The organism is Paenibacillus hemerocallicola (assembly GCF_006265175.1).
In the GTDB taxonomy this organism is placed as follows: Bacteria; Bacillota; Bacilli; order Paenibacillales; family NBRC-103111; genus Paenibacillus_AB; species Paenibacillus_AB hemerocallicola.
The window spans coordinates 1-57,671 of record NZ_VDCQ01000027.1 but is presented as its reverse complement, the minus strand read 5'-3'; the positions used below and the strand labels follow the sequence as shown (position 1 = coordinate 57,671).

Genomic DNA, 57,671 nt, shown 5'->3' with positions numbered 1-57,671 from the left:
CTTCGGATCCGCATCCTCGATCGCCTCCCCGAAGCCGAATATGTCCGCTTTGTGTTTCTGCGCTTTGCGAATGGAAGCCGTAATAATTTTTTTCAATTTTTGTTCGGCGAGCGCTTCCAGCTGTTCTATCGTTTCCGTCTTCGTCAGATCGACCTCGCATTGAACTTCGCCCACATTTTCTTCCGCAAATATGTGCACCTCGATTTTCGGCTTTCCGCCGGCAACTTTTCCCGTTACTTTCGAGCTCGCCCGAACCACTTCCACGGTCAGCTCATCCCCTTTCGGACAAGTCAAATGGCCTACCGTGTTTTTTACGTTGTCCATAATGTAATTGTAGCCCTTGCTCTCCTCATCGTTTAACCAATCGATCAGCTTGTCCCCTTTGAAAAGGGCGAGTCCGGAATATTGCAGCTTCGTATAATCCCCGGTCTTGCCTACGTTTCCTTTCGTTCTCCCCGCCTCCTGGTCGCCCTCGATACGGATTCCGGTAAGAACCGCATCCTTAGACGGATCGGATAAGTCGGATATGAACCGGTCCAAAGGCATTTTCACCGTAGGCGCCCATACCCGCTCCGACATCTCCAGCGTATTGAACATTTTATTGGCCGGAATTTTCTCGATAGGAGTCAATATTTCCAACACTTCGTCCGCGCGCGCGCCTTTGGCCACGATCAGAAAAAAGTCGGACCGGAATTCATGGTTTCTCGATATGCCGTCCATGACCTTCTCGATGCCTTGGCGGGCGAGGTCCTCTCCAATAATCAATACGCGAAGATGGGAAGCGAAAACTCTCCGCGGCGCAACCGTAGTCAATTTCCGGAGCGCTTCGAAAAACGTTTTTTCCGTGGCGCTCAATATCGTGACCGGCGTGCTGTAGCCCCCGCCTCCTTTTTTGGAAGCGACCTCGGCCGGATTGACGATCTGCGCCGTCACTTGCACTTGGCTGCCGTCCCGATCCATGCCGATGCCGACCGCTATGGCCAGATCGTTCAATTCCCGCCGGTCCCAGCATCCCGTCAGGATAGTGCAGCCCAATACAAGCATCGTGACGACGCGAATGGCCTTGCGCATCGTTGTTCACGCTCCTTATCCTTTCCCGCGTGCGGGCGGTTTTGTCGTAGGGGCGTTATTTTCCCGAATCGTATTTCTTTGGCTTATGAACCGGGGACGCGAAAACAATCCCCACTGCGGCAAGCGCAATATCGTATCTTTCTGGTCGGTCAAATTGAACGGGGACATGGGCGACATATAAGGCACGCCGAACGAGCGCAAGCTGCACAAATGCTGCACGAGGCCGATCAGGCCGACCGTTATGCCGAACAAGCCGAAGGTCGCGGCAAACACCATCAGAAGGAAGCGGATAATCCGGATGGAAATGCCCATATTGAACGACGGAATGACAAAATTGGCGATCGCGGTAATCGCGACGACGATAACCATCGCGGGCGATACCAAGCCCGCTTCGACGGCCGCTTGGCCGATGACGAGCGCCCCTACGATCGATACCGCTTGCCCCACCGTCTTGGGCAGCCTGACGCCGGCTTCCCGCAATATTTCGAACGTAACCTCCATCAGCAGCGCTTCGACGAAAGCCGGGAACGGATTTCCTTCCCGCTGGGCGGCCAGGCTGAACAGCAGCGAGCTCGGCAGCAGCTCTTGATGGAACGTCGTGACCGCGATATACAACGAAGGGGCCATCAATGAAATAAAGAAGCAAATGTATCGTAAAATACGGATCAGCGAAGCGAATTCGGCGCGTTGGTAATAATCTTCCGCAGACTGGTAAAACTGTACGAACAACGCGGGAGCCATGAGCACGAAGGGCGTTCCGTCCACCAGGATGGCCACCCGGCCCTCCAGCAATCCGGCCGCGATGACGTCGGGCCGCTCCGAATTGTACAAAGTCGGAAAAGGGGTAATCGTCTCGTCCTGGATCAATTCCTCTATATTGCCGGATTCGAAAATACCGTCGATTTGGATGCGACCGAGACGCTCCTTCACCTCTTCGACGATTTTTTCATTTACGATGCCCTTTATGTACATAAGTCCGATTTCCGTCTGGGTAATCTCGCCGATCGTCATCGTTTCCAGCCATAAATTCGTCGTTTTGACCCGTTTGCGAATTAACGCCACGTTCGTATGGATCGACTCGGTAAAGCCTTCTCTCGGTCCTCTGACGACGGATTGCGTCATCGGCTCCTCGATCGCCCGGTCGTTCCCGCCCGCCGTATGGACGGCCAGTCCGTATGGGTACCCTTCGACCATGATGACGGTGTTGCCGGACAGAACGGATTTGTACAGCGTCTGAAAATCGGCCACCGTGGCGGCATTGCCGATCGACGGGATACGGGTTCGGATTCGGTTGATCATATCGGCGTCCGCATCCGGCTCGCGAATGCCGGATCCGATGCCGTCATGCCGCAGCAGAAGCAGCTGCTTCAGCAATTCTTGCACTATCGTTATATTGACTAACCCTTCCATATACGCGTAGCCGATCTGTATCGGACCCGGCATGTCGATCCGGCAGCGTCCGGTAACGACATCCTTGCTGCCTCCGAAAGCCTGCATGATCCGGTCGAAGTTGTCCTTCATATCCGAACCAAGCGGTTCCTTTTCCTCATTCGCCTGCTTGGACTTGGCAGCTGACGCCCTCTCCCGGTTGAACAGGGAGCCCCAGGTTTTATTGATCATTCCCATAAACGACCCTCGTCAAATTGTATATTTGAGTTGTCCGACTGCGTCATAGACCATTTGCCGGGGATATCCAGTTCCCTATTATCCTTTGCAAGTCCCTCGTAAAATATTTATAGAGAAACAAAAAAAGCCACTGCGCTTAATAAGCAAAGCTCTGATCGAAGCCATTTCGGCGAAGAACATCCAAGTCTTAATAGGCCGATATAAGACGAACTGTAAAACATGCAGTTATTTCGGTGAAAAATTGCCTTGCTGGGTAGCGAACTGGAGAATATACAGTTATTCTCGCTTGTTTTACGGCCATTTTCGATCTGGTAGCGATCTACCTGTATATTTTCCAGTTATTTCGATGAAAGTTGCGTAATTCCTGAATTTACCTGCATAATTTCAGGTTGTTGAAAAAGTCAAAAAGAGAGGTTTGTCATACAAAAAGAGCTGTCAAAGTTGGAATCATGAGAATGAGCGAGCAAACAGGAGAAAACATTGCTTTATAGTGGGAGGTGGGGGAAATGTGCGGAAAGCGAAGCGGTTGACTTTACAAACGTGTTGCAACCGCTAAAATCTTAAAAACAACACGATGTTAACGGATGTGGAGCGCATTCCCCCACCTCCTGTCTCCGGCGCTTCCTCTCTTTGCAGACTTTTTCAACAGCCTCACAATTTACAGTTAAGCAAGACGGGACTAGCACTCCGGATCTCCATCGTCCATACTCGACCTTCTCCGTGGTCGCCGCGCTATTGCTTTAGCTCATCGGTTTTTTTCGTTTTCTCGCCCTTGCTTTCACATTGCAAAAATTCGGTCAAATCAGGGAATACGATTTCACCTCGGACCTCGGTACGGTGAGGAACATAATGATTCCGACAGGTCAAGCAAAGCGGAACAAAAAGTTCCGCTATCCTTTCGGAGAGCCGCTAAATTGGGGCGAAGAGGAACATCTCGAAAAAAAGGTTGAATAAATTCGAGTCCATATCTCAACCTTGCCAAACATTTAATAAGGGTCAACCTTTCGGTCACCCCAAAAGCAAAAATCCAGCCCCGACGGCTGGATATCGCACCATGTATTCGGTTCGGCGAAGGCCGACCGCTCAAGCGTTAACGGCATCCGGCACTTCCGCATGCTCGGCCGCCTCCAGAAACTTCTCGCAATCGAGCGCCGCCATGCAGCCCGTTCCCGCAGCGCTGATCGCTTGACGGTAGCGGCTGTCCTGGACGTCTCCGCAGGCGAATACGCCTGGAATGTTCGTTTCCGTCGTGCCCGGCTTGACGAGCAAATATCCGTGAGCGTCGGTCGTCAGCTGGCCGCCGAGAAACTTCGTATTCGGCGAGTGGCCGATGGCGACGAACATACCTTGAGTGTCGATCGTCTCCTCCGAGCCGGTGTTGTTATCCCGAACTTTCAGTCCGGTAACGCCGCGTTCGTCCGCCAGCACCTCGAGCGGGGTCCGGTTCAGGCTCCAGCTGATTTTCGGATTGGCGCGAGCCCGGTCCTGCATAATTTTCGACGCCCGCAGCTCGCCGCGGCGGTGGACGAGCACCACTTCGGAGGCGAAACGGGTCAAATAATTCGCTTCTTCCATGGCCGAATCGCCGCCGCCCACGACAACGATCTTCTTATTGCGGAAAAAAAAGCCGTCGCACGTCGCGCAAGTGCTGACTCCCCTCCCGACGTTCTCCTTCTCTCCGGGAATGCCGATATAGTTGGCCGAGGCGCCGGTCGAGACGATGACCGTCTCGGCTTGAATTTCGCCCAGCCCTTCCACCTTAAGCGTAAACGGACGCTTCGACAAGTCGACCTCGTTGACCCAGCCGGACCGGAAGCGGGCTCCGAACCGCTCGGCCTGCTTGCGCATGTTGTCCATCAGCTCGGGTCCCAGGATGCCGTCCGGAAATCCGGGAAAGTTCTCCACTTCCGTCGTCGTGGTGAGCTGCCCTCCGGGCTCCGGCCCTTCGATGACGAGCGGATTCAGGTTCGCCCTTGCCAAATATATCGCGGCCGTCAGCCCTCCGGGGCCTGTGCCGATAATAACCGTTTTGTACATGATGATCCCCTCCCTTATAGGGCCGGCGAACAAGTCCGCTGCGGGTCTGGAATATGCCTCCGATCGCCGTTGTTCCCGGATTTTCTTGATTTGATAAGCCCTTGATAGGCAAAAATCCGGCAACAAATGCGAACGCTCTCGCTTCTGCGGCATCATTCCAAACCCTCTGCTCATTTGTTCAGCGACCTACCGTAGCTATAAGCTTACCACCGCCGCGGCCGCCCGTCATGAAGGGAGGATGAACGCAAAATGAAACCTTCATGAAGGTCTCATGAAGGTTTCGTGAAGATATCGGTTCCGCCCGAGCGCTGTCAAATCATCCTGTGTACGAGCTCGGGAATATCCTGTCTCGTCGTATAGGTCAAATGCTTGACGCCGAGCGACCGGTAGACCGCTCTGGAACAGTCGCTGCGCGTGACCGCATGGATCGAATCGATTTTCCACGTTTTGCAAATATGGATGTACCGGCAGCACAAATTCATGCTGTCCTCGAACAGGAATACTTTGCCGATCGGCATATCCGGCGGGACCCAGGTGGCTCTGTCCTTCGTATCGACTACGATGACCGGTCCGATGCCGAGCGCCTCCAGCCTGCTTCTCTCGAACGAATTGTTGACCATAGCCGCATGAGGCACCCCCTTCTGCCTGAGCCGGCACAAAAACATCTCTCCCGCCCGGTTCGGCGCGGATACGAGAATGTGCGCCGGCTGGCCGGAAGGTCTCCCGGACTTCTTCATTCGCCCGCCTTTCGCGAAGCGATATAGTCAGGGCGCGGCTTCTGGCCGGAGAACGGCTCCGCCAGTCTGTTCTCTACGCTGTTGAACACGAGGAACACGTTGCTGCGCGGATAAGGCGAAATGTTGGAGCTGGAGCCGTGCATTAAATTGCAATCGAACAGCAGCACAGAGCCGGCCTTGCCGACCGGGGCGACGATCCCGCCTTCCGAGGCGAGCCGGGTCAGGCTGTCGGGGTCCGGGACCCCGTACTGCTGCTTGCGCAGCGACTCCTCGTAATGATTCTCCGGTGTCGCGCCGACGCACGAGACGAAATGCCGTTGGGAGCCCGGAATGACCATGAGCGGCCCATTGAAGGAGTAGTTGTCCTCCAGCGCGATCGAGCAGCTGAGCGCCCGCATGCGCGGCATGCCGTCTTCCACGTGCCACGTCTCGAAATCGGAATGCCAGTAAAAGTCTTTCCCCGTAAAGCCCGGCTTGAAATTGATCCGCGATTGGTGCACGTAAACCTCGCTGCCCAAAATTTGCTTCACCGCCGCCGTCAGCCGTTCATGCGCGGCCAGCTTGGCGAACACGGCGTTGTCCCGATGGACGGCGAAGACGGAGCGGACAGCGTCGCTGTCCGGCTCGCGAATGATTTCGGCCCTGTCGTCCCCTTCCGCCTGCCGCCATACCCGTTGCAGCTCGCTGCGCAGCTCCTCCACTTCCTCGGCCGAGAAGAAGCCGTCGAGAAACAAATATCCGGTCCGCTCGTATTCATCCAGCTGCCCGCCATCGATGACCGATTGGCGGATCGTTTTGTCGTATACGACCGGGTCGACGCGCTCCAGCAGCCGAGGCTCGGGAGCGTGCCTCGACGGGTACGCATCCGGCTCCCCGAGCGAGTAAGCGCCGTCGGCGTCGTGCACCTCTTTGCCCGAGCAGGGCGGGTTGAACACACAGACGACGCGCAAGGACGTCTTGCTGCGCAGCTTGTGCTTCTCGTGGCCGTCCAGCACGTACAGCGTCCCCGGCTTGACCGGATACGTCCGGTTCTCGTCCACGACCTCGATCTCGCCTTCCCCTTCGATGCAGTAGACGGCCTCCACATGGTTTTTATACCACATCTCCGTCTCCGTGCCGGGCTTCATCGTCGTATCGTGCAGAGAAAAGCCTACGCCGTCCCGGCGGAGCAGCAGACGCCGGCTCACCCATGTAGCCGTGTCCACATCGTGCTCGGTCCCTTTTACTTCGTCCAGGTGTCGTACGATCATATGCGTTCTCCTCCCAATCCCGCAGCCTTCGGCAGCAGTTCGATTTTCCGGCTCCGTCCGGCCGCTTCCTCCACGCTATCCGCCAGTAGCCGCAGTCCCCGCTTCAAGGATGCCTTGTCGATCGTCAGCGGCGGCATCACCTTGGCCACTTCGCTGTCCGTTCCCGAGGTCTCCATAATAAGCCCCCGGCGGAACGCCTCCCGGCACACGTCCTCGGCCAACCCTTCCGTCGGGAAAGCGATCCCCTGCATAAGCCCTCGCCCGCGCCATTCGGCCTTCAGCTGCGGGAACCGCGCGATGATCGACTTCAGCTCGCCCTCGAGCAGCGTGCTCTTCTCGGCGATCTCCTTCTCGAACTCGCCGTCCTCCCAGTAGCGGAGCGCTTCGGTCGCGCAGACGAAGGCGAGATTGTTGCCGCGGAACGTGCCGTTATGCTCCCCGGGCCCCCATATATCAAGCTCCGGCTTCATCAGCATGAGCGCCATGGGCAGCCCGTAGCCGCCGATCGACTTCGACAGGCAGATCATATCCGGCTCGATGCCGAACGGCTCGAAGCTGAAAAACGGTCCCGTCCGTCCGCAGCCCATCTGGACATCGTCGATGATGAGCAGGATGCCGTACTTCCGGCACAGCGCCTCGAGCCGCTTCAGCCACCCGGCTCCGGCCGCATTCAGGCCGCCTTCCCCCTGCAGCGTCTCCACGATGACCGCGGCCGGCATCGGGACGCCGGAGCCGCTGTCGTTCAGCATATTTTCCAAATAGGCGACCGTATCCGCGTCTGCGCCCAAGTAGCCGTCATACGGCATGGAGGCCGCATATTGAAGCGGAACGCCGGCGCCCTGACGCTTATATTTATTTCCCGTGACGGCGAGCGCGCCCAGCGTCATGCCGTGAAACGCGTTCGTAAATCCGATGATGTTCGTCCGCCCGGTCGATTTGCGCGCGAGCTTCAGCGCCGCCTCGACGGCGTTCGTCCCCGTCGGTCCGGGAAACATGATCTTGTAATTCATCCTTCTTGGCTTCAGAATGACATCGCGAAACTTTTCCAGAAAACGCTCCTTCGCTTCGGTGGCCATATCCAGACTGTGGCTGATGCCGTCCTCGAGCAAATAGCGGACGAGCTTCTCCTTCATCCTCGCGTTGTTGTGGCCATAATTCAGCGCGCCGGCGCCGGCGAAAAAGTCCAAATAAACGTTCCCCTCGCGGTCCCATACGGTCCAATCCAGCGCTTTGCGGAACACCGCCGGAAACGACCGGCAATAGCTCCGCACTTCGGACTCCAGTTCCTCGAACAACGCAAGCGTACCTTCGCTTTGAAGCAATCCTCCGTTCGTCATGGCAGTTCCTCCTTCGTATTCTTCCTATTCCGTACGGTCAAACGGTCAGGCTGATCCTTACGATCGGCTCGTCTTCATGGCCCTGCTCCGGAAATAATGCAGCGGGAAAGCCCTCACCCGCCGTTTCCAGTACCGTGCCCCTTTCGCGGGCAAACGCTTCGAACAGCCGCCGCGACGGCCCGTTGCCGGGCGATACCGTCGCTTCCAGCCGCGCCGCCGACCGGCATGCGGGCAGCGCGAGCAGCTGCCTCAGCAAAGCCGTAGCGACGCCCTGCCCCCTCGCTTCGGGAGCTACGGCGATTTGCCATACGAACAACGATTCCCGCTCAACGGGCTCGGGCGGCGCGAAGGCCGTCACGAAACCGATGATGCGTTCCTCCCGCTCGGCTACGAGACAGGTGCCTGCAAAATAGTTGAACAACAGCATATAACAATAGGCGGAATTCGGATCCAGCTTGCCGCTCTCCTTGACTAGACGCCATACGGCGCTTGCATCGTCGGGGAGCGGACGCCGGTATAGCACCGTCCCGCAGGGACGGGTTGTTTCCATAAGCGTCTGCTCCTTTCTGTCAGCGGCCGCGGAAGCGGGACAGGAACGACCTGAGCCGTTCGCTGCGCGGATGCTCGAAGATGGCCTCGGGCGGCCCCTCCTCGACGAGCTGCCCGCCGTCGGTGAAGATGACCCGGTCCGCCACATCGCGGGCGAAGTCCATTTCGTGCGTAATGAGCAGCATTGTCATCGAGCTTTCCTCCGCCAATTCCTTGATGACCTTCAGCACTTCCCCGACAAGCTCGGGATCGAGCGCGGACGTCACCTCGTCGAACAGCATCACCTTCGGCTTCATGATCAACGCCCGGGCGATCGCGACGCGCTGCTTCTGTCCCCCCGACAATTGGCTCGGATAGGCGTCCGCCTTATCCTTCATGCCTACCTTGTCGAGCAGTTCCATCGCTTCGGCCCTCGCCTGCTCCTTCGGCATGTTCAACACGTGGATGGGCGCTTCCGTCACATTGCGGATAATGGACAAATGGGGAAACAGGTGGAAATGCTGGAACACCATCCCGATCGAGCTGCGAATGCGGTGCAGATGCTTCTCGTCCGCCCGTACCATGCGACCCTTCACTCTCCTGTGCCACAGCTGTTCCCCGTCCACCTCGATCGTGCCGCCGGTCGGATATTCGAGCGTCATCAGAATGCGCGCCAGCGTCGTTTTGCCCGAGCCGCTCGGACCGATGACGGCCACCTTCTCGCCGGGGTACAAATCGAGGTCGATGCCGCCTAGCACCTCGGTCTCCCCGTACGATTTGCGGATATCCCGATAGCGGACGACCGGCTGCAAGGCGGCCATCTCCCGCACGCTCGTTCCAATGCTGTCGGCCATATTCACCGGCATAACCCCCCCGAGCTTATTTTCGTTTCAATCCGAGCTCCAGCCGCTTCAGCAGCAGCGACGAGCCGTAGCTCATCAAGAAAAACAACAAACCGACCAGCGTAAACGCCTCGATATAGCGGAAGGAAACCGAGCCCAGCGATTTGGCCGTCTGCAAAATTTCGATTAGCGTAATCGCGGATAAAATCGGCGTTTCTTTGAACATGACGATCAAATAATTGCCCATGACCGGAAAAACCGGAGGAATCGCCTGCGGCAAAATGAGTCGGAACCACGTTTGCCGGGGCGAGAAATTGAGCGCCTTGGCCGCCTCCCACTGCCCGCCCGGAACCGCCTCGATTCCCGATCGGTACACCTCGGCCATATACGCGGCATAATGGATGCCGAGCCCGAGGACGCCGGCCGTGAACGGGGACAAGGAAATGCCGTAGAGCGGCAGCGCATAGAACAAAAGTAGCAGTTGAATGAGCAGAGGCGTCGAGCGGATCAGCTCCAGCACGAACGCCACCGTTCGCGAGACCGCCTTGCGCTTCGAGCGTTTGCCGATCGAAAGGGGCAGGCCGAGGATGACCGCGAGCGCAAAGCCGCACAGCGCGGCGCCGATCGTCACGGGCACGACCACCAGCAGCTTCGGCAGGATGCTCCATGCATAGTCCCAGCTCCACTTCATGCTTGCGACCTCCCCACTGCGAACCGCCGCTCCAGAAGACGGACCATGAAGGTCAGAAGCTGGGCGATCACGAAATAAATAAGCAGAATGAGGCCGAAAATGATCGCCGTTCGAGACATGTCGTACGAGCGCAGCATCATGCCTTGGTAAGTCAATTCGGAAAGCGTAATGAGAGAAACGAGCGACGTCCCCTTCAACAGCTCGATTTGCAGATTGCCCAGGGAGGGCAGCGCCATCCGCAAAGCTTGCGGGCCGATAATGCGCCACAGCCGCTGACCGGGCGTCATATTCAGCGCGATGGCCGCCTCCGTTTGTCCTCGGGGCACGGCCTCGATAGAGCTGCGCACGATCTCCGAGCCGTATGCGCCGTAATTCAGCCCGAGAGCGAGCACCGCCGCCGTCATGGCCGACATCCGGATGTCGAACAGCAACGGGAAAGCGAAATACAGCCAGAACAGCTGCACGAGCAGCGACGTCCCGCGGAAAGCCTCGACGTACACGGCCGTGAGCCAGCGCACCGGCGCGAGCCGGGACTGCCGGGCGATACCGGCCGCCACCGACAGCAGCAGAGCCGTTATGGCGGCCAGCACCGTAACCGTAAGCGTCACGGCCGTGCCCTTCCACATGGCCGGGAGAAGCTCCATTACCGCTTGCATCGGCCCCGCCCCCTTAGGCCGGTCACGGCTTCGTCAGCTCCTCGGCGGTTTTGCCGCCAGGCAGTTCATCCTTCGTAAACCCGAACGGCTCCAAAATGTTCAGCAGCTCGCCGGAAGACTCCAGCTTCGCAAGCTCCGCGTTATACGCTTTGACGAACTCGTCTTCTCCCGGGCGGAATGCCGCCGCACCGAAGCCCCGCACGCTCTTGCCGTCAATCGTCGGCTGCTCGAAATCGGCTACCCGCTCCAGATTGCCGTCCTTGGCCGAATCGAGCATCGCCTGCAGCGCGGGACCGGTCATCGTAACCGCCTGTACGCGGTCCGACTGCAAGGCGGATATCGCCGAAGGCTGGTCGGGCACAGTCACGATTTGCTCCTTGGCCACGCCCGATTTGGTCAAATATTGTTCCTCTATGGCGCCGACCATGGCGGCGACCTTGATGTCTTTGTTTTTGGCAATGTCCGCATAGCTGCGCAGACCGGCGGCGTTTCCTTTCTTCACCGCGATCGCCTCGCCGATGCTGTACTCGGGGTTGGCGAACAGCACTTCTTTGGCGCGCTCCGGCGTTATGAACATCCCGGCCGTAATCATGTCGAACCGTTTGGCCTTCAGTCCCGGAATGAGCGCGCCGAATTCCGTCAGCACCCCGTTCACTTCTTTGATCCCCAGTTTATTCAAGACGACTCTTGCCACTTCCACCGCTTCTCCGGTCAGCTTGCCGTCCGGAGTCGCATATGCGTAAGGCTTCTCGTTGGCGAAGCCTACCGTAATGTAGCCTTGCTTCCTTGCTTTCTCGAGCGTAGATTCCGATGCGGACGTCTGGCTGTCGGACGGGGTTGCGCCAGCGCCTGTCGGAGCCGAATCGCCGCCTCCGCAGCCGGTAACCGCAATGCCGCCGAGCAGAAGCGCCAGCAGCAGACCAAACCCTTTCTTCATACCGTAACTCCTCTCGTATCCGTTCCGTATTTCGGGGCCCCATATAAGGGTAACATGTTCGCTCCGATCGGCTCATCCCCGGTCTCGCCCGCTGAGCGGGACTGAGCCCGGCTCTCCTCCCGTGAGAGCAGATTACCGGGAGCACATGGTAAAATCCCCCCATATCCCGCCAATTCCTCCCAAATGCTCCCAAACGCCTTCTGCATAAGGCAAAAGGGGACGAGCAACAGGTCAGCGGCCAGGTAAATGGCTTCACGGATGTCGAGCAAAAAAAATCGCGTGAAAGAAAAAACAGCGCATCGCGATGAAAGTTCATCGCAACTGCGCTGTCGGCCATGTTTTATTCGCGTATTCGGGAGCGTCCGCGTGCTGTGGCTTCAATCGGCGATCCGATAGCCGATCCCTCGCACGGTCGCAATATATTCCGGTCTTTTCGGATCGTCGCCCAGCTTGTGCCGAAGGCTCTTGATATGGACATCGACCGAATTGCTTCCGCCGAAATAGCCGTCCCCCCATAGCTGCGTCATCATTTCCTGCCGGGTCAAGACACCGCCGCCGTTCGCGAGCAGCATTTTAAACAGATCGAACTCGGTTCGGGTCAGCTCGATCTTCGAGCCGGCCTTGTGGACGGTGATCCGCTTCAAATCCATCACGACGTCTTTATGCCTCAGCCACTGCCCGGCGCTTGCCGGAGCGGGAGAAGAGTCGTTCCGGCTCGCCAGCTCCTCGATTTTCGCCAAGGCGGAGCGGAGCGGTCCGGGCCAGACGAAACGGTTGCCCTCGCCGACGGCCGTATCGTTCGAGGCATGGACGAGGAGCAGGGCGTTTTGGGCAAAGGCTACCGGCTTCAGCGATTCGTCCGCCACGCTTCTCGTACGGTCCACGATGACCAGATCGCTTTGGAGCGCAGGGAGAATCGGATCGTTCTCGTGATGGAATACGAGCACATCGTAGCAGCGGATCGTAAGCGCCATAACGAGAGACCGGACGGCCGCCGGGAACGGGCTGATCAGGACGACCCGTCTGGTCGTTTCGCAAAACGCGCCTTCTCCGAAGCCGTCCAACGTATCCGCCGCGTCATCTTCCGGACCGCCTGTCGACGGGTCGTTTTCATGGATGCTTTGCAAGAGGCGCACACTCCTTTACCCCGTATAGAATCAACTGGTTTAAGTTTAGGGCATCGGCGCTTGCCGAGTCAAGAAGCGTGCCTTCTCATCGGAAGCGGGATGCGGCTCCCTCACTTCGCCAAAGCGATGCTCGGCTTCGCTTTCCGTCCCCATGTCATCGACAAATACAGGCTCGCGATCAGGATGATCGCTCCCAGCGCATAAGGCGCATTGATGTGGATATCGAACAGCGTTCCGGCTATCGCAGGGCCGAAAATATTGCCCAGACTCATATATGCGTTATTCATACCGGCGACAAACCCTTGCTCCTCGCCGGCGGATTTGGACAGCAGCGTATTGATGGCCGGCCGCATGATCGAAGTAAGCGCGAAGAACAGCACCGTAAGGGCCAGCACGTAAGCGAAATTGCCGGACAGCAGCATAAGGACTAGAGCGATCGCGGACAGGAGGAACGTCCAGTTGATCAGCGCTCTTTCGCCGAACCGGTTGATCAGACTGCCGATGAAGACGGCTTGAATGATGGTGCCCGCCAATGCCCCTACCGTAAAGATGATGGAAATGTCCATAGGGGTATAGTGATGCTTCTGGTCGACGAACAGCGGGAAAATCGCTTCGAAATTGGCAAGTCCGAACGTCAGCGAGAATATTAATAGAAGCAGGATAAAGTAAGAGGATTTAAACGATTTGCCGAATTGCTTGAAAATATGTTCCCGCTTCACGTTCGCCTGCCTGGAAGCGAGCTGCGCTTCCGCGGATAAGGACTCCGGAACGAACAGCAGCGAGCCGATCGTCGCCAATACCCCGACCGCAGCCGACACATAGAAAGGGGCCCGCAGCCCGAACTCGGCGAGAAAGCCGCCGATGCCGGGACCGATCGCGAAGCCGAGCGACATCGAAGCGCCCAGCAGGCCCAAGCCTTTCCCGCGCTTCTCCTCCGTCGTAATATCCGCGACGTAAGCCAGCATGGCCGGAATCATCGCCGCCGCGCCCATGCCCATAATGAGCCGGGACACGTACAGCAGCCATATTTGCCCGGCTGCGGCGAAGATCAGGTTGGATATCGTAAACAACAGCAGTCCGGAAACGATCATCCTCTTGCGACCGTACTTGTCGGATAATTCTCCGGCGACCGGCGAAAAAATGAATTGCGTAATCCCGAACGCGGCCACCAGATAGCCGGCCGTCTTTCCGCCCGCGCCGAACTCCCTCAGGAAGTCGGGCAGAACCGGGATAATAAGCCCGATACCGAGCATCGCGATAAACATGTTGATCATGAGCAGCAGCATCCGCTTTTGCCCTTTTGCAGCCTTGGTCATATTCCACTCACCTATCCGAAATGATTTTCTCTTTATAGTTTCTTATAGTTTTTTTAGGCGTACGTTTATTACCTGTTCAGTCCGTTCAGCTCCGCCACTATTTCATAGGACCGGAGCCTTGCCTGATGATCGTAGATGTGGGCAACCGCCATAACCTCGTTCGCCCGGGTTTCCTGAACGAACCGCTGCAGCTTTTCCTTGACGGTATCGGGCCCGCCTATTATCGATGAGCCGAACGTTTGCTGCAGGGCCGCCTTCTCCTGTTCGCTCCACAGATGGTCCATACTGTCTACCGGCGCCGGAAGCGGTCCGGGATTGTTGCGGATGAAGCCCAGGAACAGCTGCTGACCGGAGGTCGCGAGCCGCCGGGCTTCCTCGTCCGTGTCCGCCGCGATGACGTTGACCGCAACGAGCGTATACGGCTCCGCCAGCACTTTGGACGGCTGGAAGTTGCGATGGTAAATTTCCAGAGCCGGAAGCAGGTGCTGCGGCGAGAAATGACCCGCGAAGCCGAACGGCAGCCCGAGCCGGGCAGCCAGTCTCGCGCTGAAATCGCTGGAGCCGAGCAGCCAGATCGGAATCGACGTGCCCTCGCCGGGAATCGCCCTTACGGGCATCGTACCCGCTAGATAAGCCCGCAGCTCCTCCAGCTGCTCGGGGAAATCATGGCCGTCGCTCCCCTGTCGCCCGCCTCTCAAGGCGAACGCGGTCCGCTGATCGGTGCCCGGCGCCCGGCCCAGGCCCAGATCGATACGTCCCGGGTACAGCGCCTCGAGCGTCCCGAACTGCTCGGCGATCACAAGCGGAGCATGATTGGGCAGCATTATGCCCCCGGACCCTACGCGGATGGTGGACGTACCGGCAGCCACATGCCCGATCACGACCGAGGTGGCCGAGCTCGCGATGCTCGGCGAGTTATGATGCTCGGCAAGCCAAAATCGGGTGTAGCCCCACTTCTCCGCGTGACGCGCCAAATCGAGCGAGTTGCGCAGCGAATCGGCCGGAGTGCCGCCGACGACGATCGGGGAGACGTCCAAAACGGAATAATTAACCATAGAAATGTTCCACCGCCTTTATCAAATTAACTGTATCCAAACCGGATACATTAAAAACAAAAAAAATTTAAGACTGACAATGTTTAACCTGCTCCAATACATCGCATATCGTCGTTTGCTCCAAGCATCTTCTATATTGGACCTCGGCTTCGCGGAAGATGTGATCCATAACCGACTGCATGTTGGAGGCGACGAGACAATCTTGCCCGGGATCCCCCGAATTCCAATTCGGCTTCAAGGCTCCGCACGCCATCGCGCGGTATATTTGGGCCAGGGTAACCTTCTGCGGATCGCAATTGAGCATATATCCTCCGCCGACGCCTTCCTTCGTCTTCACAAACCCTTGTTCGCGCAAAAAGCTCATAATTTTCCGGATCCGCGTCGGATTGGTCGAAACGTTGCGGGCGATCGTTTCGCTGCTGGCCATATGCTCCGGCAAATAGGCCAGAAATACGAGGCTGTGGACGGCAACGGTAAATTCACTGTTCATTGGCTTCAGTTCCTCCCTCTCCAAGGAGAATACTGTTATGTTAATGCATACAGTTTAACAAGTCAATATAAAGATTCGCTCTTCGCCCTCGCCCGCTGTTGACAGTTCCCGCCTGCGATGTGAGAATGAGTATAGACATGTATATAAGCTGTTTGAACCCGGCAAACGGCCCGGCGGGCGGCCGCATTCCGATACATGCAAGAAACGCGATTGCTTTTTACTCGGGGATCGTCGTCCTGGAGGTATGCACCATGAAAATCGTTCGCCATTTTTCCGAAATGTTTACGTTCAAGCGAAAGCTGTTGGCGGTTATCGTTATTTTGAGCATCGCGCCCATTCCCCTATTCGGCTTATTTTCGTATTATACGGTTTCGCGGAGCGTCGAGGAGGAAGTCGATCTAAACCATCAGATGATATTGGCGCAAATCGAAAAACACGTCGATACTTTCCTTCAATCGCTAGGCAAATCGTCTCTTGAAATCGCTTCCAATCCATCCGTCGAATCTTCCGTCCGTCATGGCATCTCCATAGAACGGTACTTGACCGAATCGACCGAGATGATGGACGCCCTGCAAAAGTATCGCAGCTTATCCGACATCGCCTTCGATATTTCCGTCGTTTACAATCAATTCCATAAAGTATATTCCAACCGGTACGGCTACATCGATCTGAACCAATTCCCTTACCGGGAAATCGTTCAAAACAGCCCATTGAAATACAACGGCTTCGTGGTCGTATCCCCCAATACGTACGCGAATCAGAATGAAATTCTCATCGTCCGTCCGATCCCCGCCACCAGCCTTCCGGGGGTCGGCATGCTGTTTATCCATGTAAACCCGGATAATTTGACGGCCTTTCTCAAGGAGCTCAATATCGGTCAAAAAATTTTGTTCATCTTCGACGAACAGGGCAAAGTGGTGGCGGAAAGCAATGCGTCCGCGGCGGATTCCGGTCTGGCCGCATCGGTCCGGCTATACGAGTATTGGGCGCGGCAGCTGGACGGACCGAATCAAATTCGCTTCAACGACAAGCAGTACGATTTGTCGGCGCTCCGATCGGCTTTTACGAATTGGACCTATGTGACGATGACTCCAACGGCCGAGCTGAACCGGAAGCTGAACAACATTCAGCAGGCAACGTTCGGGATGGTCGCCCTGTTGTCCGGCATCTGGCTGGTGCTGGCGATCGCCGGCTCCAACCGGTTGTATGTGCCGATCCAGAGGCTGCTGTCTTTGTTCAGCTCCCCGCAGTCCGAGAGAAGCGATGCGATTCAGACGCTGGATCGGAATATGCGGCAAATGATGGCTGCCAACAAGCAGCTGCAGGTGCGTCTGGGCGAACAGCTCCCCTATTGGCGGGAAGGCGTATTCCTGCGTCTGCTGCGCGGAGATATGTCGGATCAGGAGTTTCGTCTGCAAATGGAGCATTACGGCTTGCCGCTCGAAGGGCTCTGGTATTGCGTCTGCATCGTCGAGGTCGATCGGTTTGACGAATTTCAGCGCATGTACCAGAAGAAGGACCGCTCCCTTATCGTGTACGCGCTCAGCAAACTGATCGAAGAGATCAGCACCGACCGTTATTCAAGCATAACCGTCGTTCCCCGCTCCGGGCAGTTCGCCCTGATGCTCGGGATCGAGCAATGGAACGATGACACCGAGCCGTCCGTGAGAACGATATGCGACGAAATTCGCCACAAAGTGTCCCAGTTTTTCCCATTTACCGTATCCGTCTCGATGAGCGGCGCCAAGAAGGATTACGGCGGCTTGATCGATTGTTACCAGGAGGCGTTGTCATTGATGGGTTACCGGATGCTGCTGGGAATGAACGTGACGATCGCCAGGCAAGATATCGCTATTTCGGTCAGGTCGTCCGGCAGGCCGCTGATCGAATCGCAGAAAATGATCATGCACAGCATCGCGCAGGGGGATTTCCCGCAAGCCGAGCAGCGACTCGAGGAACTGATGCGTTTAATCCCGAAGTCCGTGCCGAACACGGAGACCGCGCTCGCGCTATTCGCATATTTGATCGGAGAGTTGGACGGCTTCATTCACGAGCTCGGCTACGAGCTGGAGGACTTCTTCGAGACCGACCTGTACCAATCGTTGTACGCGTTCAACTCGCTGAAGGACGTGGAGCAATGGTTGAAAGGCACCGTATTCCGCTCCATCCGGGAGAAGCTGGAGACGCTGCAGATCGGGAAGCAGAAACGGCTGCTGCATCAAGTATTGGCTTACATCCACGATCGTTACGATCAGGATTTGTCGCTGCAGGGAGTGGCGGATCATTTCGGCGCTTCCACGGGGCAGATCGGCAGGGCGTTCAAGGAAGAGCTCGATACGAACTTCAGTCAATATATTATTCAGTATCGGATCAACAAAGCGAAGGAATGGCTCATTCATACCGATATGCCGATCAAGGAAATGACCGAACGGCTGCGCTATACGACCGTGCACAACTTTACCCGCATCTTCACGAAAACCGTCGGCTCGCCGCCCGGCACGTATCGCAAAAACAATCGCGACGAGAAGCTCTGACTTGTCCGATAAACCTAGACGCCCTTGCTCCGCTTTACGTCCATTTCCCCAACCCCTTTCAGATGGTACTGTCCTCTTTTTGACTAACCTAGACGCCCTTGCAAAAGGGCGTTTTTTGGCGTCCGCCCTCCCGTTTATCCTTATCTTCATCCTTTTATCCGTATAGCCGGACGGCTGCGGGAAGAGATAATTGCGCGTAAAAAGAGCATTGTGGTTCGATAATGGTGCAGTTACGAAATCTAGAAGTCCGGTGAATCCGCTGCAGGTTTGGAAGGAGCTTCCGATCGCCGTTGTTCCCAGATTTTTTGATCCAATAACACCGTAATCGGTGAAGCTCCGGGAACAAATGCGAACGCTTACGCTTCTCCAGTCTCCTTCCAAACCCTCCTCTCAATAATTCGCCGGCCTTTAAATTAACGGAGGTTTGCAATCGATGGAGCGATGGGTGGCACGAGGCAAGCCGGCTCCGGCAGAGGTGTCGGAATGGTTCGCCCGCAATGTGGAAGAAGCGTTCGGCCAGTTCGACCCGCAGACGGGCCGTTTTATGGAAGGCGACGGCTGGGCGGTAACGAACCAGGACATTATGCTGTGCATGGCGTTCCTATACTTGCATCAAGCTCCGGGGAATCGTCTGTATCGGGACGCGATGCTGCTGGAGCGGATCGGGTTGACCGGGGATGCGCTGAGAAGCTTTCAATACCCGGACGGAAAAGTCGAGTTCGTCAAGACGGACGGCTCCAAATGGGGCCCGATCTACATGCCGTGGTCGATGTACCACTGGCTGGAAACGTACGGGCTGCTCGCCCCGGAGCTGGGCGAAACACGCCGTGCCGATTGGCTTGAAGGTCTGCAGCTCGCATTCGAGGGGATTCATCGCGAGATGCGGGAGTCGCTGGACCGACCGGAACGGACATCGGCATCGGTCGTGCACAATATTCCGACTTGGAACGCCATGGCGCTTCATCGCGCTTCCCGGCTATTCGGACGACCGGAATGGAAGCAGACGGCGGATACGATGATTCGACTCACGCTTGACGAGCAGGACGAGGAAGGGTTCTGGCCGGAGCATCATGGACCAACCACCCTGTACAATCTTGTCTACGTTCATGCCCTCGGCCTGTATGGCCGCCATAATGGCGAGATTGACGTGATTCCGTCGCTGGACAAGGCGCTCCGCTTCCACGAGCGGTTCACTTATCCGGACGGCTCGAGAGTCGAGACGGTAGACGGCCGAACGAAGTACGACAATCATCCGAGTCCGATGGGACTCGTGGGCTTCACCTTGCTGCCGCGCGGCGAAGCTTATGCGCGAAGCCTGATCGCTTTGGCGATGAACCGGGGCGTCAAATGGAGAGCGCCTCATCTGGCCAACCTGCTGCTGTACTGGAACATGGGCAGCCCGACGGACGATGTGGAAACGGAGGAGTCTTCGACCTTATTCGATCAGCCCGTCTTCGCCGAGGAGCTGGCGCGATCGGTCGCCGTCAAGCAGGACGACTGGTACGTCTGCTTGAGCGCCTTCGCCGCACCGCGCGTCGACTCCCGCTGGGGACAAGACCGGCAAAGCTTCATAGGCGTTTGGCATAAGGATTCCGGCTTGATCATAGGCGGCGGCAACTCCAAAAACCAACCGGAATGGAGCACATTCGAGATTCGTACGGCTGAAGGCGGACATGACTATGTCCCTCATGCGGGAACGCTTAATGCCGACGGCCGGGAAATTAGTCTCTCTTGCGGCCCGCGCACATTGACCGTTGGCTTGCGGTCGGTATCCTCCGACTGCGCCGAGCTCGAGTTTTCATCGGACATCGTTGCCGGAGATGAAGGATTGGTCCACATCCCGCTCCAGCTGAAGCGCGGACAGCCGCTTGATGCAGGCGAACCCGAGGAGGCGCGGGTCGTCTCCGAGCAGCCGCTCGACATCCGCGGAGATCGCGGACTTCATCGTATCCGGCATGCGGGCTGGGAGCTGCGGCTCGAAGGAGCATACAGCTTGAACTGGCCGTCCTATCCGTTCAATCCTTATGCCGCGGACGGCTCGGCCAAGCTTAACGAAGCGGTCGCCGTTCTGACTTTGCCGCTGACCGCGGGCGAATCGAGGCGGCTGATCCTACTGAACGCCGGCAGCTCTTTGTAAGCGAACAAGCAATCATTGTCGTTACCGGCTTATGCAGCCGTTCATGCAAGCGCTAACAAATTCGAGCCGGGAGGGCTATCATGTCGCAACCTGTACCAACCGCCGCCAGCACCTCCAGAGCGGCGATTTCCCCAGGGAAAAAAGTGGCTCTGAAAATATGGCGAGACCGTTTCCTCTACTTTCTCGTTCTGCCGGGTCTGCTCTATTTCATCATTTACCGGTATATCCCCATGCTCGGCATGGTCATTGCGTTTCAGGACTACAGCCCCTTCCTCGGGTTCTCCGGCAGCGAATGGGTCGGCTTCGGGCATTTCAACAAAATTTTCGCCGACCCGGAGGTCGCCCGGGTGCTGTGGAACACGCTGTACTTATCGTTTCTGCAAATTTTGTTCGCATTTCCGGCTCCGATCGTACTGGCCATTTTGCTCAATGAGGTGCGCAACCAAATTTACAAACGGCTCATTCAGACGATCGTCTACTTGCCGCACTTCTTGTCCTGGGTTATCGTCGTCGGCCTGTTCTTCATCTTCCTGCGCTCCAACGGCATTATCAACCGTATTTTGCAGGTGTATTTCGGCTTCGAGGTTCCCGTCGATTTCTTGACCGAGCCGGCCTTCTTCCGCCCCCTCATTATTTTGCAGGTCATCTGGAAAGAAATCGGCTGGGGGACGATCATTTTCCTCGCCGCTCTGGCCGGCGTCAACCCCGATCTGTACGAAGCCGCGATTATGGACGGGGCGAACCGGTGGAGGCAAATTTGGCACATCACGCTGCCGGGCATTAGGGGCACCATCGTCATTTTGCTGATCCTGAGGCTCGGGAACGTGCTGGACAGCGGATTCGAGCAAATATTTCTGATGCTGAACGCCTTCAATATGCAGATCGGTAACGTGCTGGACACTTACGTCTACTACAAGGGCATCCAGCAATCCGATTTCAGCTTCGCTACCGCGGTAGGGGTGTTCAAAGGGGTTGTCGGACTCATTCTTGTGGGAGGCGCCAACTACATTTCCAAGAAATTCGGCGAGGACGGAATTTATTGACAGAAAGCGAGGATACCGATGAAATACAGAAGCTTCTCCGACCGGCTGTTCGATTCCTTGAACTATATATGTCTGGCGTTGCTGGCGCTCACGATGCTGTTTCCGTTCCTGTACATCTTCTCCGTGTCGTTCACCACCTTCGACGAGTTTTTGAAAAGCGAAATTTTGCTTTGGCCGAAAGTATGGGTCACCGACGCTTACCAGTACATTTTCCAATCTAAGCCTTTCGTACGGGCGATGGGGATGACCGTCTATTTGACGGTTGTCGGTACGATCATCAATTTGCTGTTCACCGCCTCGATGGCTTACGCGTTGTCCCGCAAAATATACGGGCAGAGGGTCATGATGTTCCTCGTATTGTTCACGCTGCTGTTCTCGGCGGGGATGATTCCGACTTATTTGATCGTCAAGGCGACCGGACTGCTGAACTCCATATGGGCGCTCATTTTGCCATCCGCGATCGGTCCATTCAGCTTGATCGTCGTACGACAATTTTTCCTGAACATTCCGCACGAGCTGTACGAGGCGGCCGTCGTCGACGGCGCGAACGAATTCACCATTTTCGGACGGATCATCCTGCCGCTGTCCAAGCCGGTTCTCGCCGCATTCGGCCTGTTCTACGCGGTCGGCCATTGGAATACGTACTTTGCCGGGATTTTGTACCTGAACGACCCGAGGCAATGGCCGATTCAAGTCATTCTCCGTCAAATCGTCATCCAGAGCGATGCGAAAAATGCGCTGGGGGCGGCCGAGCAGATGATGCTGGAAAATCCGCCTCCCCCGGAGACGATCCAGATGGCCGCGATTTTGGTCGCTACGCTGCCGATTCTTCTCGTATACCCGTTTCTGCAAAAGCATTTCGCCAAGGGGGTGATGCTCGGATCGGTGAAGGGCTGACGTTTCAATAAGCCGATAATCGGTGAAAATCCGAATCCGTCTATGCGGAAAAAAGAAATAACGAAAAAGATCGCAACGGAAACACATTCGACGAAGGGTGGTTTTCTCGACTATGACACGGACAAAGTCTTGGATTTACCCCGCCATGACGGCAGTACTCGTTACCAGCGTAATCGGCTGCTCCTCTGGCGGCAGCAAGGATGGAGATGCCTCGGCAACTCCCCCCTCCTCTACGCCGTCGGCAAACGACGCCAACAAGAAGCTCACGATTACCGGCATGCGCTACGTATACGGAGACGTGCCGGGCCTGGACGGACGCGGGCTGAAGATGATCAACGAGAAGTTCAATATCGATTACAAGCCGAACCTCGTCCCGCAGGGCACGTACGACGAGAAGCTTACGGCGACGCTGGCTTCCGGCTCGATTCCGGACGTCACCTTGTTCCAGTCCGGCGACTTGACGAGCAAATACAACAAATTCGCCAAGCAAGGGGCATTCACCCCGCTGGACGAATATATCGATCAATATCCTACACTTAAGCGCATTCCGAAGTTCGTTTTGGATCAATTCCGCGTAAACGGCAAATTGTATGCGATTCCGCAATATTATCCGAAATTCGGCTTCACGACCATTATCCGCAAAGATTGGCTCGACAATCTTGGCTTGAAAGTGCCAACCAGCTATGAAGAATTGAAGCAGGTAGCCATCGCCTTCACCAAAAACGATCCGGACAAAAACGGCAAAAACGATACGTACGGACTGGCCATCGGCAAAGACGTCAATCCTCCCTTTACGCAAGGCGCCTATTGGGACCCTGCCGCTTGGTACCACAAGGATGCGCAAGGGCGTTTCTTGCCGGGCTTGGCCGGTCCCGGACGCAAGGACATCGTCACGATGCTGGCCGATTTGTATAAGGAAGGCGCGATTACCCGCGACTTCGCGACGATCGATTGGGCGAATACGAACAAGGAATTTTATTCCGGCATCGCCGGCATTTTCATCGGAACGCCGCGCGGAATGTCGCAAGCGTATATGGACGGTCTGATGAAAATCAACCCTCAGGCGAAATTCGTCCATGTGGAGCAGTTCAAAGCTCCGGACGGTTCCCAAGGGATGACGGCCGGCTCCGGGTTCATCGGCTTCGAAGTCATTTCCGCCGAAGCGGGCAAAGACAAAGCAAAAGTAAAACGCATTCTGGATATGCTGGAAGCGGGACGCACGTTCCATCCGGACGACAAGAAAAACGAAAAGAATGCCGACTTTGACTGGCTGAACGGCAATGTGGGCGTAGGGTACGATATGGTGGACGGCAAGCCGGTCGTCAAAAAAGAAACCGCATCTCAAGGGTTGTACCCGCTCGCCTATTTGCCCGACGGCATCGCTTGGCCGGAGAAAGATTCCGACATCAATTACCTTACCGCGTATCAAGAGCCGCTCAAGCAATTGGCTGCCGACATTATGAAGTCTTATTCGACCATGAAGTATTATGCCAATCCGAGCAACGGCATCGTATCCGATACCTTGATCGCCAAAGGCACGGAGCTGAACAAGTATCTGTATGACGAGCAGACGAAAATGATCGCCGGACAACGCCCTCTAGCCGATTGGGACAAAATGGTCGACGAATGGAAAGCGAAAGGCGGCGAGCAGCTGATCAAGGAAATGAACGCCGAAATCAAAATCAAGGACGCCAAAGAAGGCTGGAATTAAGCAATCCCGAATTCGTCCAGGAAGCCCGCCTGCGGATCGTTCCAGGCAGGCTTCCTTTACCCGTTCCCAGAAAAACAAAAGACAGCCCGGAGCATTCATGGTTTAATGAAGGAAAAGGAGGAGGTGAGCGGGTCCGATATGAGCCTTTATCGATGGAGAACAAAGGCTGTCCTCGGTGTCGCCGCACTTGCGGCCGCAATGGCCGTCAGCTGCGAAATCGGCCGCGGATCTTCGGGCGGGACCCCGTCCGAATCGGGCGGCGACAAGGCGGGCGACGGCGTTCGGACGGTCAGCTTCATCAATTACGTATTCGATGACGTCCCTCCTCTCGAGGGCGAGTCTCTGAACATGATCCGGGACCGGTTCAACATTCAGCTCAAGCCCCGCTTCGTTCCGCAGTCGGACTATACGAGCAAGCTGTCCGTCCTGATGGCGTCGGGCAGCATCCCGGATGTCGTATCGTTAAAGGATCTGGACTCCAACTTCTTCAACTGGTCGAAGCAGGGAGCCTTTCTGCCCTTGGACGACTATTATGAGACATACCCTACCTTGAAGCAGATTCCCGCTTACATCCGGGACCAATTCTCGGTAAACGGGCACATTTACGGAATTCCGCGTTATTATCCCGGACAGTACTCGTTCGTCATTATTTTGCGTCAGGACTGGCTCGACAAGTTGAAATTAAGCGTGCCTACCAGCTACGAGGAATTGAAGAACGTAGCTATCGCTTTCACCAAAAACGATCCGGACGGGAACGGCAGGAAAGATACGTACGGCTTGGCGCTCTCCCAGAACATCGGTCCGGACTACAATGCCGGGGCGTATTGGTCGAAGGAAGCCTGGTATCACAAAAACGATCAGGGCCAGCTCATCCCGGGCATTATCGGACCCGGACGACGCGAGGTCATTCAGACGCTGGCCGATTTGTACAAGGAAGACGCGGTCACCAAAGACTTCGCCGTATTGAACTGGGCTCAAGGAAACAATGAGTTTTATACGGGCAAGGCCGGCATCTTTATCGGAGCTCCGCGGGGCATGTCCGAAGCGTACATGGAGACGCTGTTGAAATTGAACCCCGACGCCAAATTTACGTTCGTGGAACCATTCCTGGCTCCGGACGGCTCTCGGGGCTATACCTCGCAATCCGGATTTCTCGGCATCACGGCGCTGTCCTCCCAGCTGGCCGACGACCCGGACAAGACCAAGCGCATCATGGACGTAATCGACTTCGGGCGAACGTTCATTCCCCCATCGGAACGCAAGCCGAATAATCCGAATTACGACTGGAGATTGGGCGGGCTCGGCAAAGGCTATTTTGTGGACGGCAACGGCGAGGTTACGCAAACGAAGATTTCCGAGGGGAAAATACCGGCCCACTATTTGTTCGATTATTTCATGTGGGCGCCCGGGGACGAAGCGAACCAATACTCGGCCTATTATAAAATCCCCAAGCTCAAGGAGCTGACTGCAGGACTGGAGCAAATGTTCGTCAAATACAAGGACCGGACCTACATTAATCCGGCCAGCGGCATCGTTACGGCCACTGGTACGCAGAAGGAAACCGAGCTGACCAAATATTTGCACGGCGAGCAGACCAAAATGATCGTCGGCCAACGCCCGGTCGCGGATTGGGACGCCATGGTCAAGGAATGGATGGATCGCGGCGGCGCGGACCTCATCAAGGAAGTGAACGAGGAAATTCAGAAGCGCCAAAATGAGGCTTGAGCTTGGCGACATGGAAAAAAGGACCGGCAAACGGCTCGAGACGTTCCTCGATCCGTATCCGGTCCTCTCTTTATCCTTTGCCGAATCTCGGATTTAGTCCATTTACCGCACAACGCTCATCGTTTGTTCCAGCCGTCCTTCAACGGTACGATGCGGTTAAAGACGAGCCGATCATCGGCGGCAAGCTTCCGGTCCACGCAAAAATAGCCATGGCGGAAAAACTGGAATTTCTGCTCGGGACGGGCATGCCCGACGCCAGGCTCTATCAGGCTGTCCTTTACGATTACAAGCGAATGCGGGTTAAGCACATCCGCCCAATCCTCGCCATCGTCATCCGGAATGTTCGGCTCGAGCAGCAGCGGATCGTACAGATGGACGTCGGCCTTTACCGCATAATCCGCAGCGACCCAATGAATCGTCCCCTTCACCTTGCGACCCGTAAATCCGGTGCCGCTCTTCGTGAGCGGGTCATACGTACAATGCAGCTCCGTAATTTCTCCCGTGTCCGGATCCTTTATGACTTCCTCGCACTTGATGAAATACGCACCCTTCAGCCTTACCTCCGCATTCGGACTCAGTCGGTGAAATCCCTTGATCGGCTGCTCGGCAAAATCGTCACGTTCGATATAAATCGTTTTGGAGAAAGGCACTTCTCTTTTCCCCAACGCCTCGTTCTCGCTGTTATTCTCGATCGCGAGCAGCTCGGTATGCCCCTCCGGATAGTTGGTGATCACCACTTTCAAGGGCTGCAGCACAGCCATGACGCTGATCGTTCGCGCTTTCAGATCCTGTCTGAGGGAATGGTCCAGCATCGAGATGTGTACGGTGCTCTGGGTACGGATGCTGCCGATCTCCCCGATAAAGCAGCGTATGCTTTCAGGCGTGTACCCTCTTCTTCTTAGCCCCCGGAGCGTCGGGAGCCTAGGATCATCCCAGCCGTCCACATGGCCGCCTTCTACAAGCTGCCTCAGAAACCGTTTGCTCGTCACGACGCCGGTCAAGCCCAGGCGGCCGAACTCTCTTTGCCTCGGAGGCTCGGGGACCTCGAGCTCCCTCAGGACCCATTCGTACAAAGGCCGGTGATCCTTGAATTCGATCGAGCACAAGGAATACGTGATCCCCTCGATCGCATCTTGAATGGGATGGGCAAAATCATACATCGGATAGAGGCACCAGCTTGTTCCGGTTCTGTAATGCTCGGCATGCAAAATCCGATAGATGACGGGATCCCGCATGTTCACATTGGGCGAGCCCATATCGATTTTGGCGCGGACGACTTTCGAGGCGGCCGGGTAGCTGCCCTTTTTCATATCCGCCAACAGCTCCAGATTGTCCTCGACCGACCGGCTCCGGTAAGGGCTGTTCTTGCCAGGCTCCGTCAAAGTTCCGCGATACTCCGTTACTTCCTCCGGCGTCAAATCGCAGACGTAAGCCTTCCCTTTCTTGATCAAAGCAACCGCCGCGTTATAGATATCGTCCGAGTAGTCCGAGCCATAGTAAATATGATTTCCCGGATCGTAGCCGAGCCATTTTATATCTTCGATAATCGCATTTACATACTCGATATCCTCCTTAAGAGGATTCGTGTCGTCAAACCGCAAATGAAAGGTCCCGTCAAAACGTTGGGCCATCATATAATTCGTGTGTATGGCATATGCGCTTCCGATGTGCAAATAGCCGTTGGGCTCGGGAGGAAATCGCGTGCGCATGCTCCTGCCGAATTTGTCCTTCTCCAGCTCCTCGCTGATCAGCCTAACCAAAAAGTTCTCGGGTTGTTGTTCCTTTTCGTTAACCATGGCGACTCCTCCTAATAATCAAGGTAAACGGCATTTCGGTACAAAAAAAAAATCTCACCTCCAAGACGGAATGTCTTGGGGACGAAATTTTCGCGGTACCACCCCAGATTCATTAATATGTCGCCATATTAACCTCTTCAAGTACGGCATTGCCCGGCTGCGGCAACGCTTATACTCTAGCTCTGTAACGGGAGCGCCCGTCATGCCATCCCCTCTAAGGTTCCGGCATGCCGCTCGGAGGCTTGGTTCGGGAAGCCGTTCTTTGCTCCTTCTCAGCTGCCGGAGCTCTCTGTACAAGAACGGGGTTCCTTACTCTTCTCTTCATCGCGTTTATGAATATTGGATCTATAATACCAAAGGACAATTATCGAATCAACAAGTCCAGTTTCGAAACAACCTCGCTCAAGGTCTCCTCCGGTACTCGGCAGATGAATTGCGCTTGGCTGGACTGCCAGTCGAGACTCTTTATCCGGTCGGACAGAATGACCCCCTTAATTGGCAAATGCCGCGGGATAGCGACTTCAAACGGATAGCCCTTGATCCTGGAAGTGACTGGACAGAATAAGGTTAAGCTTACTTTCCCGTTGTAGGATGCCGGTGAAATGACCAAGGCAGGCCGCTTGCCGGCTTGCTCGCTCCCCGATTGGGGATTGAACTGCAGCCATACCAAGTCGCCGCGGTTTGGTATATAACGATCTTTAGAAGATCCATGGCACGGTTCTTTATCTGCAGCTCATACGCCCCGCTGCCGCATAGCCTCGAACAACAGCACCGTCGCGGCCATGGCCACGTTCAACGACTCAGCCTGTCCCTTCATCGGGATAATGACGTGCTCGTCGATTTGCGCAGCGACCTCGGGCGAGACGCCCTTTCCTTCGTTGCCGAGTACGAACCACGTCGGTCCGGTAAAATCGGCGTCATAGCAAGTTTGCTGCGCTTGCAGGCTCGTATTGACGAGCCGGACTCCTCGCGATCTCGCCTCGGCGAACAGCGGAAGCAGCTCGGCTTCGACCACAGTCATATGGAACAATGAGCCCATCGTGGAGCGAACGGTTTTCGGGTTGTACAAATCTACGGTCCCTTTGCCAAGCACGACGCCCGACGCTCCGACCGCATCGGCCGAGCGGATGATCGTGCCCAGATTGCCGGGATCCTGCACGCCGTCGGTCACGACGACCAGGCTATCGGATATATCGAGCAGTCTTTCCGCGGAATGGGCAGTTTTCCTCACGATGGCGATAACGGGCTGCGGCGTTTGCGCATCCGAGCATTTGGCCAGCACCTGCTCGCTGACCGGGACGCATTCGAGCTCCGCTTCGGACGAGACCAGCGTCTCGATCTCGGAAGGAATGCCCCGCTGCTCCGAATACAACAATGTCTCCACGCCGGCTTTCCATATCAACGCCTCTTGAACGAGATGAATGCCTTCGACCAGATAGGTGCCATGCTTGTCGCGGCCCTTCTTGTCCAGCAGCTGCGCCCACAGCTTGACCCGCGGATTGTGGAGCGATGCAATCGGTTCTGGTCGGCGCATTATTTGGCCACTTCCGCATACGCCCGCTCGAGATGGCGAAGCTGATCGTTCTCGCCTACGACGACGAGAATGTCTTCGGGCCTGATCGTATCGTCGGCGTTCGGGGAAATGTTCATCTTATCCCCCGTCTTCAGCGCCATGACATTGCAGCCGTATTTGGCCCGGATATCCAGTTGACGCAGCGTTTGGCCGATCATGTTGGCGGAAGCCTTCAGCTCGACGATACTGTAATCGTCGGACAGCTCGATAAAATCGAGAATGTTGGGGGATATTAAATGATGTGCGACGCGAAGTCCCATATCCCGTTCCGGGAAAATGACCTTGTCGGCACCGATTTTTTTCAATACTTTGCCATGAAGCTCGGTTTGGGCTTTCACTACCAGAAGCGGAACGCCCATATCCTTGAGAATCAACGTCGTCAATATGCTCGATTGAATGTCTTGCCCGATCGCCACCACAACTACGTCGAAGTTGCGGATGCCAAGCGCCCGCAGCGCTTCTTCGTCGGTGGAGTCCGCTTGAACCGCATGGGTAACCATGCCGGAAACTTCCTGCATCCGCTGCTCGCTGGAGTCGATCGCAAGCACCTCATAACCCAGCTTGTACAACGACATGGCGACGCTCGAGCCGAATCGTCCCATTCCGATAACGGCGTATTGTTTCGATTTCATACCCATGCTCCTTTCCGACCATATGCCGCTTATTATACCACACCGGGGCCGCAGCACCATATTCCGGATCATCTGGCCATACATGAACCCGGCTTGTTGTGTGCATATTAACATACGAAATCGACGAAACCGGAGGTCCGATCATGATTTTAAGCTTACGGCAAGCGATCATCCAACGCGTACACGACAAATCGGCAGAGGAGCTGATCGATGTGATCAACGACTCGATCGGCGGAGACGACAAAGCTTTGCCCGGACTCGGCGTCCTGTTCGAATTGATTTGGGAGCACAGCGGGCACGAGGAGCAGATCAGCATGGCCGCCACTTTGAAAAGTCATCTGGATAGCGGAGCGAAATAATCCGTTATCGTTAATCACAGAACTTCTGATACAGCCGCCGATCGTCGATGACCCGACGAAGGCGGCTGTCGTTGTTTTGCAAGTTAGTATTGCAACCGCTCTCCCGACCGAATATGCTTGAATGAGGATAAGGCCTAATGAGGCGACCGGTTGCGGAGGTGCCATAGTGAAATTGCTTGTTGCGGAGGACGATCGCTCCGTTTGCGAAATGCTCCGGTTGTTTTTCCAAAAAGAAAACGTGCAGGCGGTATTCGTCCATGATGGCAACGAGGCCGGGAAGTTGTTTCGCGAGCGGCATTGGGACTTCGTACTGCTGGATTGGATGCTGCCGGGGCAAAGCGGATTGGAGCTGTGCGCCGAATTTCGCAAAAGCACGGATACGCCGATCATTTTGCTCACGGCCAAAACCGAAGAGAAAGACCGGATTGCCGGTCTGGAGCACGGTGCGGACGATTATGTCACGAAGCCGTTCAGTCCGCTGGAGCTGATGGCGAGAATAAAAGCGGTCATGCGCCGCTACAAGGCCGCAGGCCGGGCCGAGTCGCACGTGACCGAGCGGATCGATCCGACGCGGATTCGCCATATGGGGCTGCTAATCGATACGGTCTCGCGGGAAGTGACGATAGACGGCCGTCAAATCGCCAATCTGACGCCGAAGGAATTCGAGTTGCTCGTTCTTTTCGCCACCCATCCGAAAAAAGTGTTCACCCGGGAGCAATTGATCGAAACGATATGGGGCTTCGATTATTACGGCGAAGACCGTACCGTGGATGTACATATTAAGCGGCTGCGCAACAAAATCGCCACGTCCGAGCGCCAATGGATCGTCACCATATGGGGCGTCGGCTACAAGCTGGAGGACTGACCGCCGATGCGGGTGCCCAAGCAACGCTTCCGAATCAAATTTTCGTTTTTCCAGCGCCAGTTTCTCAGCCATCTGCTCGTGGCCCTGCTGGTGCTCGGGCTGCTCGGGTCCGCCTTCACCTACTTCGCCAAGCACCGGATCATCTACAAGAACAAAGGCGAAGAGCTTGTCGCTTCGACGCGCGCCATCGCCCGCATTTTGCAGCGCGAGGACAATCCGACCCCTTCCTTGTCCACTTTCAGATCGCTTCTGAATGAACGGAGTATTTCCGTCGTGCTGATGAGCCGCAGCGGCGAGCTGCTGGAGAAGGAATCGAACATGATGGCGCAGGCGATACGGAACAAGCAAACGCTCGACAGCTTGCGCAAGCAGCTATGGTCGGTGCGCAACGACCAGACGTTCGTGATCGGGAAGGAGACGGCCGAACCGCTGATGGTGGCGGCCCGAATCGTAAAGCAGAAGGGCAAGAAGGAAGAGACGGTGCTATTCGCCGTCTCTCCGGTTCGCGGATTGAGCGAAACGATCGCCGGGATGGACCGGGTCATTTATTATTCGATGGGGGCGGCGTTGGTATTCACGCTGATCGTCGTGTTCTTGCTGTCTCGCGGCATGGGCAAAGCGGTCCGAACGCTGCGGAAGGCGGCCGGCTCCATTGCCGACGGACAATACGAGGCCAGAATCGTCATGAAACGAACCGATGAGCTCGGGGATTTGGCCCGCGATTTCAACGCGATGGCCGATCAGCTGCAGCAGTCGTCGGAGAAGCTGGCGCTCGCTGAGACGAACCGCCGACAGTTTTTGTCCGACGTTTCCCACGAGCTGCGAACGCCATTGACCTCGGTGCGCGGCATCGTCGAAGCATTGAAAACCGGTATCGTCACCCCGGAGGAACGGCAGAAGGCGTACGGCATTATCGAGAAGGAAACGATCCGGCTCATTCGCCTCATCAACGAGCTGCTCGATATCGAGAAGATGCAGACCGGCCAAATTACGCTGCACAAGGGCGACTACCTGGCCACGGATATTTTGGAGATTGTCGCGGAGACGCTGGAAGTGCTCGCCGCCCAGAAGAAGCTGAAGCTTCAGGTGGAATGCCCGGACCGTCTCGTATGGCACGGCGACTACGACCGGCTCATTCAGATCGCGATGAATGTCGTCAAGAATGCCATCCAATTTTCCGAATTCGGCACGATAAGATTAATCGCCTCGGAAACGGACGATCGCACTATCATCGAGATCATCGATCAAGGGATGGGCATTACCCCGGAGGAGCGCGAACGGATTTTCGACCGTTTCTACAAGACCGACCCTTCCCGCTCCAAGGAGAAGGGCGAAACCGGCCTCGGCCTGTTTATCGTCAAGCAATTGACGGAAGCGCATGGCGGCGGGGTCGATGCGGACAGCGAGCCCGGCCTCGGCACGACGTTCCGGTTGAGCTTCCCGAAACGGCCGCATGCCGACAGCGATGCCGACGATCCGGAGCGTCATGCAAACGGAGCCGGCGGGGACGGGACGTAACGCGCTATGAAACGGATTCAGCTTGGTATCGCGAGGGCATGAATGAACCAAGCTTCACTATTACTGAACCTCATTGCGCTACTCCTTGCCGGATGAGCCGAATTCGACGAACAGCGAGCCGAATTCAAGCCATAATCACCCCCTCCATCCCGCCATACATACTAAAAACCTCCGGTTCCGCCTGCTTATGCGGATACCGGAGGTTTTCTCTGCTCTTCAGCTTAAGGCGCCGTTTCCAGAAACTTCGCCTGAGGCATTTTCTCCATCGCACTGCGCATCGCGTACTCGTTCTCGAACAGCGCTACGTAATTGTCCTTCTTATCTTTTACGAGCTGCGAATTGATACGGAACTTCGCCGGATCGAGCTTGTCGTCGATCACCCAGCGCGCGAATTGAAACGGAAGACGGTGAAGCAAGATGTCGACTCCGTACTCGGCTCTCATCCGATATTCCATGACCTCGAACTGCAGCTGCCCGACGACGCCCAGAATCAGCTCGTCGAAACCGCTCGTCGTATGGAACACCTGAATCGTGCCTTCTTCGGTCAGCTGATCGATCCCTTTCAGGAACTGCTTTTGCTTCAGCGCGTTTTTGATCGATACTTTGCTGAACATTTCCGGCGAGAACGTCGGCAGCTCGTCGAATACGATGTCCTGCGCGCCTTGGGAAAGCGAATCGCCGATCCGGAATATGCCCGGATCGAACAACCCGATAATATCTCCCGGAAACGCCTCCTCGACGATATCCCGCTCTTGCGCGAGAAATTGCTGGGGCTGCGACAGCTTGATGTCTTTGCCGACCCGCACATGCTTGACCGACATCCCCCGCTCGAACTTGCCCGAGCAAATGCGCAGAAACGCGATCCGGTCGCGGTGGGCCGGGTTCATGTTCGCTTGAATTTTGAAAATGTATCCGGAAAACTTCTCGAACGTCGTCGGGTCGATTTCGCCTTGACTGCTGTTGCGCGGCTGCGGCTGCGGCGCGAGCTCCAGGAAGTTCTCCAAGAACGTCTGCACCCCGAAATTGTTAATCGCGCTGCCGAAAAAGACAGGCGTCAGTTCGCCCTTGCGAACCTTCTCGAGATCGAACTCATCCCCTGCGACATCGAGCAATTGTAGCTGCTCCTGCAACTGCTCATACAAATAATCGCCGGCAATCTCCCGCACGAGCGGATCGTCATAACCGCTCACCTTCCGTACTACGATCTGGTCGTGATCGCCGTTCTGGAACAGCTCCAGCTGGTTTCTCACCCGGTCGTACACGCCGCAGAACTGCTTGCCGGAGCCGATCGGCCAGTTCATCGGATAGGAGCGGATACCGAGCACCTGCTCGAGCTCCTCCATCAAATCGAACGGGTCGCGTCCTTCGCGGTCCATTTTGTTCATGAACGTAAAGATCGGAATGCCGCGTTTGCTGCATACTTGGAACAGCTTCTTCGTCTGCGCCTCGACCCCTTTGGCGGAGTCGATCAGCATGACCGCGCTGTCCGCCGCCGTCAGCGTCCGGTACGTATCTTCGCTGAAATCTTGGTGGCCCGGCGTATCGAGAATGTTAACTCGGTGCCCTACATAGTCGAACTGCATCACGCTGGACGTTACCGAGATACCGCGCTGCTTCTCGATTTCCATCCAGTCGGAAGTGGCATGGCGGCTCGCCTTGCGCCCCTTGACCGTACCGGCCAGGCGGATTGCGCCCCCGAACAGGAGCAGCTTCTCGGTCAAAGTCGTTTTCCCCGCATCGGGGTGGGAAATGATCGCGAACGTTCTTCGCTTCTGTACTTCGTTTTGCATATGGGTTGCGGTTTGATTCATTATGCTTATCCCTTCCAAGTCACTCTTCTATCGTACTGCGTACTGTCGCATACTTTCCAGTATCGTCAAACTTTCACGCGTTCAAGCGGAACCGTCCAATCGGCCGAAGCCAGCCACTCTTTGTTCGTAAATTCCCTTCCGCGCACGACGACTCTGTCTTCATAAACCTGTACATACAAGCCTTGCGATCTTTCCGCCGCGCCCTGATTGCGGGTACGCCCGACGGAAGCGTTGATAAACCAATGGAACGCCTCTTTATTGTAATGCGACGTCCCGTTGTCGAAATCCTGGTGGGTGTGGCCGGAGAAAACGAACACGTTTTTATACGGCTTCACAATGTCGCGGAACTCCTTGGCGCGGATGACGCGGTGCGATCCCCCGTCCTGCCCTTCGGGAGGCAGCGGCTGATGGAGAAGGATGAAAGTCGGCTTCACGCCGGTCGTCTCCTTCAGCTTCGCCTTGAGCCATGCGAGCTGCTCGTCGGAATACCAGGCGCCTTCGCCTACCTCGGGCTTTTCCTGGGTGTACGCCTCCTGCGACATCAGGATCATTTGGCAGCCGTTAATGGCGACATCTTTGTACGGCTTCGTATAGTTGAACATTTTCATGAAACGGTCGCGGGACTGCGCATCCGTCTTTCCATTCGGGAACGTATCGCGGCTGAATCCCCCGTTCTCGATCCATACGTTGTAGTAGTCGTGATTTCCCATGTTCGCATATACCGGCGGCAGCTTGTGGTTGGCGAGAATCGTTTCGAGCGCTTTGCATTCGGTTTCCATGCCGTAATCGGTCAAATCGCCGCCCAGCAGCAAGGCGTCCACCGGCGATCCGAGCCGAACGATTTGGTCCAGCGCATTGTTCAGCTTTCTCGGGGTGCTTTCATCATAGACCGAGACATGCAAATCGCTCAATACGAAAAAAGATAGCAGCGGCTCCGCAGAGCCGAGCGTGGTTACATCCGGGGCCGCATCCGGAGTCGGCGCAGGGGCGGCCGGATCTCCCGCCGACATGGGCGGAGCAGTCGTGCCGAGCCGGGACAACAGTTGAAACAAGGCGAAAAACGATCCCGCCACTACCGCAATCGCGGCAAACAGCCACTTCAAAAACCCGCGTCTCGACATGAGCTCACTTCCATTGTTCCAAAATTGGCTGCGCTGATATTCATTATATGAAAAACGTCGATCGACGTCTATGCAAGGATGGGCGACCGCGGATCAAAGGTAGTTTTTCATGGTAAAGAAACCGTCTCTCCGCTTCCTCGGGAGCGAAGCTTCGCTTTCTTTAACGCAATGAAAAACGTCGATCGACGTCTATGCAAGGATGAGCGATTCTCCCCCAAACAGCGACTCCTCCCTTAGCGGAACCAGCGTACGCTATTTATGAGAAAATAGCGCCGGAAGCAAAAATAACGGAACTACGGTCCGTTATTTGCCCGCCTCTAGTATGACAACAACTAAAACAGGCAAATAACGTACTCGTGTTCCGCTATTTTTCAGTTCCTTGGAATAACCGGACGAATAGCGTACTGCAGTTCCGCTATTTAAGAAAAACGTCTATCAACATACTCCCAGGATGAGCGACCGCGCTATGGCGAATGTTTTTGGGGTCAGAATTTCGCAGTTCGCTTGGCGTAGCTTTGCTTTGAAGCCCTATCGCTTTAGCGAACTAAACATTCTGAACGTTCGAAAACCGCTTCTGCCCCGCTCCTCCCTTTAGAACGAATCAGCCGTTTACTTCGCCACAATAGGCGTCGCCCATACGACTTCGCCCTCGTGCTGCCCGTTGACCGGCCACCATTTGAAGCCGTCCTGCGCCAGCAGCGTAAGCGCCGCCTCCGGCCCCCAGGTTCCGGCCGCATAAGGATGCAGCTCCGAGCTTTGCTCGCGCCACGCCGACTCGATCCGGTCGACGAATTTCCAAGCGAGCGCCACCTCGTCCCATCTCGTGAAATAGGTCGAGTCCCCGCGGGCCGCATCGTACAGCAGGCGCTCGTACGCTTCCGGCGTGTTGATGCCCACCTCGCAGCTTTGGCAGAAATCCATCGCGATCGGTACGATTCCCCATTGAGACCCCGGCTGCTTCGCGTTCATTTTCAAATAAATGCCTTCCGTCGGATTGACCCGGAAGACGAGCAGATTCGGTTCGAGCTTCGTTTTCCGGGAGAAGTAGACGTTCTCCGGCATATTTTTGAATTCCACGACGACCTCGGTCGTTTTGACCGGCAGCCTCTTGCCCGTCCGGATATAGAACGGAACGCCGGCCCAACGGAAGTTGTCGACGAACACCTTCGCGGCAAAATAAGTTTCCGTCATCGAATCGGACGGAACGCCCTCTTCGTTCCGGTAAGCGGGGACCGGCTTGCCCTTCATTTCTCCGGCGGAGTATTGGCCGCGAACCACGTTGCTCTTCACGTCTTCCGCATCCCGGAATACGCGGAGCGAGCGAAGCACCTTTACTTTCTCGTCGCGGATATCTTCCGGCTCCATGCGGCTCGGGGGCTCCATCGCCATCATCGTGATCATTTGCAGCATATGGTTTTGTCCCATATCCCGCAGCGCCCCGGCGTGATCGTAATAGCCGCCGCGCTCCTCGACTCCGACCGTCTCGCTGAGCGTAATCTGGATGTTCGCAATATGCTTGTTGTTCCAGAGCGGCTCGAAGAACGCGTTGGCGAAGCGGACGACCTCGATATTTTGGACCATTTCCTTGCCCAAATAGTGATCGATCCGGTAAACCTCTTCCTCGTTGAACACTTGACGGATTTGCTCGTTCAGCTTCTCGGCCGAAGGCAGGTCGTAGCCGAACGGCTTCTCGATAACGAGCCGGCGCCAGCCCTTCGTCTCCAGCAGCCCTCCGTCGCGCAGGTTATAGCTGACGCTGCCGAACAGCTCGGGAGCAAGCGCCAAATAAAACAGCCGGTTGCCGCCGATGTCGTATGTTTCGTCCAGTCGGTCGGCCAATCCTCTCAGCTGCTGAAACGCCTCGAGCTTATTGATGTCGAGCGACATATAGTGAAAATGGTCGGCGAACGTCTCCCACTGCTTGTCCTCTTCGCCTTTGTAGCGGGCAAATTCCTGAATCGACTGCCGGACGTCCTCGCGGAACTGCTCGTTCGTTCTCGAGCGGCGGGCGAGCCCGATCACCGCAAACCGGTCGGACAGCTTGCCTTCGCGATACAAGCTGTAGAAAGCCGGAAACAGCTTTCTCCGTGCCAAATCTCCAGTAGCGCCAAAGATGAAAAAGAGCGTGCGATCCGCTCCATAATCGTTAAGTTCCGCGATATCGGTCATGATCCATCATTCTTTCCTATGTATTTACGGCTTGAGGGTCCCGGCCGTTATGTATGTAGTGTAGCATATCGAACTTAGACATTCCATGGTTTGAAGCGGCTTGATGCAGGAGCCTACAGCTCGGAAGGGATCAGGGGAGTAGCGATCGTCAGCCGGTAGGTTCCATAAATGGAGTCGCGGTGCAGAGCTGCCTGCAGGTTCACCTTCCCGCCGCCGCTCCGGACGCCCGGCTCCAGCAGCGTACTGGCATAGGACACGATTTCGCTGCCGGAATCGGCATACGACTCGATAGCGACCGCTTTATATACGCTGCCGATTTTCTCCCTTAACGATTTCACGGCATCAGGGGTCAGCAATCCGATATTGCCGCGCAGCGTGACTATCCATTTGGCCTGCACGCCGATATTCTCCATGCCGGCGGCCGCATCGCGCGCCCACGACAGCAGCTTGTCCTTCTCCGCGCCTGCCGGAGCGAGCCAACGTACCGTTACATTTGTCGTGCCGTCGGCCCAACCGGACAAAGCCAGCTCCAGCCGGCCACCGCCTGCCGACGGCGGCGTTCCTGATGCGGAATAAATGCGGTGTCCGTTCGTATCGTGCACCGGCTTCGATTCGGCCAAACCGAATTCCCTCGCTGCAACGTCGCCCAACCGGGCGAATGAAGCATCGCTATCGAATGTGCGGTACGGACCGGAATGCTGCAGAACGACCGTATAGGGGACCGTGAATAAGCTGTCCGCCGCACGCAGCATCGTCTCCGTATCGGAGAACGTGTCGAAGGCCGCTCTCGTCGTACCTTTATAGGCGGTCCAACCGCTTAAAACAATGGCTCCGAGCAGCAAGGCTGCCCAAAGTCGGCTTTGACGGTTCATCATCCGATCCCTCCCGTTTGCTGCCTGTCCATTAGGTTCCATCTTTTACTAGCATAGCCGAAACAGGCGAAAGTTGAAAGCGCAATGGCGGCAAAAATAGGCGCTCACCCGCTGGGCACCCGACCATGCGCGGCAAATGCCCGGCGAATAGCCTATAGCAACAACAGATTAAGGAGGTGCAGCAACGATGAACGAACATTTCACGCTTGACGAGGAAACATGCCGCCGGTTGATCGGGTATCCGGTCGTCGCCGTGCTTCACGACGACTCGCGCCATTATGGCATCATCAGCAAAGTCGACGGCGGCAAGCTCATATTGAACGACAATCCGGCAACGGAGCAGTCTGCCGGCACGGCGGAACGGTCGAAACGGAAAACGAACCTTTCCGGCAAAAAAGGCGCCGGAAAATCTGGCAAAAGCCGCGGCGGACCGGCGAATGTATCGGCGTACCCGGCCGCCGAATTCGGCCAATTCCCGTTTCCTTCGCCGTTCGGCGCGAGAGTGGCGCTTGAGCTGAGCAGCGTCGCCGGTCTGTTTCCGCTTCTGTAATCGATGGCGGTCGACTGTCCGAACACCCGCCGAGCGGAATGGAAATCGCCGGTAGAGAGCATGCCAAAAAAAAGACACTCCCCGCTCGTTCCTTCGAACGGAGAGTGTCTCTTTACATGGGTTGACGGACGTTTTTCACAGGAAGCGGCTGCAAGGTTTTGCTCATGGCAATACTTCTCACCGTTGGAATGTATCCTTGCTCCGTATAGCCGTATCGGGCGTAAAACATCCGGGCTTTGCCGTTGGCCTCATCGACGAACAGCCTGACCGTGCTGCAGCCCTTATTGCGGGCGTACCGCTCGGCTTCTTTCAGAAGCGCCGAGCCCCATCCCCGCCCCTGGCTGTCCCGGTCGACCGCCAACATATCCAGAAACATGTCTTTTCCGTTCTTTTTGACGGAAGCGAAGCCTACCGTCTTCAGCCGTCCCGGTACGGCTACGAACGTAACATTGCGATTCAGTCTCCTCCTGACCTCCGCCGCGTCCCATCGCAAGTCCGGCATCGTCTGAAGCGTGTAGGCGAACAGCTCCCGTTTCACCAAATCGAGGATGATCCGGTCATCCCGGCGAGGATTGCGCGTTCGAATCATGTCTCCTCATCCTTCCGGCTGCCGCTTCCGGCCAGCTATTAGGACAGTTTATGAAGAAGAGGCACGATTGGTGAGCTTCTATTGCAAGACTATTGCTTCCACTTCTTGCTCATCGCCCATACAAACCAGATCGTCGCCGCCAAAAAAACGACCAGCACGACCCATTGCGTACCGCTCATATCCGTTCCCCCAACCGTATGCGGCGGAGCATTCCGCCTTGCTACCGATATTGTACCGGGAACCGGATGGAACGTCAAAAGCCGCCGGCAGGGGCGGCCTTCGATCAAGCTGGCGCAACAGCCATTTACGGCTGCAAAAAGATTTTGCCTACGTGCACGCGACCTGCGACCAATTCCGCGAATGCGTCTCCTCCGGCTGCGAGCGGCCGCACTTCCGTCCAGCCTTCCTCGGTGATCCGGCCTTCCGACAACAGTCGCACCGCATCATGAAAATCTTGCCGCGAGTAGCAGAACGATCCGAGAATATCGATTTCGCCGCGGATCAAATGATTGATCGGCAGTACCGTATCGTCGATGCCGAGACCGATATTCATAAAAGTTCCGCCCGGACGCACGAGTCGGATCGCGGCCTCCCGTGTCGGCTGGAACCCGGCGGCGTCCATAACGGCATCGAGTCCGCCTTCCCCGAAGGCGGCGCGGACACGCTCGCCCAAGTCTTCCTCGCGCGGATTTACCGTTTCGCCGATATCAAGCGAAGCAGCCATCTCCAGCCGTTTCGCGTTCGTATCGGCGATCATGACGCGCGACGCGCCGAGCAGCTTGGCCGTCATCGCGCACAGCAGCCCGATGCCGCCCGCTCCGAAGACGAGCACGCCCGCGAACGGATGCCGCTCCAGCGCGCGGCGAGTAGCCCTCAGCGAGCAGGCGAGAGGCTCCGACAGCGCCGCACGGAACGGGCTTATGTCGGCCGGCACCGGCACGACCGCGGAGCGGGGAACGCTGACAAGCTCCCCGAACGCGCCCGGCCGGTGGACGCCGACGAGAGCCCGCTTCGCGCACAGCTGCGGCAGTCCTCTCCGGCATGACGGGCACTCGCCGCATGCGAGCAGCGGATTGACGACTACTTTTTGCCCGATCGAAATAGAGCCGTACGCAGATGCGCTCCTTCCTTCCCTGGCCCCGTTCGCGTCACCGGCAGCAACCGGCAAGCCTTCGCCCGCGTCAACGACCGTGCCGCAAAATTCGTGCCCCATGACGAGAGGCGGCACGCGCAAGCTGTTGTGCCCCAAATAGCCTTCGATTTCCGAGCCGCATATCCCGACCGCCTCGACGCGGATCAAAATCTCGTCCGGACCGCACGCGGGACGCTCCGTTTCCCGGACCTCCATCGTTTCCACGCCGGTCCATACCAATGCCTTCATTGCAGCCGTCTCCCCTTCGGTCCCGTAGTCTCGGCTCTAAGCCTTAATCCCGGCCACATGCCGCTTCAAATAGTCGATCGTATCGATAATATCGCGATTTTTCTCTTCTTCGCCGACGCGGCCTTCCCGCTCTATGATCCATTCCCCTTGGAAGCCGTGCGCCTTCAGCCCTTCGAACAGCTTCGGGAAATCGACCTTGCCCCGTCCGACCGCTACCTGCTCTCCCAACTCGTCGCCGTTCGTCGGATAGAAGCCGTCCTTCACGTGAACGTTGCGGACGTAAGGGCCGATCACGTCGAGCGCGTCCACCGGATTGCCCTTGCCGTACAAAATCAGGTTGGCCGGGTCCAGATTGATGCCCAGATTGCCGGTCCCGATCCGCTCAATCGTCCGCAGCAGCACGACCGGCGTCTCCTGCCCCGTCTCGAACCAGAAGCCGACGCCTTTGTCCGCGCAATATTCGGCCACCTCGCCAATCGCATCGGCGATCGGTCCGAAAGCGGGATCGGTCAAATTTTCCGGGATGAACCCGCAGTGCGTAATGATCGCCGGTGCTCCGATCCAAGCCGCGAAATCGGCCCAGCGTTTGAGCGCCTCGACGCGCTCCGGACGCGATTCCTCCGGAACGAGTCCGAGGGTGAGGGGGCCTTCCTTGAAATTCCACACCATCCGCCCCGGAAATCCGGCCCACACGGCGCATACGCGGACACCGGACTGCTCCGATTCGCGAACGATCGCCTCTGCCGTCTCGCGGGTAGCGAGCGTCGGATGCCAACTGACCAGTTGGCATGTGCGCAAGCCGAACTGCTTCACCGATTCAAAGCTTTTTCCGTCCGGCTTAAGTCCGGTAATAATTCCGATATCCATAAAGCCCTCCGTTCGAATCGAATTTCCGTATCGCAGAATTCCTCAGGAAGCCCGCTCGCTCGCGATCGCGGCCAACTGCCCGACGAGTCTGGCCACGTCGTCCGAGTTGTTATAGAAATGGACGGATGCCCGCAGTCTGCCGTCACCGCCCCATACGTACGTCCCTTGTTCGATCAGCTTATCGGCGAACGCTTCGCCGTCCGGGCATACGAACGAAATATTGCCGGCTCTAAGCTCCGGCTTCTCGGGTGTCATCGGCTCATAGCCGATCCGCTTCATGCTCTCGATCAGCTTGCCGCCCAGCTCGAGAACGTGCCGCTCGATCCGGTCGATGCCTATGGATAGCAGCAGGTCTGTCGAATGCTTCATCGCATACAGCGTCGGATAGCTGGGATATCCGCCCTCGAAGCGGCGCGCGTCGGAGAAAAACCGGAAGTGCTCGAACCGGGTGTCGCTGAACATGTCCTCCACGCTCCGCCACCCGATATTGCGGGGCTCGAACCGGTCCGCCCGCTCGGGATTCACCGCCAGTATTCCGGCTCCGTGACCGGCCATCAGCCATTTATAGGAGCTGGAAACGACGAAATCGGCATCGTTTATGGTAACCGGAACGACACCTAACGATTGCGTCGCGTCTACGAGCAGCAGCGCCTTCGTCTTTTTCAGCTCGGCATATACTTTTTTGTAATCGATCCGGGCTCCGGACATATAGCTTACATGGCTCGTGACGACCATTCGGGTGTTGCCGTCGACGGACGCCAGCAAATCCTCCGCCGCAACCTGCCAATTCCGGCTCGGGACGACCCGTATCTCCACGCCCGCCGACTTCAATTGCAGCCAGGGTAATACGCCGGAAGGAAACTCCAAATCGTTGAGGACGACATTGTCGCCCGCTTGAAATCGGAAAGAGGAAGCAATCATCGATATGGCTTCGGAGGCGTTGGACAGCAACGCGATATTTTCCGGTCGTCCTCCTAGCATCGCGGCGATATTCCTCTTGCAGGCTTGCTCCACTTCGCTGTTCTTCTTGCGTCCGTCAGGACCGCCCGCCCGATTGGCCACATACGTGTTCATCGCTTCCCTCATCCCGTGAAGCGGGGGCGATTCGGCGCCGCCGTAAAACCATGTACGCTGATCCAAGCCGATAAACGCGGACCGATCAATCAAAGCATCCATTCGTTCCCTCCACCTTCCGGTTATCGTAAATAAGTATGACTTTCCGGGAAGTCCATTCCCTATAAATTCGGGGGCAGATCCAAATTGCGGAAGCATTCGTGAGCCCGCCCGATATGACGGTGCGCTTCCCGAAGCACGGGGGCCCCGTGACCGGCGTACAAGGCGTCGATGCCGAGCGCATGCAGCTTCGCGGTCGTCGCGGCGTATTCTTGGATGGAGCAGTCCCATGTCGACTGGAGCACTACTTTCCCTCCGGCGAAAATAACGTCTCCGGCAAAAATCGCCCTGCCGTCCTCCCCGTCCCACATATAGCTGACATGCCCCCGGGAATGTCCCGGAGTCTCCAGCACGGCAAGCTCGAGCTCCCCTACCCGGATGATATCGCCTTCCGCAACCGCTCTTCCGACCGGACAAGCCGGAAAACGGTAGTCGCGGGGATATACGCCTGCCTCGATTGCCGCAAGCAGGCTGTTCTTCTCCATGTCGCCGCTCTCCATCCACGGAGCCGCTTCCGCCGCGACAATCAGCTCGGCTCCGTACCGGTCGTGGAAATGCCGGGCTCCGGCGGCGTGATCGCCGTGAGCGTGCGTCAGCAGCAGCTTCGTAATCCGTTGGGGCGAAATGCCCGCAGCGGCGATGTTCGCTTCGATCCGCTCCGGCTCCACGCCGCCTCCCGCATCGATCAGCGCGCATTCTGAGCCGCCGTCGAGCAAATACACGTTGCAATCGATCAAATGCGTCATCTGCAGGCCATGCCGCCCGCTTCCGACCATGTGTACGCGAGATGATATACGCATAAGGACCTCCCTGCTCCTATCCCGGATCGCTCTGACTCGATCCGGGCCAATTCGTTCAAACGCGACCGAACGTTTGCGCCAGCCGCAAATAAAACTCGGCGGCCTGCTCAACGTCGGAGACGGGCACCCATTCGTCGTTCGTGTGGGCTTGGGCGATCGAGCCCGGGCCATAGACGATCGACGAGATGCCCTTGAATTCCTGCAGCTTGCTCGCATCGCAGCCGTACGTGACGCCGCGGATCCGGTCGCTCAAGCCGACGTCTGCGGCAGCCCGGCGCGCCGCCGTCACGATCGTTTCGTCATGGGCCGTATCCAATGCCCAGTCCAGCAGCAGCCGCTCGACGGTCAGCTTCACGCCTTCGGGCGACAGCTCGCGAATCAGCCGCTCCTCGAGCTCCCTCTCCACGATTTCGGGACGCTCGCCCGGTATGATGCGCCGGTCCACCTCGATGACGCAACGGTCGGGGACGATATTGATCTGCGTCCCGCCCCGGATCGTGCCGACGACAATCGTCGGACTGCCGCACAGCGGATGAACGCGGGCGGCAAGCTCCGGCTCCAGCTTCTCGTGAATGAAGCGGATGACCCGCATCATTTGAATGATAGCGCTGTCTCCTTCGGCCGGCATCGAGCTGTGCGCCGCTTTGCCGTGAGTCGTCATCGCGACCCGGACGCAGCCTTTGTTCGCCACGGTAATGCCCAGCTCCGTAGGCTCGCCGACGACGGCGCCCGCTACATTCATATCGAGCTCCATGAACGCGAGCAGCCCTTTATAAGCATGCTCCTCGTCCACCGAAGCGCATAAGATCAAATCGCCGCCGGCCAGCTCCGGCTGCCGCGCGCACCGTTCCATCGCATACAGCATCCCGGCAAGCGATCCTTTCGTATCGCAGGCGCCGCGTCCGTACAGCTTGCCGTCGCGGTACGCGGGCTCGAGCGCGTTCGGCATCGCGCCCAACGTGACCGTATCCATATGAGCCTCGAACAGCAGCGCCTTATCCGGCTTGCCGACGCGCAGCTCGATAATCAGATTGTCGCGTCCGGGGAATACGCTCTGCCTCGTCACGGTCAGCCCTGCCGCCCTGCAGCGGCGCTCGACATAATCGGACATCGCCTGCTCCCCTTGCCCGGTTGCGTCAAAATGGGGATTGACGCTCTGGATGCGGATCATCTCCTCCAGCATGGTCAAAGCAGGATGTTTCGTCTTCGTCTGCTCGATTGCCATATTTGTCTCCTTTGCGGTCGATTGAGCCTAGCCGCGCGACCGGGTGTCACATTGCGTCCTGCCGCACCGTCTCTATGAAAACAGCACGTTGCCCGTTGAAAAAGATAGCGACGTTGTGGTTGAAAAAAACGTCTCGTATTAAACATTATATATAATATATATTATATCGTCAATCCATTCCGCAAGGATTGTATTTAGTTCAATATACGTTCGCATAAATACTCCTCCATACTTGGTCCTTTACCAATCCACTATCCGGACGCTTCCTCCTGGTATGAATTTAATTAGCCGCGCTAATTGTCGCTCCATCCATGAGCGCACCCTTGGGTTATTGGCGACCAGCTTCCTTCTGCGCCAACGAGTACACCGCTACGAGCCCATCACGCGGAAAAAGGCCAATATGAAGGAACGGCTCGTTCCTCTATTGGCCCAAAATGCATATTTTTCAGCGCTTTCCAAATAGGCGTCATATAGCGGTAGACTCGTTCCTCCTACTGTATTCCACTTGTTACCGCCCATGCCGGCAATGGCTTTTATCTGCTTCCTTTACCGTAAACAGAAGGTTACGTGCCTTCACCGCATCTATCGCAACGCAACAATAACGAGCCTCACAGCCTGTCGGGCGAACGAACCCGGCCGACCAGACACGGCCATGACCATCCGGCATTACTTGCGGCCCTTCTCCTGAATAACCTTCTCGGCCTGCTCGGCGGCGATGCGGAATGCGGTGTTGATATCCGTTTCCCCTAGCGCCAGCGGATAAGCCTGATCCCGGTAAGCGCGGAAGACGTCGGTGTCGTACTCGGGAATTTTGGGCGTAATCGGCGCAAACTTGCGAGCCATCATCGCCTGGTAGTTTTTGTCCTTGAATGCCGTATTGGCCCCCAGCAGCTTCTTGGTCGCTTCAGACTGAATGATCGGCAGTACGCCTTTTCCGGCCAATTCGTTCTGGTATGGCTCGCTTACCATAAATTTCAGCAGCTCCATCGCCGCGTCTTTGTTTTTCGTCTGCGACGTAAGGCCGAAGTAAACCGGATACGATTGCGACCCGACATTGGGGAGCTCCTTGAAAGTCGGCAGCGGGGCTATGTCCCAGTCCATCGTTTTCAATTCGTTCGGTACGGAGGTCGGAAGCGTGTTCGGGTATACCAGCATCGCCAAGCTTTGTTCCTTTGCGAACTGGTCCAATGCGGGAAAATTTTTCAGTTTGGCCATCGCATCGCGGTAACCGCTGTCTGACGACGGATTGATGAATACGGTTTCAAATAATCGTTTCCAGCGGCCGTCGGTCAGCAGCGTCGGCTTCTTGGTGGCGATATCGACGTTCGGCACGGAAAGCTGGTTCATCCGGATAATATGGTCCCGCGAAGAAGCGATGCCGTAATATTGCTTGCCGTCGGCCGAACGGGTCACTTTGCGGGCCAGCTCGTTCGCCTCGTCCCAGGTCATGTCCGACGTCGGGAACGGAACGCCGAACTTATTGAAAATATCTTTATTATAGAACAGCGCAAGGCTGTTCGTGGCGACCGGAATCCCGTACATCTTCCCTCCCGATATTTGCTTCATCGCCTCGATTACCGACGGCTCCAGCCGATTCAGATCGATGCCGTGCTTTTGGATCAGGGCGGTCATATCGAATTCCAGGGCATGCTCGAACAACGCCGTTTCATAATTGCCGATCGACGTCCAGAACAGATCGATCCTCGTTTTCGAAGCGATCATCTCCGGCAGCGTCGTCCCCTTCTTGCTCTGTATGTAGGTGATCGTGTACTGAGGAAATGCTTTTCTGAGAGCGTTTCCATAACTCTCGTTGAACACTTGCTCCGAGGCGTTGTTGTTGGAGTAGATGTTGATTTCCACCGGTTCCGTCTGCGCGGCTGGCAACGGTTTCGCGCCCTCTCCCTGCTCCGCGCCTTTCGAAGTGTCCGGCGAACTGCCGCACGCGGCCAGCCCCCATACCGTAGTCCCTGCCAACAGCCCGATTGCGAATCTTTTCATATTTTGCGTCCCCTTTCGAAAATGTGGTAACCAGCATGAGTTTCCATCCTCTGTCAATCCTTTTGTTCCCGAATAGACTTCACATACCGCTCCCCTCCTTTCCGATTAAGTTATACGCTTACCTTGAAATACATGTTTTTCTTTGTATTTATAGTTTAACGTTTACTTAAACGAATAAAATTTTTTGCCTTACCGGGAAAAGCGGCAGTCCGGCTCAACCCCACTGGCGGGTCGATTCCCGGACCTTCAGCTCCGTTTCGATCATTTTGCGAAAAAATAGGCCTTCCTCGGCGGCATCCGCCTCAACTGTAATCAGATCGATAATCGTTCGGGCCAATCCGACGATATCGGGCCCTACCGTCGTAATCGGAATAGGGAGCAGCGACTGCGTCTCGGGCACATCGTCGTATACGGCAACCGACAATTGTTCGGGAATGCGCACGCCTTCCACATAGGCCGTCTTGACGAATTCGCGCAGCATGGCTTCGCTGTCTATCACGATCGCCGTCGCGCCGTATTCGCTGTAATTGTGCACGAAGTCGCGGACCTTCTGCGGCATGTCCGGATTCCCGACCAATGTCATCACGTTCAGCTCCGGGCTGAACTCCAGTCCAAGCTCTACCAATGATTCCGTATAGCCCAGCCACTTGTCCGAATGGCCTCCCAGGAAAGCGATGCGCGTATGCCCGAGCTCGAACAAATGGCTCATCGCCTGCTTGATCGCTCCTTTGCGATCGATATCGAGCCAATGCGCATTCTCCTGCTTCCAACGCTCCCGGCCTCCGACCTCCAGAACCTTGCCGCGGAATTGCTCCTTGGCCTCTGTATACTCCGGCGTCGACCGTTTGTCCAGCCAGCAAATCGCCCTGCCGATAAAAAATTCGCGAAACGAGCGAAGCGCCTCCTCCCGCTCCGCGAACGATACCATGACCGTAAAGCCCCGGGCCGCGGCCTCTTCCTGGATTTGATTGCACGTGCGGTAAAAAAACGGTTCTTCCCGCTTCGGCCATATGAGGCCGATCCCATTCGAGGAACGGTCGACCAGCCGTTTGGCGGCCAGATTGGGCACATAATTGATTTGCTTGGCAATGTCGAGAATTTTCCGGCGCGTCTCCTCGCTCACTCCGGGTTCGTTATTTAACGCCCTGGACACCGAAACAAAGGTAACGCCGGCCAATTTCGCTATATCCTTGATAGTAGGCACAAGCATCCCCCTAGTCGTTTAATGATACATGTATTCCGTCAGCTGAAGTATACACGTAAACGTTATCCTCGTCAATCGCAAAACAAAAAAACGACTCCACTCTCCACACTACCCTTACACACAAGCTTTTAACCCTATTCATCAAGCAGAACATGGATTACTCAATTTTATTATTTACACAGTTAACGTTTACGTATATAATCTCATCAACATGCTACGACCTCTCATACAGTTCCAACGGCAATGCGAATCGCAGAGAACCGCCAGTCGGTTCTCCAATTCCAGGAGGCGGTATATATGATCGGCAAAGCGGATGAGCGACAATCGGAACAAACTCGGCAATTGGAACTATCGGAACAGGCGCACCGGCAAAATCAGAGCATGAAAATGAACAGGAGGACGCTTCTGGCCTCGCTCGGCATTGCCGGGATCGCTTTGGGCTCACGGGCTTTGGGAGCCCCTGGCCTGGTCGACGCATCACCGCTCCAAGGAAGCGTTACCAATTCGGTCTATGGAGGAGGTTCGGAATCGTGCTGCGAGGAGGTTCAAGATCAAATCGCGAGCGTCATCACCCGCCTGGATCACATGTGTGTGGAAAATGTGAGAGATCATGGCGCTCAGGGAGACGGAACGACTGACGATACTTCCAGCATTCAGGCCGCAATAGACGCCGCTTCTCTGGCCGGGGGCGGCACTGTATGCATTCCGTCAGGGACTTACATGATCAGCGCCCCGCTGGCAATGGCTCCCCGGGTGATGCTGCACGGAGAAGGCGACGCGACGGTTATTAAAGCATTTGCCGCCAGCGGCTGGGGAACCGCCCATCTGTACCACGGAATGATCGATATGGTGGGCGTACAGTACGCTATTCTTAAAGACTTCTGCCTCCACCAGAACGGTTCCGCCCGGCTGCCGGCTAATCATGTGAGCTACGGCGTCCTTGTCAACGCCTCCAGCGATTGCGTCATCGACAACGTTACCTTTCTTGATCCGGGACTCAACGATGAATACGGCCATCCTTCCGGACCGCAACTGGCGCTGATCGCCAAGGACGAGGAGAAGAGCGGCTGGGGCGGCGGCATCGGCGGCTGCTATCGCGTCTCGGTCCGCAAATGCCGGTTTATCCGGAGCGGCACCGCCAGCGTCGATTTCGCCATTCGGGTGCTCAGCAATTGGGAGAACCTGATTCCTACGGACGAATTCGTCCACTACAACGAAGGGCATACGTTTATCGACTGCTATTTTAAAGGCGAGTTTGCCTGGAACACGTTGGAATTCGCCGGCGGAGCGACCCGGTACAATAAGGTGACGCACTGCCTGTTCGACGGTCAGACGCTTACCCACATCGATTTCGACAAAGGCGCCAACAATAATGTAGCCGCTTTCAACACGATTTACAGCGGAGGCAAGGCCGACCGGTACATTGGCGATGCGACGAAAAGAGCGCATGCCATCGACGACCACGGCACGGTAGCCGGTTATATGAATTACGGCAATACGATCGCCTACAATTCCATTAATCATCTTAACAATGACAATGCGATCGATAATTACGAAAGCGCAATTAGCGCGTCCTTTACGAGACAATCGCTCATTGTCGGCAATACGATTAATGGCGTTAACGGGCAGCGGGTGGGCGGCGGCATTTTCATATCCAAAAATGTGGACGGCGTCACGATCGAGAATAACCGGATTCGCAATGTGCGGAAAGGCATTTTTACCGATGCGAACTCCAATAATACGAACGGCGTGCGTATACATAACAACGAAATCGAGGCCGTAGAGCAAGCCATTATCATCGCTCTGCTGTCGGGCGGCGGCAAAGGCTTTAGCTTTACCGGCAACAAATTGAAGACGACCTCGGCGCAGACGTGCCTTCATGTCGCCGCGGGGATATTGGAAAGTCCGGTTTATGCCCTCAACACGGCGGAAGGGGGTACCATCGCCTTCGTATTATCCGGACAGCACGCGGTCGCAATTGGCAATGTGGCGAGGAACGCTTCGCAGTATTCTTATCAGGTTCGCGAGAAAATGACATTGATCGGCAATGTCTCGCTGAATCCAGGCACCGGCGATTTGACCAAGCTCAGCAGCTCGCCGCTGCCCGCGCTTATCGGCAACACCTTCACCGGGGCTTCCGCAGCCATGGCGCCGGCATTCGGATATGCCAGTGCTGCGCCCGTCGACGGCGTTTGGAAGCAAGGAGATATATTCTATAACACGGCACCGTCTCCGGGAGCAAGCGTAGGTTGGATCTGTACGGCCGGGGGAACGCCGGGGACATGGAAAGCATTCGGCGCCATTGACTTATAGACGCTTGCCAAGCCAAAAAAGAACCTAAAGTTCCGCATTTCGCGGTTCTTTAGGTTCTTTGGTCGGCTCGTCGGGGGAATCTCCCCGTCACAGCCACAGCTTCTCGTCGAATTCGAGCTGCTGCTCCTTTTTCTCGGTTAATTGAACGAAATCCCGATACGAACGGAAAATATGCTTGCGCATCGTCTGTTCCGCGGAGTCCGGATCTTTTTTCTTGAGCGCCTCGATGAGCTCGAGATGCTGGTCGACCTCTTTTTGCTTCGTCGATTTCGCCCCCAGCAGCCGATTGACGAGCGATATTTGAAACGAGATCGACTGATACATGTTCAGCAGGCGCGAATGGCCGGCCATCTCGATAATAGCCCGGTGAATGTGCGACGAATCGTGAAGCAGACTGGTGACCGAATCGTCGTGCAGCTTCTGCTTCATCTCCCCGTAGAACGATTCCAGTCCGGCGATTTGCTCATCCGTCGCGTTTTGCGTCGCGAGCCGGATCGCCAGCCCTTCGAGCATCGAGCGGACCGAGTAAATTTCGAACACGTCCTTCATGTCGAGGGTGCGGACCATCGGCCCTTTGTTCGGCACGATCGTAATGATGCCTTCCCCGTGCAAATGGCGGATCGCTTCCCTCACCGGCGTCTGGCTGACGCCTAGCTCGCGGGCCAGCTTCGTCTCCACGATCCGATCGCCCGGATTGAGCTCCCCTGAAATAATTTGCTGCTTGATGTATTTCACCAATTCCTCGCTGATATTTTGCTTCTGGATAATCAGCGGCTGCGTTTGCACTTGTCGATCCATTATGGGTTCCGTCCTTCGCTGTGCGTAATTTCGATCATTCCCTAAACATTATATATACAATAGTATATAATATCGTGTTTTATGTCAACTTGCTTGCACAACACCGGGCAGTTTCGCAAACAACGCCAAAAAAGCCCGTAACGCCGCGACACGTTCGGGTTTCAGCCGCCACTCGGTAAAGGAACTGCTTACCAACAAGAAAACTTCATTCTCCCGACAGCAACCAGCTCCATACCCTAAGATACGATAAAAGAATCGACTATGCCTGAGACCGGCTACTCTACGATGCCGTGCTTGAAAGCATAAATGGCCGCCTGCGTCCGGTCCTCGACGCCTAGCTTCGCCAATATGTTCGTTACGTGGAACTTGACCGTCTTGATCCCGATGAACAGCGCGTCCGCGACTTCCTGATTGGACTTGCCCGCCGCAATCAGCTGCAGCACTTCCATCTCGCGGTCCGTCAAATCGTGGTGCGGCTCTGCGACCGGCTTTGGCTGGCGGAAGCGGTTCATCATCTTCACCGCCACCTGCTGCTCGAGCACCGACTGGCCTTTCACGGCGGCCCGGATCGCTTGGGCGATTTCCGATGCGCGGGACGTCTTGAGCAAATAGCTGAACGCGCCCGCTTCGATAACCGGATACATTTTCTCGTCATCCAGAAAGCTCGTCAGCACGATGACTTTGATTTCCGGCATTTGCGCAAGCAGCTTCCGTGTCGTCTCGATCCCGTCCATCCCTTCCATGACGAGATCCATCAGAACGACATCCGGCTTGTATTCCTGCGCAAGGCGGATCCCCTCCAGCCCGTTGCTCGCCTCGCCGACCACCTCGATTCCATCTTCGGTTCCGAGTACGGCCGCCAAGCCGATACGCACCATCTCGTGGTCATCCACCAGCAACACTTTGATTTCCGCTTCCATCGGTCGTGTCTCCTCCTTCTTCGGTCAAGATCGGTACGCGAATCTCGATCCGGGTCCCTTTGCCCGGAGCGGTCACGAATTGGATCGCTCCGCCGATTTCATTGACCCTTTCCTTCATCGACTGAATGCCGTAAGACGCGTGCTTGTTCTCGTCCAGCTCGAAGCCGACGCCATTATCCCGGATGGACAACCGGATATGCTCGGACGGCCGCTGCAGCTTAAGCTCCATCTGACTCGCCTTCGAATGCCGGAGCGTGTTCGACAGCGCCTCCTGCACGATGCGGAACAAATGGTCCTCGATGCCTTTCGGCAGCTTGATGCTTTCGTCCATATCCCAGGCGATCTCGATCGGCACTTTCGCCTGCAGCTCTTGGAGCAGCTCCATCAAGCCTTGCGACAGACGCTTGCCTTCCAGATGAACCGGCCGCAGATGGAGCAGCAGCGCTCTCATCTCCGACTGGGCCACGGAGGACATCTCCTCGATCAGGGCGATTTGCCGCTTGGCCTTGTCGAAATCTTTCTCGAGCGTCCGGCCTACCGCCGTTGCCGTCATCGAAATCGCGAACAGCTGCTGGCTGACCGCGTCGTGCAACTCCCGGGCAAGTCGTTGGCGTTCCTCCACGACCGCGGACAGCTTGGCTTTCTCGGCCAGCTCCGCATTGTTCGTGGACAGTCTTTGCAGCGAGGATACCTGCTCCTCCCACCTTGTGCTGATGCGGCCCAACTGATCCCCGATCCGTCCGATCTCGTCTTGTCCGAGGTCGGGAACCGGGCGGCTCAGGTTGCCCTTCTCCAGATGCAGCATCGCATCCTGCAGCAGCTCCAGCCTACGCGTAGTCCTGCTGCCCGACCAATAGCCGTAAGCGCCGCCGAGAATAGCTACGACGCCTATCAGTATGAGGCTGATCGTAATGCCTTCCCGCCAATTCGTAAACGGACGGATATACCCGTAATAATTAAGCACATAAATAACCGTGCCGAACAAAAAAAGGCTGAGGAGGATAGACTCGCCCATGCTGCGCCATATCATGTTCGTCAATTTTTTGTTCAAGAGAGCGATCCTCCTCAGTGCTCGTTCTACACCATTTTAATATCGATGTCTCCTACGACATAGGATACGATCAGCTTCACTTTCTGATCGCTCGTCTCGTAGTTCGGCGATTGCCAGTTCACTTTATTGACGAGTCCCGTCTCTTTTTCGTTGCCGGCATTGATTTGGCCGACCAGCGCGGAAGCATTCACGCTGACGCCGAGAAACTCCGGCACGATAATGTCGACATCCCCGAACACGCCCTGCAGTACGATCGTCGTTTCCTTCTGGTCCAGCATAACAAGGGACAGGTCCATATAAATTTCGCCGACCACGTTCCACATGCTCGTGTTTTTCAGCTCCCATGGTTCCTTGTCCCGTTTGAAGCTTTCCAAAATGGTTTGCTTCTGCGTATAGGAATCGTCACGATGCGCCTGCTTCGATTTCATGTAAAACAGGCCAAGAGATATGAGCACGACGGACAAGATGAAGGTGAAGTGTCCGCTGAACAGCAGGACAACCCCGACGCCGAGCAGGACATATCCGGTTTTGTCCGGTGACGATCGTATTTTGTATACGCCGAGCGCGATGAACAACAGGGCGGCAATGGTAAAAAAGTTGATGTAATGCTCGATCAAGATGAACAGCCCGGCCGCGATGAGCAAAATTGCCGTGTTGCGGTTGCGATTTCCCATTGCCGCACCTCCTTCCTGTTTTCGCTTGTGTGCCCGGAAGCAGCATACGGGAAAAGCCATAGCGCGAAAGGTTTTTCGCCCTATGGCCCTTGCTCCCAAAACTTAGAATATCATAATTCGGTTACCGCTTCAAAAACATTATTCGGCGGCTGCCGGCGTGACGGACAGCTTTTCCTTCAAACGCTGCAGCTGCTCGTCAACCTTTTGCTGCTTTGCGGCGTCGATCGACGGGACCGAGTGCAGGGCGTTTGCCGGGACGTATGGCGTGCGGGCGATTTCGGCTTCGACCTCCAGCTGGATGATTTTCTCTTCCATCCTGTGGAATCCGCGGGACGCGTTGCCCGATTCGATCGAATTCGTCGTCGTTACTTGGGCCATTTGCTTCTTCGCTTTCGCAAGCTCGGCGCGGCTAGACAGCTCATTGCGCTTGTTGCGCAATTTGTAGTATTCGTCCTTCATGGCGTGCAGCTGGTTGGTCAGATCGCTCGCTTGGCCTTTCGATTGCGCATGCATGTCGGTATATTCCACGATTTTCTGATCGTAGTACAATTTTTCTTCCAAGGCTTGACGGGCGGTCGCTTCCTGGCCGTTCTTCAGCGCCTCGGCCGCTCTCGCTTCGCGATCCGCGCTCAACCGGAACGCTTCGTTCAGACGCTCCTGCAGCTTGCGCTCGTTGGCGATTTGACGGGCTACCGTCACCTCTGCAGTGGCGATTTCCTCCTCCATGTCGCGGATGTACTGGTTCAGCATGACGACCGGATCCTCCACCTTATCCAACAACTCATGCACCGATGCCTTCGTCATATCTTTAATCCGTTTAAATACTCCCATTGTTTACACGTCTCCCTTCTCGTATTTGGACAGTTTGGCTTTCAATTCTTGAATTTCGTTCCACATGGCTTTGCTTTCGATATCTTTCATCATGTGATCGAGATTGGCGGATTCTTGCGGTGCCGCACTCGGTTTCGGCGCGTAATTGGGCGCTTGCTGGAAGCCGTAGCCGCCTTGAGGAGCGGTGTAAGCCTGATGATGGCCTGCTCCGTATTGATTCCACGAGCTCATCATCGGTTGTTCGAAAGTCGGTTCCTTCGGAATGACGAGCGCCGCCAGGATATAGATCGGAATCAGAATTCCTCCGGTGAAGAAGGTCGTTACTACGATTACCAGGCGAAGCAGCGTCGCGTCCACATTCAACAGCTCGGCCAAGCCTCCGCATATGCCGAACAGCTTTTTGTCCCGCTGGGAACGGTACAGCTTCTTCATTTCAACCATCCTTCCTTCTCCAGCTTGGTGCGCAGCTGGGACAGCTCGCGTTCGAGCGCCTGCTGCATCTCGCCTCCCGCATGGGCCAGCTCTCTTCCCATTTGCCGGACGTCCCGCAGCGACCGGGTCTCGAGCTCCATGTCGGATATGCGTTCCTCGAGCCGATGGAAGGTGCGCCCGTTAATACCCAAGCTCCCCTGCATCGATTCGTTCATCCGCTTCTGCAGCCGGACCGATTCGAGTCGTGCCATGTAATATTGCCGCTTGCTCAATACTTCGTCGAAGTCGCGCTTGAGCTGATCGAGCTGTTCTTCCAGCTCTACGATCGAATGCTTGCTCTGATCGTACAGCTCCTTGAATTGCTCGTACTTTTCTTCCTGCAGCAGCTTCTCCTGAAGCGCCATCTTGGCTACGTGATCTTCGCCGGCTTTCAGGGCGATCAGCGCCTGCTGTTCCCGCTTGTCTCTCAGCTGCTCCGCCGACGTTACTTGCTGGCGCAGCGACTGGGCGTGAACCATCAGCTGGCGGTGCACTTTCTCCGACTGCATAATTTGCTCTCTTTGGGCGGCCAAATATTGATCGATCAGCTTGACCGGATCTTCCGCCTGCTCCAATCGCTCATTCAGCGTGGCGACGGTTATGTCTCTCATCCGCCTCATCAGGCTCATCTTCCCATCCTCCTTCGTCTATTCCATCTATGTGTGAGTCGGTATCGCCTAAGATTTCCTTACACTATGCTTCGCTTCTTTTTGAGTATCGAGATGCCGAAGATGATCAATCCCGCCGCGAAGATGATGGCGAACAACCCGGAAAACTTGCCGATCAGGGCGAACAGGCCGACTACGAAGATTGCCCATCCGAAAAATTTGCTGCCGTTGCGGATTCCGTAATACCCGAGCCCGAGAAGCGCAATCGGGAACAAGAAGCTCATCAGGTATCCGAGGCCGAAGCCGATCTTGCCGAGCAGGATCAGGGCGCCGCAGGCGATTAGCAGAATAGCCAAGCCGCTTTTGCTGTTCAATTTCATTCTTATTCACCGCCTTTCTTTGTTTGTCTCTCGCTTATGTTTTCATTTTAGGCTAAACGGGGTCCGGCCAAAACGGACCCGCGACGGTTTTTGACACTGGCCCTAGGTCGAGTGTCGAAGACCGCCTCAAGGTACCGGGAATAAGCCCCGCGAACGGCCGGAGAAGCGCCAACGGCCGCCAAAACCGTTGATACGGCTCGGTTTTCCGTTTGAAATCGAATGAATAATCCGGGCTGGTTTGCGGAAAGGTAATCTTAAGCGCGCAGAGTCGGAAGCTGGAAAGGAAGAACCTGTCATGTCCGGTTGGAGAAGGGCGATCCTTGTTTGTTTGACGCTTTGTTTGGTTCGTGCGGTAGTGCCGGAAGGCGGCGGGGTGGCAACGGCTGCGGAAGCTTCGCGACTGCAATCCGGTTGGACTGCCGCCAGTGTGACGTCGGCTTCCCCCGTCCAATTGTTCGACGTAGTCCGCGGGCAGGTGATCCGCTCGCTGCCGAACTCGCCCATCTTTCGCCGCACGGGCGAGTCCTGGATCGCTTCGATCCGCGGGGCTTGGGGCGGCTTTCGTCTCGATCCGACAAGCGGCTATGTCTTGAAGGTGCCCTTCGAGCCTCCGCTAAACGTCAATAACGGCTGGTACCGCGGGGATGTGACGGAGCTGTACGTCATGTGGGATCCGGCGACCCCGCACGATACGAGATTGATGCTGATGGGACGCGGCGGCAGCCCGCGCATGTTTACGATCGGAGCGGAAGCGGGGGCTTTTGTGGAGCAGCTTCGCAGGGAATGATCAGCAGCTTGGCATAAGAGAGTAGACGGGACTAGGAAGCGCAAGTACTAACTGGAAAACATCCATCTAAATCGCAACAGATGGGCGAGAAAGTAACAATTAAATGGAAAACATGTATGTAATTCATTAAATTGGAGCTATTCAGAACAGGCTCGGAACAATTTGATGTATGTTTTCCAGTTAATCCCCCACTATGACTGCAAAACGCCCAAATAACTGTACTTTTTCATGGTATTGGGAAAATAGCAAAAAGGTTGCTACGAAAAGCTTCAAAGACATTCGACACTGCTAAATTTGCCATAAATGCAAAAGTGCATGCAGTTTCGACTTAAATCCGTCATTCTCGTCCGCTAGCCTGCAAAAGTGCAGTTGGTTCTCCCTAATGCTCCTTTCAAGCGGAAAAATCGGACTAACCACCTGCACTTAAGCAGGCAAAACGGGAAAATCCGTTTATTTTCGCAAAAACAACATGCACTTTTGCATTTGGCAAGCCCGCTTTCCACGCCTCTCGTCCGGCTTCTCGTTGAAGTCACCAGTCCATGCCTCTTGACCACGCTTCTCTGACCGTGCTTCTCTGACCGTGCTTCT

The 57,671-nt window shown here is 56.1% G+C and carries 51 protein-coding genes, 1 pseudogene and 1 other annotated feature (1 of these 53 running past the window's edge); of the genes and pseudogenes, 12 read left to right on the top strand and 40 right to left on the bottom strand.

Annotated features, from left to right (window positions below):
• The 16 genes and pseudogenes from FE784_RS19415 to FE784_RS19345 all read right to left on the bottom strand — a co-directional run.
• Positions 1 to 1,071, bottom strand: partial view of a Ger(x)C family spore germination protein gene (locus FE784_RS19415; RefSeq protein ID WP_246132103.1) — the 5' portion only. It extends 126 nt beyond the left edge of the window; the window shows 1,071 of its 1,197 coding nt (coding positions 1-1,071); its start codon is at positions 1,069 to 1,071; its stop codon lies off the left edge, out of view.
• 15 nt (positions 1,072 to 1,086) lie between these two features.
• Positions 1,087 to 2,697, bottom strand: coding sequence for a spore germination protein (locus FE784_RS19410; protein WP_246132102.1), 1,611 nt, complete (start codon positions 2,695 to 2,697; stop codon positions 1,087 to 1,089).
• Between the two features lie 1,083 nt (positions 2,698 to 3,780).
• Positions 3,781 to 4,734 carry a thioredoxin-disulfide reductase gene (trxB, locus tag FE784_RS19405; protein WP_139603878.1) on the bottom strand — a complete coding sequence of 318 codons (954 nt, stop codon included), beginning with the start codon at positions 4,732 to 4,734 and terminating at the stop codon, positions 3,781 to 3,783.
• Positions 4,735 to 5,045: 311 nt separating this feature from the next.
• Positions 5,046 to 5,471: a hypothetical protein gene (locus FE784_RS19400; protein ID WP_139603877.1), complete on the bottom strand. Its 426-nt coding sequence runs from the start codon at positions 5,469 to 5,471 to the stop codon at positions 5,046 to 5,048.
• Complete coding sequence (gene thpD, locus FE784_RS19395; RefSeq protein ID WP_246132105.1) at positions 5,468 to 6,301, bottom strand: ectoine hydroxylase; 834 nt, start codon at positions 6,299 to 6,301, stop codon at positions 5,468 to 5,470. The genes FE784_RS19400 and thpD overlap by 4 nt, the downstream gene beginning before the upstream one ends.
• Before the next feature lie 39 nt (positions 6,302 to 6,340).
• Positions 6,341 to 6,721, bottom strand: a pseudogene (locus FE784_RS41990) (ectoine synthase); the annotation flags it as partial.
• Positions 6,718 to 8,058: a diaminobutyrate--2-oxoglutarate transaminase gene (ectB, locus tag FE784_RS19390; RefSeq protein ID WP_139603875.1), complete on the bottom strand. Its 1,341-nt coding sequence runs from the start codon at positions 8,056 to 8,058 to the stop codon at positions 6,718 to 6,720. The gene ectB and the pseudogene FE784_RS41990, both read right to left, overlap by 4 nt.
• 37 nt (positions 8,059 to 8,095) lie before the next feature.
• Positions 8,096 to 8,608, bottom strand: coding sequence for a diaminobutyrate acetyltransferase (gene ectA, locus FE784_RS19385; protein WP_139603874.1), 513 nt, complete (start codon positions 8,606 to 8,608; stop codon positions 8,096 to 8,098).
• A 19-nt stretch (positions 8,609 to 8,627) separates the two neighbouring features.
• Complete coding sequence (gene ehuA, locus FE784_RS19380) at positions 8,628 to 9,440, bottom strand: ectoine/hydroxyectoine ABC transporter ATP-binding protein EhuA (protein ID WP_281287131.1); 813 nt, start codon at positions 9,438 to 9,440, stop codon at positions 8,628 to 8,630.
• A gap of 25 nt (positions 9,441 to 9,465) precedes the next feature.
• Positions 9,466 to 10,119, bottom strand: coding sequence for an ectoine/hydroxyectoine ABC transporter permease subunit EhuD (gene ehuD / locus FE784_RS19375; RefSeq protein ID WP_139603872.1), 654 nt, complete (start codon positions 10,117 to 10,119; stop codon positions 9,466 to 9,468).
• A complete protein-coding gene (gene ehuC / locus FE784_RS19370) occupies positions 10,116 to 10,775 on the bottom strand; it encodes an ectoine/hydroxyectoine ABC transporter permease subunit EhuC (protein WP_139603871.1) in 660 nt (219 codons plus the stop codon). Before ehuC ends, ehuD begins: the two co-directional genes overlap by 4 nt.
• Positions 10,776 to 10,797: 22 nt before the next feature.
• Complete coding sequence (gene ehuB, locus FE784_RS19365; protein WP_139603870.1) at positions 10,798 to 11,712, bottom strand: ectoine/hydroxyectoine ABC transporter substrate-binding protein EhuB; 915 nt, start codon at positions 11,710 to 11,712, stop codon at positions 10,798 to 10,800.
• Between the two features lie 377 nt (positions 11,713 to 12,089).
• Positions 12,090 to 12,848: a winged helix-turn-helix domain-containing protein gene (locus tag FE784_RS19360; protein ID WP_425465553.1), complete on the bottom strand. Its 759-nt coding sequence runs from the start codon at positions 12,846 to 12,848 to the stop codon at positions 12,090 to 12,092.
• Between the two features lie 101 nt (positions 12,849 to 12,949).
• On the bottom strand, positions 12,950 to 14,155 hold the full coding sequence (locus FE784_RS19355) for an MFS transporter (RefSeq protein ID WP_139603869.1): 1,206 nt from the start codon (positions 14,153 to 14,155) through the stop codon (positions 12,950 to 12,952).
• Between the two features lie 68 nt (positions 14,156 to 14,223).
• The gene (locus tag FE784_RS19350; RefSeq protein WP_139603868.1) at positions 14,224 to 15,210 is read right to left on the bottom strand and encodes an LLM class flavin-dependent oxidoreductase; all 987 of its coding nucleotides are present in this window, start codon (positions 15,208 to 15,210) and stop codon (positions 14,224 to 14,226) included.
• 67 nt (positions 15,211 to 15,277) lie between these two features.
• A complete protein-coding gene (locus FE784_RS19345; protein WP_139603867.1) occupies positions 15,278 to 15,700 on the bottom strand; it encodes an RrF2 family transcriptional regulator in 423 nt (140 codons plus the stop codon).
• A gap of 251 nt (positions 15,701 to 15,951) precedes the next feature.
• Here FE784_RS19345 and FE784_RS19340 point away from each other — a divergent pair, with 251 nt between their 5' ends.
• The 6 genes from FE784_RS19340 to FE784_RS19315 all read left to right on the top strand — a co-directional run bounded on the left by FE784_RS19340 (position 15,952) and on the right by FE784_RS19315 (position 25,747).
• Positions 15,952 to 18,234, top strand: coding sequence for a helix-turn-helix domain-containing protein (locus FE784_RS19340; protein WP_176706366.1), 2,283 nt, complete (start codon positions 15,952 to 15,954; stop codon positions 18,232 to 18,234).
• A gap of 433 nt (positions 18,235 to 18,667) precedes the next feature.
• Positions 18,668 to 20,371, top strand: coding sequence for a hypothetical protein (locus FE784_RS19335; protein WP_139603865.1), 1,704 nt, complete (start codon positions 18,668 to 18,670; stop codon positions 20,369 to 20,371).
• 80 nt (positions 20,372 to 20,451) lie between these two features.
• Positions 20,452 to 21,414, top strand: a complete 963-nt coding sequence (locus FE784_RS19330) for an ABC transporter permease (RefSeq protein ID WP_139603864.1) — start codon at positions 20,452 to 20,454, stop codon at positions 21,412 to 21,414.
• Between the two features lie 18 nt (positions 21,415 to 21,432).
• A complete protein-coding gene (locus tag FE784_RS19325; protein ID WP_139603863.1) occupies positions 21,433 to 22,311 on the top strand; it encodes a carbohydrate ABC transporter permease in 879 nt (292 codons plus the stop codon).
• Between the two features lie 112 nt (positions 22,312 to 22,423).
• Positions 22,424 to 24,022 (top strand): extracellular solute-binding protein, encoded by a 1,599-nt coding sequence (locus tag FE784_RS19320; protein WP_246132100.1) that lies wholly within the window; start codon positions 22,424 to 22,426, stop codon positions 24,020 to 24,022.
• Between the two features lie 138 nt (positions 24,023 to 24,160).
• Positions 24,161 to 25,747, top strand: a complete 1,587-nt coding sequence (locus tag FE784_RS19315; RefSeq protein ID WP_218103792.1) for an extracellular solute-binding protein — start codon at positions 24,161 to 24,163, stop codon at positions 25,745 to 25,747.
• A gap of 116 nt (positions 25,748 to 25,863) precedes the next feature.
• On the opposite strand, the gene FE784_RS19310 is transcribed toward FE784_RS19315, so the two are convergent.
• From FE784_RS19310 to FE784_RS19295, 4 genes are all read right to left on the bottom strand, one after another.
• Entirely contained in the window at positions 25,864 to 27,543 is a 1,680-nt protein-coding gene (locus tag FE784_RS19310; protein WP_139603861.1) for a glutamine--tRNA ligase/YqeY domain fusion protein, read from the bottom strand.
• A 74-nt stretch (positions 27,544 to 27,617) separates the two neighbouring features.
• Positions 27,618 to 27,877 (bottom strand) — a binding site (T-box leader).
• Positions 27,878 to 27,907: 30 nt separating this feature from the next.
• Positions 27,908 to 28,213 carry a type II toxin-antitoxin system PemK/MazF family toxin gene (locus FE784_RS19305; RefSeq protein WP_246132099.1) on the bottom strand — a complete coding sequence of 102 codons (306 nt, stop codon included), beginning with the start codon at positions 28,211 to 28,213 and terminating at the stop codon, positions 27,908 to 27,910.
• 63 nt (positions 28,214 to 28,276) lie between these two features.
• Positions 28,277 to 29,077, bottom strand: a complete 801-nt coding sequence (locus tag FE784_RS19300; protein WP_139603860.1) for a TrmH family RNA methyltransferase — start codon at positions 29,075 to 29,077, stop codon at positions 28,277 to 28,279.
• Positions 29,077 to 29,748, bottom strand: a complete 672-nt coding sequence (locus FE784_RS19295; protein WP_139603859.1) for a potassium channel family protein — start codon at positions 29,746 to 29,748, stop codon at positions 29,077 to 29,079. Before FE784_RS19295 ends, FE784_RS19300 begins: the two co-directional genes overlap by 1 nt.
• A gap of 143 nt (positions 29,749 to 29,891) precedes the next feature.
• Here FE784_RS19295 and sspI point away from each other — a divergent pair, with 143 nt between their 5' ends.
• The 3 genes from sspI to FE784_RS19280 all read left to right on the top strand — a co-directional run bounded on the left by sspI (position 29,892) and on the right by FE784_RS19280 (position 32,490).
• Positions 29,892 to 30,107 carry a small acid-soluble spore protein SspI gene (gene sspI, locus FE784_RS19290; RefSeq protein ID WP_139603858.1) on the top strand — a complete coding sequence of 72 codons (216 nt, stop codon included), beginning with the start codon at positions 29,892 to 29,894 and terminating at the stop codon, positions 30,105 to 30,107.
• Between the two features lie 166 nt (positions 30,108 to 30,273).
• Positions 30,274 to 30,972, top strand: coding sequence for a response regulator transcription factor (locus tag FE784_RS19285; protein WP_139603857.1), 699 nt, complete (start codon positions 30,274 to 30,276; stop codon positions 30,970 to 30,972).
• Between the two features lie 6 nt (positions 30,973 to 30,978).
• Positions 30,979 to 32,490 (top strand): sensor histidine kinase, encoded by a 1,512-nt coding sequence (locus FE784_RS19280; RefSeq protein WP_139603856.1) that lies wholly within the window; start codon positions 30,979 to 30,981, stop codon positions 32,488 to 32,490.
• Positions 32,491 to 32,711: 221 nt separating this feature from the next.
• Here FE784_RS19280 and FE784_RS19275 read toward each other — a convergent pair whose 3' ends face one another.
• From FE784_RS19275 to FE784_RS19260, 4 genes are all read right to left on the bottom strand, one after another.
• On the bottom strand, positions 32,712 to 34,301 hold the full coding sequence (locus tag FE784_RS19275; RefSeq protein WP_139603855.1) for a peptide chain release factor 3: 1,590 nt from the start codon (positions 34,299 to 34,301) through the stop codon (positions 32,712 to 32,714).
• A 65-nt stretch (positions 34,302 to 34,366) separates the two neighbouring features.
• Entirely contained in the window at positions 34,367 to 35,422 is a 1,056-nt protein-coding gene (locus tag FE784_RS19270) for a metallophosphoesterase family protein (protein WP_139603854.1), read from the bottom strand.
• Between the two features lie 609 nt (positions 35,423 to 36,031).
• Positions 36,032 to 37,591 (bottom strand): glucose-6-phosphate dehydrogenase, encoded by a 1,560-nt coding sequence (gene zwf, locus FE784_RS19265; RefSeq protein WP_139603853.1) that lies wholly within the window; start codon positions 37,589 to 37,591, stop codon positions 36,032 to 36,034.
• A gap of 113 nt (positions 37,592 to 37,704) precedes the next feature.
• Positions 37,705 to 38,466, bottom strand: a complete 762-nt coding sequence (locus FE784_RS19260) for a YwmB family TATA-box binding protein (protein ID WP_176706365.1) — start codon at positions 38,464 to 38,466, stop codon at positions 37,705 to 37,707.
• A gap of 184 nt (positions 38,467 to 38,650) precedes the next feature.
• On the opposite strand from FE784_RS19260, the gene FE784_RS19255 reads away from it, so the two are divergent.
• Positions 38,651 to 39,013 carry a hypothetical protein gene (locus FE784_RS19255; RefSeq protein ID WP_139603851.1) on the top strand — a complete coding sequence of 121 codons (363 nt, stop codon included), beginning with the start codon at positions 38,651 to 38,653 and terminating at the stop codon, positions 39,011 to 39,013.
• A gap of 112 nt (positions 39,014 to 39,125) precedes the next feature.
• Here FE784_RS19255 and FE784_RS19250 read toward each other — a convergent pair whose 3' ends face one another.
• The 8 genes from FE784_RS19250 to FE784_RS19215 all read right to left on the bottom strand — a co-directional run bounded on the left by FE784_RS19250 (position 39,126) and on the right by FE784_RS19215 (position 48,250).
• Positions 39,126 to 39,602 (bottom strand): GNAT family N-acetyltransferase, encoded by a 477-nt coding sequence (locus FE784_RS19250; protein ID WP_139603850.1) that lies wholly within the window; start codon positions 39,600 to 39,602, stop codon positions 39,126 to 39,128.
• 304 nt (positions 39,603 to 39,906) lie between these two features.
• Positions 39,907 to 40,983 carry a galactitol-1-phosphate 5-dehydrogenase gene (locus tag FE784_RS19245; RefSeq protein ID WP_139603849.1) on the bottom strand — a complete coding sequence of 359 codons (1,077 nt, stop codon included), beginning with the start codon at positions 40,981 to 40,983 and terminating at the stop codon, positions 39,907 to 39,909.
• Positions 40,984 to 41,019: 36 nt separating this feature from the next.
• The gene (locus FE784_RS19240; protein WP_139603848.1) at positions 41,020 to 41,850 is read right to left on the bottom strand and encodes a sugar phosphate isomerase/epimerase family protein; all 831 of its coding nucleotides are present in this window, start codon (positions 41,848 to 41,850) and stop codon (positions 41,020 to 41,022) included.
• A gap of 42 nt (positions 41,851 to 41,892) precedes the next feature.
• Positions 41,893 to 43,026 (bottom strand): aminotransferase class V-fold PLP-dependent enzyme, encoded by a 1,134-nt coding sequence (locus FE784_RS19235; RefSeq protein WP_176706364.1) that lies wholly within the window; start codon positions 43,024 to 43,026, stop codon positions 41,893 to 41,895.
• 59 nt (positions 43,027 to 43,085) lie between these two features.
• Positions 43,086 to 43,823: an MBL fold metallo-hydrolase gene (locus FE784_RS19230; protein WP_176706363.1), complete on the bottom strand. Its 738-nt coding sequence runs from the start codon at positions 43,821 to 43,823 to the stop codon at positions 43,086 to 43,088.
• 55 nt (positions 43,824 to 43,878) lie between these two features.
• A complete protein-coding gene (locus FE784_RS19225) occupies positions 43,879 to 45,048 on the bottom strand; it encodes a M20 family metallopeptidase (RefSeq protein ID WP_139603845.1) in 1,170 nt (389 codons plus the stop codon).
• Positions 45,049 to 45,714: 666 nt separating this feature from the next.
• The gene (locus FE784_RS19220) at positions 45,715 to 47,046 is read right to left on the bottom strand and encodes an ABC transporter substrate-binding protein (RefSeq protein ID WP_139603844.1); all 1,332 of its coding nucleotides are present in this window, start codon (positions 47,044 to 47,046) and stop codon (positions 45,715 to 45,717) included.
• A 214-nt stretch (positions 47,047 to 47,260) separates the two neighbouring features.
• Positions 47,261 to 48,250 carry a LacI family DNA-binding transcriptional regulator gene (locus FE784_RS19215; RefSeq protein WP_176706362.1) on the bottom strand — a complete coding sequence of 330 codons (990 nt, stop codon included), beginning with the start codon at positions 48,248 to 48,250 and terminating at the stop codon, positions 47,261 to 47,263.
• 297 nt (positions 48,251 to 48,547) lie between these two features.
• Between FE784_RS19215 and FE784_RS19210 the strand changes: the two genes are divergently transcribed.
• Positions 48,548 to 50,563, top strand: coding sequence for a glycosyl hydrolase family 28-related protein (locus FE784_RS19210; RefSeq protein WP_218103791.1), 2,016 nt, complete (start codon positions 48,548 to 48,550; stop codon positions 50,561 to 50,563).
• Positions 50,564 to 50,650: 87 nt separating this feature from the next.
• Here the strand turns inward: FE784_RS19210 and FE784_RS19205 are convergent, their stop codons facing one another.
• From FE784_RS19205 to FE784_RS19170, 8 genes are all read right to left on the bottom strand, one after another.
• Positions 50,651 to 51,361: a GntR family transcriptional regulator gene (locus FE784_RS19205; protein ID WP_139603842.1), complete on the bottom strand. Its 711-nt coding sequence runs from the start codon at positions 51,359 to 51,361 to the stop codon at positions 50,651 to 50,653.
• A 275-nt stretch (positions 51,362 to 51,636) separates the two neighbouring features.
• Positions 51,637 to 52,281: a response regulator gene (locus FE784_RS19200; protein WP_139603841.1), complete on the bottom strand. Its 645-nt coding sequence runs from the start codon at positions 52,279 to 52,281 to the stop codon at positions 51,637 to 51,639.
• Positions 52,247 to 53,311, bottom strand: coding sequence for a HAMP domain-containing sensor histidine kinase (locus tag FE784_RS19195; RefSeq protein WP_139603921.1), 1,065 nt, complete (start codon positions 53,309 to 53,311; stop codon positions 52,247 to 52,249). Before FE784_RS19195 ends, FE784_RS19200 begins: the two co-directional genes overlap by 35 nt.
• 47 nt (positions 53,312 to 53,358) lie before the next feature.
• Positions 53,359 to 54,006 carry a cell wall-active antibiotics response protein LiaF gene (gene liaF / locus FE784_RS19190; protein WP_139603840.1) on the bottom strand — a complete coding sequence of 216 codons (648 nt, stop codon included), beginning with the start codon at positions 54,004 to 54,006 and terminating at the stop codon, positions 53,359 to 53,361.
• A gap of 138 nt (positions 54,007 to 54,144) precedes the next feature.
• Positions 54,145 to 54,837: a PspA/IM30 family protein gene (locus FE784_RS19185; RefSeq protein WP_139603839.1), complete on the bottom strand. Its 693-nt coding sequence runs from the start codon at positions 54,835 to 54,837 to the stop codon at positions 54,145 to 54,147.
• Positions 54,838 to 54,840: 3 nt separating this feature from the next.
• Entirely contained in the window at positions 54,841 to 55,278 is a 438-nt protein-coding gene (locus tag FE784_RS19180) for a PspC domain-containing protein (protein WP_342779119.1), read from the bottom strand.
• Positions 55,266 to 55,937, bottom strand: a complete 672-nt coding sequence (locus FE784_RS19175) for a PspA/IM30 family protein (RefSeq protein ID WP_139603838.1) — start codon at positions 55,935 to 55,937, stop codon at positions 55,266 to 55,268. The genes FE784_RS19180 and FE784_RS19175 overlap by 13 nt, the downstream gene beginning before the upstream one ends.
• Before the next feature lie 59 nt (positions 55,938 to 55,996).
• Positions 55,997 to 56,296, bottom strand: a complete 300-nt coding sequence (locus FE784_RS19170; RefSeq protein ID WP_139603837.1) for a LiaF transmembrane domain-containing protein — start codon at positions 56,294 to 56,296, stop codon at positions 55,997 to 55,999.
• Positions 56,297 to 56,591: 295 nt separating this feature from the next.
• Here FE784_RS19170 and FE784_RS19165 point away from each other — a divergent pair, with 295 nt between their 5' ends.
• The gene (locus FE784_RS19165) at positions 56,592 to 57,083 is read left to right on the top strand and encodes a hypothetical protein (RefSeq protein WP_139603836.1); all 492 of its coding nucleotides are present in this window, start codon (positions 56,592 to 56,594) and stop codon (positions 57,081 to 57,083) included.
• Positions 57,084 to 57,671: the final 588 nt, after the last annotated feature.

Excerpts from the sequence above, each read along its gene's own strand:
- FE784_RS19410 (WP_246132102.1), bottom strand. The coding sequence starts at position 2,697 with ATGGGAATGATCAATAAAACCTGGGGCTCCCTGTTCAACCGGGAGAGG.
- trxB (WP_139603878.1), bottom strand. The coding sequence starts at position 4,734 with ATGTACAAAACGGTTATTATCGGCACAGGCCCCGGAGGGCTGACGGCC.
- FE784_RS19400 (WP_139603877.1), bottom strand. The coding sequence starts at position 5,471 with ATGAAGAAGTCCGGGAGACCTTCCGGCCAGCCGGCGCACATTCTCGTA.
- ectB (WP_139603875.1), bottom strand. The coding sequence starts at position 8,058 with ATGACGAACGGAGGATTGCTTCAAAGCGAAGGTACGCTTGCGTTGTTC.
- ectA (WP_139603874.1), bottom strand. The coding sequence starts at position 8,608 with ATGGAAACAACCCGTCCCTGCGGGACGGTGCTATACCGGCGTCCGCTC.
- ehuA (WP_281287131.1), bottom strand. The coding sequence starts at position 9,440 with ATGGCCGACAGCATTGGAACGAGCGTGCGGGAGATGGCCGCCTTGCAG.
- ehuD (WP_139603872.1), bottom strand. The coding sequence starts at position 10,119 with ATGAAGTGGAGCTGGGACTATGCATGGAGCATCCTGCCGAAGCTGCTG.
- ehuC (WP_139603871.1), bottom strand. The coding sequence starts at position 10,775 with ATGCAAGCGGTAATGGAGCTTCTCCCGGCCATGTGGAAGGGCACGGCC.
- ehuB (WP_139603870.1), bottom strand. The coding sequence starts at position 11,712 with ATGAAGAAAGGGTTTGGTCTGCTGCTGGCGCTTCTGCTCGGCGGCATT.
- FE784_RS19355 (WP_139603869.1), bottom strand. The coding sequence starts at position 14,155 with ATGACCAAGGCTGCAAAAGGGCAAAAGCGGATGCTGCTGCTCATGATC.
- FE784_RS19350 (WP_139603868.1), bottom strand. The coding sequence starts at position 15,210 with ATGGTTAATTATTCCGTTTTGGACGTCTCCCCGATCGTCGTCGGCGGC.
- FE784_RS19345 (WP_139603867.1), bottom strand. The coding sequence starts at position 15,700 with ATGAACAGTGAATTTACCGTTGCCGTCCACAGCCTCGTATTTCTGGCC.
- FE784_RS19340 (WP_176706366.1), top strand. The coding sequence starts at position 15,952 with ATGAAAATCGTTCGCCATTTTTCCGAAATGTTTACGTTCAAGCGAAAG.
- FE784_RS19335 (WP_139603865.1), top strand. The coding sequence starts at position 18,668 with ATGGAGCGATGGGTGGCACGAGGCAAGCCGGCTCCGGCAGAGGTGTCG.
- FE784_RS19330 (WP_139603864.1), top strand. The coding sequence starts at position 20,452 with ATGTCGCAACCTGTACCAACCGCCGCCAGCACCTCCAGAGCGGCGATT.
- FE784_RS19325 (WP_139603863.1), top strand. The coding sequence starts at position 21,433 with ATGAAATACAGAAGCTTCTCCGACCGGCTGTTCGATTCCTTGAACTAT.
- FE784_RS19320 (WP_246132100.1), top strand. The coding sequence starts at position 22,424 with ATGACACGGACAAAGTCTTGGATTTACCCCGCCATGACGGCAGTACTC.
- FE784_RS19315 (WP_218103792.1), top strand. The coding sequence starts at position 24,161 with ATGAGCCTTTATCGATGGAGAACAAAGGCTGTCCTCGGTGTCGCCGCA.
- FE784_RS19310 (WP_139603861.1), bottom strand. The coding sequence starts at position 27,543 with ATGGTTAACGAAAAGGAACAACAACCCGAGAACTTTTTGGTTAGGCTG.
- FE784_RS19300 (WP_139603860.1), bottom strand. The coding sequence starts at position 29,077 with ATGCGCCGACCAGAACCGATTGCATCGCTCCACAATCCGCGGGTCAAG.
- FE784_RS19295 (WP_139603859.1), bottom strand. The coding sequence starts at position 29,748 with ATGAAATCGAAACAATACGCCGTTATCGGAATGGGACGATTCGGCTCG.
- sspI (WP_139603858.1), top strand. The coding sequence starts at position 29,892 with ATGATTTTAAGCTTACGGCAAGCGATCATCCAACGCGTACACGACAAA.
- FE784_RS19280 (WP_139603856.1), top strand. The coding sequence starts at position 30,979 with ATGCGGGTGCCCAAGCAACGCTTCCGAATCAAATTTTCGTTTTTCCAG.
- FE784_RS19275 (WP_139603855.1), bottom strand. The coding sequence starts at position 34,301 with ATGAATCAAACCGCAACCCATATGCAAAACGAAGTACAGAAGCGAAGA.
- FE784_RS19270 (WP_139603854.1), bottom strand. The coding sequence starts at position 35,422 with ATGTCGAGACGCGGGTTTTTGAAGTGGCTGTTTGCCGCGATTGCGGTA.
- zwf (WP_139603853.1), bottom strand. The coding sequence starts at position 37,591 with ATGACCGATATCGCGGAACTTAACGATTATGGAGCGGATCGCACGCTC.
- FE784_RS19260 (WP_176706365.1), bottom strand. The coding sequence starts at position 38,466 with ATGATGAACCGTCAAAGCCGACTTTGGGCAGCCTTGCTGCTCGGAGCC.
- FE784_RS19255 (WP_139603851.1), top strand. The coding sequence starts at position 38,651 with ATGAACGAACATTTCACGCTTGACGAGGAAACATGCCGCCGGTTGATC.
- FE784_RS19250 (WP_139603850.1), bottom strand. The coding sequence starts at position 39,602 with ATGATTCGAACGCGCAATCCTCGCCGGGATGACCGGATCATCCTCGAT.
- FE784_RS19245 (WP_139603849.1), bottom strand. The coding sequence starts at position 40,983 with ATGAAGGCATTGGTATGGACCGGCGTGGAAACGATGGAGGTCCGGGAA.
- FE784_RS19240 (WP_139603848.1), bottom strand. The coding sequence starts at position 41,850 with ATGGATATCGGAATTATTACCGGACTTAAGCCGGACGGAAAAAGCTTT.
- FE784_RS19235 (WP_176706364.1), bottom strand. The coding sequence starts at position 43,026 with ATGGATGCTTTGATTGATCGGTCCGCGTTTATCGGCTTGGATCAGCGT.
- FE784_RS19230 (WP_176706363.1), bottom strand. The coding sequence starts at position 43,823 with ATGCGTATATCATCTCGCGTACACATGGTCGGAAGCGGGCGGCATGGC.
- FE784_RS19225 (WP_139603845.1), bottom strand. The coding sequence starts at position 45,048 with ATGGCAATCGAGCAGACGAAGACGAAACATCCTGCTTTGACCATGCTG.
- FE784_RS19220 (WP_139603844.1), bottom strand. The coding sequence starts at position 47,046 with ATGAAAAGATTCGCAATCGGGCTGTTGGCAGGGACTACGGTATGGGGG.
- FE784_RS19210 (WP_218103791.1), top strand. The coding sequence starts at position 48,548 with ATGATCGGCAAAGCGGATGAGCGACAATCGGAACAAACTCGGCAATTG.
- FE784_RS19205 (WP_139603842.1), bottom strand. The coding sequence starts at position 51,361 with ATGGATCGACAAGTGCAAACGCAGCCGCTGATTATCCAGAAGCAAAAT.
- FE784_RS19200 (WP_139603841.1), bottom strand. The coding sequence starts at position 52,281 with ATGGAAGCGGAAATCAAAGTGTTGCTGGTGGATGACCACGAGATGGTG.
- FE784_RS19195 (WP_139603921.1), bottom strand. The coding sequence starts at position 53,311 with ATGATATGGCGCAGCATGGGCGAGTCTATCCTCCTCAGCCTTTTTTTG.
- liaF (WP_139603840.1), bottom strand. The coding sequence starts at position 54,006 with ATGGGAAATCGCAACCGCAACACGGCAATTTTGCTCATCGCGGCCGGG.
- FE784_RS19185 (WP_139603839.1), bottom strand. The coding sequence starts at position 54,837 with ATGGGAGTATTTAAACGGATTAAAGATATGACGAAGGCATCGGTGCAT.
- FE784_RS19180 (WP_342779119.1), bottom strand. The coding sequence starts at position 55,278 with ATGGTTGAAATGAAGAAGCTGTACCGTTCCCAGCGGGACAAAAAGCTG.
- FE784_RS19175 (WP_139603838.1), bottom strand. The coding sequence starts at position 55,937 with ATGAGCCTGATGAGGCGGATGAGAGACATAACCGTCGCCACGCTGAAT.
- FE784_RS19170 (WP_139603837.1), bottom strand. The coding sequence starts at position 56,296 with ATGAAATTGAACAGCAAAAGCGGCTTGGCTATTCTGCTAATCGCCTGC.
- FE784_RS19165 (WP_139603836.1), top strand. The coding sequence starts at position 56,592 with ATGTCCGGTTGGAGAAGGGCGATCCTTGTTTGTTTGACGCTTTGTTTG.